The sequence below is a fragment of the Streptomyces tauricus genome (assembly GCF_014650955.1).
Classification (GTDB): domain Bacteria; phylum Actinomycetota; class Actinomycetes; order Streptomycetales; family Streptomycetaceae; genus Streptomyces; species Streptomyces tauricus.
Genome location: NZ_BMVY01000019.1, coordinates 1 through 57,671 on the forward strand (window position 1 = coordinate 1; position 57,671 = coordinate 57,671).

The 57,671-nt window shown below is 73.4% G+C and carries 26 protein-coding genes (1 of these 26 running past the window's edge); 20 read left to right on the forward strand and 6 right to left on the reverse strand.

Annotated elements, in window-relative coordinates; genetic code table 11:
* A partial coding sequence (locus IE278_RS25605) for an SDR family NAD(P)-dependent oxidoreductase (protein ID WP_189775614.1) occupies positions 1–3,155 on the forward strand: 3,155 nt, incomplete at its 5' end.
* A gap of 10 nt (positions 3,156–3,165) precedes the next feature.
* On the forward strand, positions 3,166–9,048 hold the full coding sequence (locus IE278_RS25610) for a type I polyketide synthase (RefSeq protein ID WP_189775615.1): 5,883 nt from the start codon (positions 3,166–3,168) through the stop codon (positions 9,046–9,048).
* 55 nt (positions 9,049–9,103) lie between these two features.
* On the opposite strand, the gene IE278_RS25615 is transcribed toward IE278_RS25610, so the two are convergent.
* Both IE278_RS25615 and IE278_RS25620 read right to left on the reverse strand, forming a co-directional pair.
* A complete protein-coding gene (locus tag IE278_RS25615; protein WP_189775616.1) occupies positions 9,104–10,765 on the reverse strand; it encodes an MFS transporter in 1,662 nt (553 codons plus the stop codon).
* A 66-nt stretch (positions 10,766–10,831) separates the two neighbouring features.
* On the reverse strand, positions 10,832–12,475 hold the full coding sequence (locus IE278_RS25620) for an AMP-binding protein (protein ID WP_189775617.1): 1,644 nt from the start codon (positions 12,473–12,475) through the stop codon (positions 10,832–10,834).
* 141 nt (positions 12,476–12,616) lie between these two features.
* On the opposite strand from IE278_RS25620, the gene IE278_RS25625 reads away from it, so the two are divergent.
* The gene (locus IE278_RS25625) at positions 12,617–12,865 is read left to right on the forward strand and encodes an acyl carrier protein (protein WP_189775618.1); all 249 of its coding nucleotides are present in this window, start codon (positions 12,617–12,619) and stop codon (positions 12,863–12,865) included.
* 92 nt (positions 12,866–12,957) lie between these two features.
* Here the strand turns inward: IE278_RS25625 and IE278_RS25630 are convergent, their stop codons facing one another.
* The gene (locus IE278_RS25630) at positions 12,958–13,905 is read right to left on the reverse strand and encodes an ACP S-malonyltransferase (protein ID WP_189775619.1); all 948 of its coding nucleotides are present in this window, start codon (positions 13,903–13,905) and stop codon (positions 12,958–12,960) included.
* Between the two features lie 205 nt (positions 13,906–14,110).
* Between IE278_RS25630 and IE278_RS25635 the strand changes: the two genes are divergently transcribed.
* From IE278_RS25635 to thiO, 6 genes are all read left to right on the forward strand, one after another.
* Positions 14,111–15,721 carry an AMP-binding protein gene (locus IE278_RS25635; protein ID WP_189775620.1) on the forward strand — a complete coding sequence of 537 codons (1,611 nt, stop codon included), beginning with the start codon at positions 14,111–14,113 and terminating at the stop codon, positions 15,719–15,721.
* Positions 15,722–15,897: 176 nt separating this feature from the next.
* Positions 15,898–16,761, forward strand: a complete 864-nt coding sequence (locus IE278_RS25640; protein ID WP_189775621.1) for an SDR family oxidoreductase — start codon at positions 15,898–15,900, stop codon at positions 16,759–16,761.
* A 61-nt stretch (positions 16,762–16,822) separates the two neighbouring features.
* Complete coding sequence (locus IE278_RS25645; protein ID WP_189775622.1) at positions 16,823–28,132, forward strand: type I polyketide synthase; 11,310 nt, start codon at positions 16,823–16,825, stop codon at positions 28,130–28,132.
* Between the two features lie 87 nt (positions 28,133–28,219).
* Positions 28,220–28,795, forward strand: coding sequence for an FcoT family thioesterase (locus tag IE278_RS25650; protein ID WP_246570641.1), 576 nt, complete (start codon positions 28,220–28,222; stop codon positions 28,793–28,795).
* A gap of 19 nt (positions 28,796–28,814) precedes the next feature.
* Complete coding sequence (locus IE278_RS25655; RefSeq protein WP_189775623.1) at positions 28,815–30,947, forward strand: type I polyketide synthase; 2,133 nt, start codon at positions 28,815–28,817, stop codon at positions 30,945–30,947.
* Positions 30,948–31,004: 57 nt separating this feature from the next.
* On the forward strand, positions 31,005–32,129 hold the full coding sequence (gene thiO / locus IE278_RS25660; protein ID WP_189775624.1) for a glycine oxidase ThiO: 1,125 nt from the start codon (positions 31,005–31,007) through the stop codon (positions 32,127–32,129).
* Between the two features lie 386 nt (positions 32,130–32,515).
* Here the strand turns inward: thiO and IE278_RS25665 are convergent, their stop codons facing one another.
* Together IE278_RS25665 and IE278_RS25670 are read right to left on the reverse strand one after the other, a co-directional pair.
* Complete coding sequence (locus IE278_RS25665) at positions 32,516–38,245, reverse strand: type I polyketide synthase (protein ID WP_189775625.1); 5,730 nt, start codon at positions 38,243–38,245, stop codon at positions 32,516–32,518.
* Positions 38,242–39,018, reverse strand: a complete 777-nt coding sequence (locus tag IE278_RS25670; RefSeq protein WP_189775706.1) for a thioesterase II family protein — start codon at positions 39,016–39,018, stop codon at positions 38,242–38,244. The genes IE278_RS25665 and IE278_RS25670 overlap by 4 nt, the downstream gene beginning before the upstream one ends.
* A 194-nt stretch (positions 39,019–39,212) precedes the next feature.
* Here IE278_RS25670 and IE278_RS25675 point away from each other — a divergent pair, with 194 nt between their 5' ends.
* From IE278_RS25675 to IE278_RS25685, 3 genes are all read left to right on the forward strand, one after another.
* Positions 39,213–40,847 carry an acyl-CoA carboxylase subunit beta gene (locus IE278_RS25675; protein WP_189775626.1) on the forward strand — a complete coding sequence of 545 codons (1,635 nt, stop codon included), beginning with the start codon at positions 39,213–39,215 and terminating at the stop codon, positions 40,845–40,847.
* Positions 40,848–40,861: 14 nt separating this feature from the next.
* Positions 40,862–41,056, forward strand: coding sequence for an acyl-CoA carboxylase subunit epsilon (locus IE278_RS25680; protein WP_189775627.1), 195 nt, complete (start codon positions 40,862–40,864; stop codon positions 41,054–41,056).
* A 145-nt stretch (positions 41,057–41,201) separates the two neighbouring features.
* Positions 41,202–43,106, forward strand: coding sequence for a LamG-like jellyroll fold domain-containing protein (locus IE278_RS25685; RefSeq protein ID WP_189775628.1), 1,905 nt, complete (start codon positions 41,202–41,204; stop codon positions 43,104–43,106).
* A gap of 73 nt (positions 43,107–43,179) precedes the next feature.
* Here IE278_RS25685 and IE278_RS25690 read toward each other — a convergent pair whose 3' ends face one another.
* On the reverse strand, positions 43,180–47,271 hold the full coding sequence (locus IE278_RS25690) for a discoidin domain-containing protein (RefSeq protein WP_189775629.1): 4,092 nt from the start codon (positions 47,269–47,271) through the stop codon (positions 43,180–43,182).
* Positions 47,272–47,586: 315 nt separating this feature from the next.
* On the opposite strand from IE278_RS25690, the gene IE278_RS25695 reads away from it, so the two are divergent.
* The 8 genes from IE278_RS25695 to dgoD form a co-directional block, all read left to right on the forward strand.
* The gene (locus IE278_RS25695) at positions 47,587–49,788 is read left to right on the forward strand and encodes a DUF8189 domain-containing protein (protein WP_189775630.1); all 2,202 of its coding nucleotides are present in this window, start codon (positions 47,587–47,589) and stop codon (positions 49,786–49,788) included.
* A 73-nt stretch (positions 49,789–49,861) separates the two neighbouring features.
* A complete protein-coding gene (locus IE278_RS25700) occupies positions 49,862–51,148 on the forward strand; it encodes an ABC transporter substrate-binding protein (RefSeq protein ID WP_189775631.1) in 1,287 nt (428 codons plus the stop codon).
* Position 51,149: 1 nt separating this feature from the next.
* Positions 51,150–52,094 (forward strand): carbohydrate ABC transporter permease, encoded by a 945-nt coding sequence (locus IE278_RS25705; RefSeq protein WP_189775632.1) that lies wholly within the window; start codon positions 51,150–51,152, stop codon positions 52,092–52,094.
* On the forward strand, positions 52,094–52,942 hold the full coding sequence (locus IE278_RS25710) for a carbohydrate ABC transporter permease (RefSeq protein WP_189775633.1): 849 nt from the start codon (positions 52,094–52,096) through the stop codon (positions 52,940–52,942). The genes IE278_RS25705 and IE278_RS25710 overlap by 1 nt, the downstream gene beginning before the upstream one ends.
* A complete protein-coding gene (locus IE278_RS25715) occupies positions 52,939–55,065 on the forward strand; it encodes an alpha-galactosidase (RefSeq protein WP_189775634.1) in 2,127 nt (708 codons plus the stop codon). Before IE278_RS25710 ends, IE278_RS25715 begins: the two co-directional genes overlap by 4 nt.
* 92 nt (positions 55,066–55,157) lie before the next feature.
* Positions 55,158–55,931, forward strand: a complete 774-nt coding sequence (locus tag IE278_RS25720; protein ID WP_189775635.1) for an SDR family NAD(P)-dependent oxidoreductase — start codon at positions 55,158–55,160, stop codon at positions 55,929–55,931.
* Between the two features lie 50 nt (positions 55,932–55,981).
* Positions 55,982–56,767, forward strand: a complete 786-nt coding sequence (locus IE278_RS25725) for a FadR/GntR family transcriptional regulator (RefSeq protein ID WP_189775636.1) — start codon at positions 55,982–55,984, stop codon at positions 56,765–56,767.
* A protein-coding gene (dgoD, locus tag IE278_RS25730; protein WP_189775637.1) for a galactonate dehydratase crosses the window boundary here: on the forward strand, positions 56,764–57,671 show its 5' portion. It continues 238 nt past the right edge of the window; 908 of the gene's 1,146 nt are visible here — the first part of the coding sequence; it begins with the start codon at positions 56,764–56,766; its stop codon lies off the right edge, out of view. Before IE278_RS25725 ends, dgoD begins: the two co-directional genes overlap by 4 nt.

Genomic DNA, 57,671 nt, shown 5'->3' on the forward strand with positions numbered 1-57,671 from the left:
GCAGCCGCATCATCGCGGAGGACCTCGCGGGCCAGGGCGGCATGCTCTCGGTGGCCCTGTCCGCCGAAGCCGTCGCCGAACTGCTGGCGGACTGGGACGGACGCCTGGAACTCGCCGTGGTCAACGGCCCCGCCTCGGTCGTCGTCTCCGGCGAGACGGAGGCGCTGGCGGAACTGGAGAAGACGCTGAAGAGCCGGAACGTCCGCGTCCGGCTGGTCCCCGTGAACTACGCCTCGCACGCGATGTTCGTCGAGGGCGTCCGCGACCGGATCCTCGCCGAGTTGGACGGCCTGGCTCCCCGGCCCTCCCGGATCGGCTTCTACTCGACGGTGACCGGGGGCCTGGCCGACACGGCCACGCTGGACGCCGCGTACTGGTACGCCAACCTGCGGCAGACCGTCCGCTTCGAACAGGCGACGCGCGCGCTGCTGGACGACGGCTTCACCGCGTTCGTGGAGTCCAGCCCTCACCCCGGCCTGCTGGTCGGCCTGGGAGAGACCCTGGAGGCGCACGGCTCCGCCGCCGTGACCGTCGGGTCGCTCCGCCGGGGCGAGGGCGGCCCGCGGCGGTTCCTCGCCTCGGTCGCCGAGGCGTGGGCGGGCGGGGTGCACGTCGACTGGAGCGCCGCCTTCGAAGGGCACCGGGCTCGGCGCGTCGAACTGCCCACCTACGCCTTCCAACGCCGGCGGCACTGGACCGACGCCGTCGCCGCCGCCCCGGGAGCGGACCCCGCCGACGCCGCGTTCTGGGACGCGGTGGAACGCGCGGACCTGTCCTCCCTGGCGGACCGTCTCGACCTCGCCCCCGAGGCACTGGGGGACATCGTCCCCGCCCTGTCCACCTGGCGCCGACGGCACCGCGAGGACGCCACCGTCGACTCCTGGCGCTACCGGATCGTGTGGAAGCCGCTGGCCGAGCGGCCCGGGACCACGCTCGACGGCACCTGGCTCGTCGTGATCCCGGCTGGGCTCGCGACCGGAGCGGCTACCGCGACCGGAGCGGCTACCGCGATCACCGCGATCACCGACGGGCTCGCCGGGCAGGGCGCGCGTGTCGTGACCGTGGAGACCGACGGGGACGACCGGGCGGCGCTCGCGGAGCAGTTGCGGGCCGGGACGGCCGACGGGGTCCTGTCGCTGCTCTCGTTCGACACCCGGCCGCACCCCGCCCATCCGACGCTCACCCGGGGCACCGCCGCCACGATCACGCTGGCGCAGGCACACGGCGACGCCGGGCTCACGGCCCCGCTGTGGTGCGCCACCCGGGGCGCCGTCACGACGGACGCACCCGTCGCACCCGTCGCACCGGTCGCACCGGTCGGACGGCTCGCCACGGACGGACCGGATGGGTCGGTCGGACGGGTCGCTACGGTCCGGCCGGGTGGGCCGGATGGGCCGGGTGGGCCGGGTGGGCCGGGTGGGCCGGGTGGGCCGGACGCACCAGGCGGACCGGGCGGACTGGCTGAGCCGGACGGGCCGAGCGGACCGGTTGGACCGGTTGGACCGGTTGGACCGGTCGGAGCGAGCGGAGAGGACGGACCTGGCCAGCCGGTCGATGCGGCGCAGGCTTCGCTCTGGGGCCTAGGCACCGTGCTAGGCCTGGAACGCCCCGCTACCTGGGGCGGCATGATCGACCTCCCCGCCGGCGTCGGCGCAGACCTTGACGCAGACCTTGACGCGGACCTCGGCGTGGACCTCGGCCCGGACGTCGTCCGGCGTCTGTGCTCCGCGCTGGGCGGCGCGGACGGGGACCAGATCGCGATCCGCGCCGCCGGGAGCGCGGCCCGCCGCATGGTGCGCGCACCGCTCGGCGACACACCCGCCGAACGGCGCTGGCGGCCGCGCGGAACGGTCCTGGTCACCGGCGGCACCGGCGGGATCGGCGCCCATGTGGCCCGGTGGCTCGCGGGCAACGGCGCCGAGCACCTCGTCCTCACCAGCCGCCGCGGCCCGGGGGCCGAGGGCGCCGCGGAACTCACGGCCGAACTGACCGCGCTGGGCGCCCAGGTGACCGTCGCGGCCTGCGACGTCGGCGACCGGGACGCCCTCGGCGCCCTGCTCGACTCCGTGCCGGGAGAGCTGACGGCGGTCATGCACGCCGCCGGTGTGCTCGGCACCGACGCGCCCCTGGAAGACCTCACGCCGGCCGAGTTCGCCGCCGTAGGACACGCCAAGGCCGCCGGAGCGACGCACCTGGACGAACTGCTCGCCGACCGCCCGCTGGACGCCTTCGTGCTGTTCTCGTCCGGATCCGCCGCCTGGGGCGGCGCGGGCCAGTCCGCCTACGCCGCCGCCAACGCCTACCTGGACGCGCTCGCACAGCGGCGCCGGGCCCGGGGACGTACCGCGACATCCGTCGCCTGGGGAGCGTGGGACGCCGGGATGATCGACGCCGGGACCGGCGCCGCGACCCGGCGGATCGGACTGGGCGCGATGGAACCGCGGCTCGCGATCGCCGCGCTCCAGAAAGCGCTGGACCACGACGAAGGCACCCTGGTGGTGGCGGACATCGACTGGGCCCGCTTCGCCGGCGCCTACACCCTCGCGCGGCCCCGACCGCTGCTGGACGACCTCCCCGAGGTCCGTGCGGCCCTCGCGGACGGGGCGGACGGGGCGGACGAGGACAAGTCCGCCGAGCCCGCGTTCGCGGCCCGGCTCGCGACGATGACCGGGGCGGAACGCGGCCGGGCCCTGCTCGACCTGGTGCACACCCACGTGGCGGTGCTCCTCGGCTACGACGACAGCGCCGAACTGGACCCGTCACGCGCCTTCAAGGAGCTCGGGTTCGACTCGGTCGCCGCAGTGGAGCTGCGGACCCGGCTGAGCGCGGCCACCGGCCGGAAGCTGCCCGCGACGGTGGCGTTCGACCACGCCTCACCGGCGGCGCTCGCCACGTACCTGCAGTCCCTCATGCGTCCGGAGGGCGCCGTGGAGGTGCCCGTCACCGCGGAGCTGGACCGGCTGGAGGCGGCCGTCGCCGGGCTCCCGCCGGAGGAGATCGAACGTACCCGGCTCACCGAGCGGCTCCAGACACTGCTGGCGACGCTCAACGAATCCCTCGGCGCGCGCAACGGCACCGCTGTCGCCGACCGGCTGGAGCACGCGACGGCCGACGACATCTTCGACTTCATCGACAAAGACCTTGGCATGGCCTGACGGAGGCGCAATGGCGAACGACGAGAAGCTTCTCGGCTACCTCAAGCGGGTGACCGCTGAACTGCACCAGACCCGTCAGCGGTTGCAGGAGGTCCAGACCCAGGAGCGGGAGCCGATCGCCGTCGTCGCGATGAGCTGCCGCTACCCCGGCGGGGTCCGCTCCCCGGAGGATCTGTGGCGGCTGGTGGAGAAGGAGACCGACGCGATCGGGGCGTTCCCCGACGACCGCGGCTGGGACACCGGGCGGCTGTTCGACAGCGACCCCGACCGGCCTCACACCAGTTACGTCCGCGAGGGCGGCTTCGTCCACGACGCGGGCGAGTTCGACGCCGCCTTCTTCGGGATCTCCCCGCGCGAGGCCCTCACGATGGACCCGCAGCAGCGGATCGCGCTGGAGCTCTCCTGGGAGGCGTGCGAACGCGCGGGCATCGACCCGTCGGGCCTGCGCGAGAAGCAGGTCGGCGTGTTCGTCGGATCCGGCGGCCAGGACTACGCCTACGCGCTGGACGCCATGCCCGAGGCGGAGGAGGCGTACCTGAGCACCGCCAACGCGGCCTCGGTCATCTCCGGCCGGATCTCCTACACGCTGGGTCTCGAGGGTCCCGCGCTGACCGTCGACACCGCGTGCTCGTCCTCGCTGGTCGCGCTGCACCTGGCCGCGCAGGCACTGCGGCGGCGCGAGTGCGACCTCGCGCTCGCCGGCGGGGTACTGATCATGTCGCTGCCCGCGCCGTTCATCGCGTTCAGCCGCCAGCGCGGTCTGGCACCGGACGGGCGCTGCAAGGCGTTCTCCGACACCGCCGACGGTACGGGCTGGGCCGAGGGCGCCGGAATCCTGCTCCTGGAACGGCTGTCGGACGCCCGCCGCAACGGGCACCCGGTACTGGCGGTCGTACGGGGTTCGGCCATCAACCAGGACGGCGCCTCCAACGGTCTGACCGCGCCCAACGGCCCCTCGCAGCAGCGGCTGATCCGTCAGGCGCTGGCCGAGTCGCGCCTGTCCGCCGCCGACGTCGACGCCGTCGAGGGGCACGGCACCGGCACCACGCTGGGCGACCCGATCGAGGCGCAGGCGCTGCTGGCGACGTACGGGCAGGACCGGCCGAAGGACGGGCCGCCGCTGTGGCTGGGGTCGATCAAGTCCAACATCGGTCACGCGCAGGCCGCCGCGGGTGTCGGCGGCGTCATCAAGATGGTGATGGCGCTGCGCCACGGACTGCTGCCGAAGACGCTGCACGTGAGTGAGCCCTCGTCGCACGTGGACTGGTCGGAAGGCGCCGTGCGCCTGCTGACCGAGAGCATCCCGTGGCCCGACAGCGGACGGCCCCGCCGGGCGGGCGTCTCGTCCTTCGGGGTCAGCGGGACCAACGCCCACATGATCATCGAGCAGGCCCCGGTCGAGCCCGCGGACGGGACACCCGAACGGCCGGCCCGCGCGGACGGGACACCCGACGGGCTGGCCCCCGTGGACGGGACACCCGAACCGTCGGCCCCCGCGAACCGGCCGGCCGGGATCCCCGTGCTCTGGCCGGTGTCCGGGCGGGACCCCGTCGCGCTGCGCGCCCAGGCCGGGCGCGCCCTGGCACACGTGACGAGCGGCGGACCGGCCGACGTGCTCGACGTCGGATACTCCTTGGCGACCGGCCGTGCCCCGTTGCAGCACCGGGCCGTCGTGCTGGCGGGCGACACGGAGGAAGGACTGCGCGGGCTGGCCGCCGTCGCCGACGGCGAGCCGCACCCCGGCGTGCTCGTCGGCTCCGCGGGCGGCGGCCTGACGGCCTTCCTCTTCTCGGGCCAGGGCGCGCAGCGCCTCGGCATGGGCCGCGAACTGTACGAGGAGTTCCCGGTGTTCGCCGCGGCGCTCGACGCGGCGTGCGCCGAACTGGACCGGCATCTCGACCAGCCGCTCAAGGACGTGATCTGGTCCGAGGACGGGCCGCTGGACCAGACCGTCCACACCCAGGCCGGGCTGTTCGCCGTGGAGGTCGCACTCCACCGGCTCCTCGAATCCTGGGGGGTGGTGCCCGACTTCGTCGCGGGCCACTCCATCGGTGAACTGGTCGCCGCGCACGTCGCCGGGGTGTGGTCGCTGGCGGACGCCGCCACGCTCGTCGCCGCGCGCGGACGTCTGATGCAGGAACTCCCGGCGGGCGGCGCGATGGCCGCCGTCGAGGCGACCGAGGAGGAGGTCGTCCCCGTCCTCGGGTCGGCCGCGGTGGCGGCGGTCAACGGCCCCGGCTCGCTCGTCGTCTCCGGCGCCGCCGGCGAAGTCGACCGGATCACCGCGCACTTCGCCGCCCTGGGCCGCAGGACGACCCGGCTGAAGGTGTCGCACGCGTTCCACTCGCCGCTGATGGAGCCGATGCTGACGGAGTTCCGCCGCGTCGCCGAAGGGCTCGTCCCCGCGGAACCCGTCATCCCCGTCGTCTCGAACGTGACCGGCACCGCCGCGGCGGACCTGGGATCGCCCGACTACTGGGTACGGCACGTCCGCGAGGCGGTCCGCTTCGCCGACGGGGTCGCGTACCTGCGGTCCGAGGGCGTCACCCGGTTCGTGGAGCTGGGCCCCGACGGCGTACTCACCGCGCTGACCGAGACCATCCTGGACGACGCGCGGGACACGGCGGCGCTCGCCGTACCGGTGCTGCGTCGCGAGCACCCCGAACCGGCCGCCCTGCTCACCGCGATCGGCCGCCTCCACGTCGCCGGCGCCCGGGTCGACTGGCAGGCGGTGTTCGCCGGACGCGGCGCCCGGCGGGTGGACCTGCCGACCTACGCGTTCCAGCGCAAGCGGTACTGGCCCGACGCGGTGGGCGCCGCCACGGGCCGGGTCGACGACGTCGGCACCGCGGGGCTGGAGCCGGCCGGGCATCCGCTGCTCGGGGCCGTCCTCGCCCTGCCCGACTCCGGCGGTGTCGTCCTCACCGGACGGCTGGCGCTCGGCGCGCAGCCGTGGCTGGCGGACCACGACCTGCTCGGCGGTACGCCGCTGCCGGGCGCCGCGTACGTGGACCTGCTCGTGCGCGCCGCCGACGAGACCGGCTGCGGGACGATCGAGGAACTCACCGTCCACGACCCGCTGGTGGTCCCGGCGCGCGGCGCCCTCTCCCTCCAGGTGGCGGTGGGCCCGGAGGAGTCCGGCGCCCGGCAGGTCACCGTCCACTCCCGGCCCGCGGACGCTCCCGCGGACCTGCCGTGGACGCGCCACGCCTCCGGCCTGCTCTCCACGCACCACGAACCCGCCGCGTTCGACCTGGCCGAGTGGCCGCCGCGCGACGCCGACCCCGTCGACATCGACGACGTCTACGAGCGACTGCTCGTCCGGGGCCATGTCTACGGACCGGTGTTCCGGGGGCTGCGCGCGGCCTGGCGCCGCGACGGGGAACTGTTCGCCGAGGTCGAACTCCCCGAGAGCGGCTCCGCCGGGACGGCCGGTTTCGGCATCCACCCGGCACTGCTGGACGCCGCCACGCACCTGGGCCTCCTCGACGACCCGACCGGCCGGGCGGACGGCGCCGGAGCCGCCGGGGCCGGCCACGCCGACGGACACGGGGCGCTGCTGACGACCGGCTGGAGCCGGGTCGGTCTGCACGCGACCGGCGCCACGGCCCTGCGGGTACGGATGTCTCCGGCGGGCGGTGGCAGGCGTGCCCTGCAACTCGCCGACGAGACAGGGGAACCGGTGCTGTCGGCCGACGCGCTGACGACCACCGCTGTCTCCGCCGAGCTGCTGAACTCCGCCGGCGGTGAGGGGCACGACGCGCTGTTCCGGGTCGGCTGGACGCGAACTCCCCTCGAAGCGCCGCGCGCGACCTGTGCCGTCGTCGGCGTCGCCCCGGCCGGGCTCGGTCCGGCCGACGGGATCCCCGTGTTCGCGGACCTGGCGGCCCTCGCGGAGATGGACGTACCCGAGGTGGTGCTCGTCGCACCACCCACCGGCGGCACCCGCGACGCCCGCGGCACCCGCGATACCCGCGATACCCGCGACGCCCGCGACGCCCGCGGCACCCGTGAAATCCGCGAGGCCCGCGAGGCCAGTGGCGTCCGCGAGGCCGGTGATGTCCGTGAGGCCCGTGACGCCCGAGGCGTCGACGGCACCCACGCCATCGGCGGGACCCACGCCCCCAGTGGCACCGGCGCTATCGGCGCCACGGGCGCCACGGGCGCCACCGGCGCCACCGGCGCCACCGGCGTGACCGGCGTGACCGGCGGAGCCGACCGCACGCCCGAAGACGTGCACGCCGCCGCGCGCGGCCTGCTGGAGCTGGTGCAGACCTGGCTCGCCGACGACCGGTTCGCCGCGTCCCGGCTGGCCGTGGTGACCGAGGGCGCGGTGACCGCGGCCCCTCACGAACGTGTCGCGGACCTCACCGGAGCCGCGCTGTGGGGCCTCGTCCGCGTCGCTCAGGCCGAACATCCCGACCGGTTCGTCCTGCTCGACACCGACGGCACCCCCGAGTCCGTACGAGCTCTGCCCGCGGCGGCCTCCCTGACGGAACCGCAGGTCGCTCTGCGCGGCGGCGAACCGTGGATCCCCCGGCTGACCGGCGCGGGCCGGGCACCCGTGGCTCCCGCGCCCTGGGAGCCCGACGGCACCGTACTGATCACCGGCGGGACGGGCGGTCTCGGCACGCTGATCGCCCGGCACCTGGTGTCCGCACACGGTGTACGGCGGCTGCTGCTGACCAGCAGGCGCGGCCTCGATGCTCCCGGCGCGGCGGAACTGCGCGAGGAACTCACCGCACTGGGCGCTCGGGTCGAGATCGCCGCGTGCGACCTGGCCGACCGGCGCGCCGCGGCCGCCCTGCTGGCCGGACGTGCGCTCACCGCTGTCGTCCACGCCGCGGGAGTCCTGGACGACGGGGTGATCTCCGCCCTGACGCCCGAGCGTGTGGCCACCGTCCTGCGCCCCAAGGTGGACGCGGCCTGGCACCTGCACGAGCTGACCCGTGAGCAGGACCTGACGGCGTTCGTGCTGTTCTCGTCCGTCTCCGGCACCCTGGGCGCACCCGGGCAGGGCAACTACGCGATGGCGAACGCCTACCTGGACGCGCTCGCCGAACACCGGCGCGGTCTGCGCCTGCCCGCGGTGTCGCTGGCGTGGGGCCCGTGGGCCGAGGCCGGGATGGCCGAACGGCTCGGCGAGGACGTCCGCCGGCACGAGCGCTCCGGGATACCGGCGCTCTCCACCGACGACGGCCTCGCGCTGTTCGACCGCGCTCTGGCGCACGGTGCGAGCGTCCTGCTGCCCGTCCGCTTCGACATCGGCGTCCTGCGCTCGCACGCCGCGTCCGCGGCGCTCCCGGCCATGCTGCGCGGCCTGGTCAGGGTTCCGGCCCGGCAGACCGCGCGCACCGCGGGGGCCGCCCCGGCGACGCTGCGTCTCGCCGGCCGGACCGGCCCCGACCGGGACCGCTTCCTGCTGGACATCGTGCGCAGTCAGGTCGCCGCGGTACTCGGCCATGAAGAGGCCGGTTCCGTCGAGCCGGACCGGGCGTTCTCCGAGCTGGGCTTCAGCTCGCTCACCGCGGTCCAGCTGCGCAACGCGCTCAACGCCGTCACCGGACTCAGGCTGCCCACCTCGCTCGTCTTCGACCATCCGACGTCCCGCGCGGTCGCCGAACTGCTGCTGACCGAGCTGGCCCCGGAGGACGAGACCGGGCCCGCGCTGGACACCGAGCTGAGGAATCTGGAACTGGCGCTGGAGGCGGCCGAGCCGGACGAGGCCGAGCGCGCCAGGGTCACCGCCCGGCTGCGAGCCCTCACCGCGGCATGGGTCGCCTCCTCCCGGCCCGACGCCGACGACGACACCGCCGCCGGGACGAGCCTGGCGACGGTGTCGGCGGCGGAGATGTTCGACATCCTGGACGGCGAACTGGAGACGCCCGCCTGAGCGCGGGCCGGCCGGGGCCGGCCCGGGGGCTGACCCCGGCCGGCCCCGACCGGGGTCAGCTCCCGGCGGACCCGGGGACGCTCTTGTCGAGCGGCGCGTCGAGTGACGTATCGAGTGACGTGTCGCGCCGAGCGCCGAGTGACGTGTCGAGCGGCGCGTCAGTCGCCACACCGGGCACGGCGGAGGTCCCCGGCGCCGGCGTCACGGCCTGCCGCCTCAGCAGCAGCGTGGCCGCCACGGCGGCGGCGACCATCACGGCGGCGGCGATGGCCGCGTTGAGGTTCAGCCCGTGGACGAACGCCTCCCGGGCCCCGTCCAGCAGCCCGGACCGTGCGGGTTCCGGCAGTTGCTGGGCCACCTCGGAGGCTCCGCCCAGCGTCTCGCGAGCGGCCTGCAGCGCCTCCGGCGGCATCCCGGACGGCACGGTGTCCCGCACGTCGGTCCGGTAGATCGCGGCGCCGATGCTTCCCAGGATCGCGACGCCCAGCGCGGCACCGAGCTGGTTGGCGGTCTCCGACAGCGCCGACGCCGCTCCGGCACGCTCCGGCGGAGCCGCGCCGAGGATCATGTCGGCGGTCAGCGTCAGCGCGACACCGAGTCCGACGGCGACCCCGACGACCCCGCCCACCAGGACCGCGAGGTGCGAGTGCACACCGACCTGAGTCAGCACGAGGAACCCGACGGCCGTGATCAGCAGCCCGGTGGACACGATGTACACCGGACGCACCGTGCGGGCGACCCCCGTCGCGATCGTGGTGGCGAAGGCCACCGCCACCGGCGCGGGCAGCGACCACAGCGCGGCCTCCAACGGGCCCATGCCGCGCACGAGTTGCAGCCACTGCGTCGAGAACAGGGCGAATCCGACCAGCGCGAAGAACGCCACCACGTTCACCGCCATCGGCGCCGAGAAGGCGCGTACACGGAACAGGTTCAGGTCGATCAGGGGATCGCGCACCGTGCGCTGCCGCTGGACGAACGCCGCGCCGATCAGCGGTCCGGCGAGCAGCGCCGCCACCGCGAGCGCGCTCACGCCGTCCTGCGCCAGCGACTTGATCCCGTAGATCACCGGAAGCACGGCGCCGAGCGACAGCACCGCGCTGAGCAGGTCGAACCCGCCGGGCCGTGGATCGCGGTACTCGGGGATCAGCGCCGGGGCGAGTGCCAGGAGCAGCACCATCGCCGGGACGTTGATCAGGAACACCGAGCCCCACCAGAAGTGGTCCAGCAGCACCCCGGACACCAGCGGCCCGAGCGCGGCCCCGCCGGCGAACCCGGCCGTCCAGATCGCGATCGCGGTACGCCGCTGGGCGACGTCCTGGAACATGTTGCGGATGAGCGCCAGCGTGGACGGAGCGAGGATCGCCCCCGCCACCCCCAGCAGCGCGCGGGTGCCGATGAGCGTCTCGGCGCTGCCCGCGTAGGCGGCGGCGACGGACGCGGCGCCGAACAGCGCGGCGCCGGTCATCAGCAGCCGGCGGCGCCCGAACCGGTCCCCGAGCACGCCCATCGTGATCAGCAGGCCGGCGAGCAGGAACCCGTAGATGTCGAGGATCCACAGCTGCTGGACGCTGCTCGGCTCCAGCGACGCGGTGATGAACGGGACGGCGAGGTAGAGGACCGAGATGTCCATCGAGATGAGCAGATTGGCCAGGACCAGGACGGCGAGCCCCACCCACTCTCGCCGCCCGGCCAGCTGGGGTGATGCGGTGGTGGACATTGATCCTCCGTCGGGAGACATGGTCGGTCGGAGCCCGGCCGCCCTGGGCGGACCGGGGTGGTTCGCTCAGGGCCCGCCGGACGTGCCCGACGTGCCGGACGTGCGGGACGTGCCGGCCGTCGCCGTGAGCAGGGATCGGTCGATCTTGCGGTTGGCGTTGAGGGGGAAGGACTCGACATGGCGGAACGCCCGCGGCAGCATCCCCTCGGGCAGCACCCGCCGCAGTTGCCCGGCGAGTACGACGGGGGAGACGGGGACGCCGGTGTAGAACACCACCAGCTCCAGTCCGCCCCCGCCCGCGGGGCGGGTCACGGTCACCGCGTCCTCGACCCCGGCGCACGAGCGGACGGCGTCGTCGACCTCGGCGAGTTCGACCCGCCATCCCTGGATCTGCACCTGGGCGTCCAGCCTGCCCAGGTAGACCAGTTCACCGTCCGCCAGCCGGCGGACGCGATCACCGGTGCGGTACCAGGTCCGGCCCCCGTACCGGAGGAAGCGGCCCTCGTCGTCCGCGGGGTCCAGGTAACCGGCCGTCATCTGCGGGCCGGTGACACACAGTTCGCCCTCGGCTTCCGTGGGCGCCCCGTCGGGGCCGAGCAGCAGGTGGTCGTGGCCCTCGTGCACGGTCCCGATCGGCACCTGGCCGTTCACCCCGAGGGCGGGTGAGCGCTGTGGCGACCAGCGGTGACCGGTGACGGTGACGGTGAGTTCGGTCGGGCCGTACAGGTTCTCCACGGTCGAACGGGACGCGGCGCCCTGCCAGTCGGCGGCGTCCGCGCAGCGCAGCGCCTCACCGGCGAACAGGCTCCAGCGCAGTGACGGCATCGCCGCGGGCGCCAGGCCCCCCATCCGCCGGACGAGGGCGACGGCGCTCGGCGTGGAGAACCACACGCTCATGCCGCGCTCGGCGACGAACGCGGGCAGATCGGTGTAGGCGCGCACAGGCACCGTGTGCACACTCGCGCCGGCCCCCCAGGCGCAGAACAGGTCGAACATCGCGCAGTCGAAGTTCAGCCCGAAGGTCTGCGAGAAGACGTCCTCGGGACCGAAGTCGTAGCGGGCGTCCAGCAGCGAGAAGTAGTGGTGCGTGCTCGCGTGCGTGATCGGCACACCTTTGGGGCGGCCGGTCGAACCCGAGGTGAAGAGCATGTAGGCGAGGTCACCGGGCGCGACGGGGCGCGGTGCGCTCAGGGCGTCGCGCGCACGGACGGGGATCAGCGGGAAGCGGCCGGTGGTCCCGGGTTCGCCCGTCAGTACCGGGACGTCGTCCAGGTGGGCCGCCTCGACGCCGGCCAGCCCATCGACGGCCTCCCGGTCGGCAGCCCTCGCGTCGGCCGTCTCCAGGCCGGCCGCTTCCAGGGCGGCCAGCCCGGCCCCGTCGGCGATCACCGCCGAGACCCCCGCCGCCGCCAGCATCCGCCGGGTGCGGACCGGGGGGAAGTCCGGGGCGAGCGGTACGGCGGCCGCACCGGCGTACAGCGTCGCGAGCAGGCCGGCGTAGGACGTTGAGCCCTTCTCCGCCAGTACGCCGACGGCCCGGGGCGGTCCGGCCGGCGCGGCCAGCAGCGCGCCCGCCCAGGCGAGTGCCCGCTCGTGGAGGGCCTCGTAGGTCACGGCCCCGGCGTCGGCCCGGAACGCGGGACGCCTGGGGGAGGCGGCCAGGCCGCGCAGGAAGCGCGCGTGCAGCGCGTGTGCGGGAATCCCAGTCATTCTGTCATCCGCGGAAAGGGGTTGATAAGGGTTGTCCGCCGCGCGGACGGCTGCTTAGCGTGGTCCACGGAACACGTCATTTCCGCGGCCCGAAATCATGGCCCGACACCTGATCATGACCCGACCCCTTCAGGAGTGCGTATGTGGGATTCTCGATTCGAGGAGCTGCTGCGGCAACGGCTGCCTTTCCTCTCGGCAGGTGACTCGCTGGCCCGTGACAGCAGTCTGCGTGATTTCGGCCTGGATTCCATGGGCGCGGTCGAACTGCTCGCGTCGCTGGAGAACACGTTCCAGGTGCGGTTCGTGGACGAAGCGCTCGACATGGCCAACTTCGCCACGCCCGGCACACTGTGGACGACCCTGTCCCGGATGCGGGAAACGGCCGCCTGAAATCCCGTCCGAAAAAGAACCGTCCAGATCAAGGCCCGGCCGAAACGCCGACGGGATGTGCGCGCTCTTCTCATGGGCGCTTTTCGCAGTGATCATACGGCGACGTCCCGGCGGCGCGGCCGCATGGCCACCTCCGGTTTGAGCGCGACGACCTCGAAGTGGTCGGTCACGCACCGCACCCGCCCCCACAGGTTGTCGGGACCGCACACATGGAGTGTGCCGACGCCGAGGTCCCGCAGGGTCCGCATCACCGCCGGCCACCGCACCGGCCGCACCGCCGCGTCCAGCAACAGGGTGCGCAGTTCGCCGCCCGACCGCAGCAGCGATCCGTCGTGGTCGGACACGACCGGAAGCGCCGGGTCGCCGAAGCCGACGTCCGCGTACACCTCGCTCTCCAGCGTCTCCCGCAGAGCGCGGAACGCGCCGGAGTGCATGGGCGGACGCATCGTGGACAGGGGCAGTCCGCCCAGTGCGCGCAGCCGCGCGTTCAGCCAGTCCAGCCGGTGCTCACGCACCGAGAGCATGTAGAAGTCGTGGTCGACGTAGCAGGAGACGTCGTACCAGTCGCCCCGGTCGTCCAGCTCGCTCAGCAGCTCGGCCAGTCTGTCCTCGGGGGTGCGGGCGAACGACTGGGTGACCACGTCGCGGTGTTCACGGGCGAAGTACTCCTCGATGCGCCGGCCCGTCAGGGCGGTCAGCCGCACCGCCTCGGAGAAGTCGAGCGCGCCCGAGCGCACCGCCGCGGGAGTCCCGCCGAAGCTCGGCCCGGCGTAGACCACCGGCTCGGCCCCGAGTGTCTCGGTCGCCCATTCCGCCATGGCCAGACAGTTCACCAGGAACGCTATCCGTGCGGATTCCTCGTAATCACCTTCGGCGGCCCGGAAACGGTCGAGAAGTGAATATCCGAGCACCTCGTCCGCCTCAGCCGACAGGCGACGGGCGGTCGGGTTCATGAGCATGAATTTCCCGACGTTCGAGAAACTCGCGGGACTGATCGCGGGAAAGATCATCGCGGCTTCCGTACGGAGGCCGGTATCCATATGTCTTTCTCTCCTCGAAAGTAGGAACTGCCGTTGGTAGGGTGGTTGCCAAGTCTGCACGTCATCCCCGCACCGGCAGTACCCCTAATGCCCCCTAAGCGGCGGCCTACTGTCCGGCGCGCCTTGTACGGCCCGTTCGCGCCATGGTAGGGAAGCCTCTTAATTGCCGATTCGCGCGCTTTGCTCGTCAGTAGAGGTGACCCGGATGAGTGTGAACAAGAAACGGCCGGCCCGTGTACGGAACACGGTCGACAACCTTTATCGCCATCTGATGGAAGCCGGCGCGGCCACGCCCGGCAAACCCGCCGTGATCGAACTCGCGGACAGCGGCGACGGCGTCGCGACGACCAGCTACGGGCAGTTGCGGGAGCGGGTCGAGACCTACGCCGACGAACTCGGCGACCTGGGCCTGGACGTCGGTGACCGGGTCGTCCTGGAGTCCGACACCTCGGCGTCGGCGATCGCGCTGTACCTGGCCTGCTGCCTGCTCGGCCTGCCGTTCGTCCCGGTGAGCCCCGAGACCCCCACCAAGCGGCTGCTGTCGATCATCGACAGCGCGCGGCCCGCCCTGTACCTGCAGACCGTGCACGGGGTCCGCGACGGCATTCCGCCCGAGGTCGGCACCGCCCGGTTCGGCCCCGACGGGCTGACGGTCGGGCGCGCGCCGCAGCCCAGGATCCGGCACCGGCGGGAGGTCGTACCCACGGACCCGGCGTACATCATCTTCACCTCCGGCACGACCGGCCGGCCCAAGGGCGTGGTGATGAGCCACCGCGCCAACACCGCGTTCTTCCGCGCGGTCCGCGGGCTCGGCCTCCTCACGCCGGACGACCGCGTCGCCACCACGTCACCGCTCCAGTTCGACTTCTCCCTGCTCGACATCGGCATGGCGCTCGGCGCCGGGGCGACCGTGGTCGCGGTGCCCCGCGACCGGCTGCGCTGGCCGCGGCGGTTCCTCGGCTTCCTCCGCGACGCGGGCGCGACCCACGTGCACGGAGTGCCCTCCATCTGGCGGCCGGTGCTGCGCACCGAGCCGGACGCGCTGGCGGAGCTGCGCCTGCGGGGGTTGCTGTTCTGCGGCGAGGAGTTCCCGCTGGGCGAACTGCGCCGCTTCCAGGAACTGTCGCCTTCGACGCGGATCATCAACTGCTACGGGGCCACCGAGTCGATGGCGTGCTCGTTCACCGATGTGCCCGCCCCGCTGCCCGAGGACCTGGAACGGCTGTCCATCGGCTTCGCGCATCCGGGCGCCGAGATGATGCTCGCCGACGAACGCGGCCGGCCGGTCACCCGGCCCGGCGACGTGGGGGAGATCTACCTGCGCGGCCCCTCGCTGTTCAGCGGCTACTGGAACGACCCCGAGGCCACCCGGGCGGCGCTCGTGCCCGACCCGCTGAACCCGGCCTCGGGCCAGATCGTGTTCCGCACCGGCGACCTCGCGCACCAGGGACCGGACGGGGAGATGTACTTCCGCTCCCGCGCCGACTCGCAGGTCCAGATCCGCGGGAACCGCGTCGAACTCGCCGAGGTGCAGCGCCGGCTCATGGACTTCCCCGGCGTCGCCGCCGCGGTCGCCATGGTGGTGCCCGGCTCCGGCAGCGACCCGGTGCTGTGCGCCTTCGCCGTCATGGAACGCGGCGTGCCCGAACCCGGCCGCCGCGAACTGCGCGCCCACTGCGCGGAAGCGCTGCCCGACTACATGGTGCCGCAGGAACTCCACGTCCTGGAGGAACTGCCCGTCACCGAGAACGGCAAAGTCGACAGGGCGGTGCTGGCCGCACGGCTCACCACCCCGACGTCCTTTAGGGGCCGATAAGGGTTGGTGGCCGTCGGGGCCCCCGGTAGCGTTCGGCGCGAACGGTGCATTGGCTCAACGAAATAGCCGCCGTATTCCCGCCACTTGGCTTCGCCGGCCGTGCCTCGCTCTTTTCCGTGGCCGACTGTGACGCCACATTTCCCATTCCGAACGCGGACAAGACACGGAGAAATGAGATGAAGGTATTCGTCACTGCTGGAACGGGCGTCGTGGGGACGGCTCTGGTCAGCGAGCTGCGGTCCCGCGACGTCGAGGTCTCGGTGCTGACCCGCAGCGCCGCGAAGGCCGAGGCGCTGCCCGAGGGCGTACGCGGCGTCGTCGGCGACCTGCTCGACTACAAGCTGCTGCTGGAGGAGTTCGCCGCCGCCGACGCGGTGTTCCTCAACCTGCCCGTCGGCGAGGCCGAGACCTACCAGGGGCTCCTCGCGGTGGACGCCGCCCGGCGCAGCGGCGTCGGACACCTGGTGTACGTCTCCACCCAGGACCTGGAGAACCTGTTCACCCCGCCGCACTGCGGTGTCAAGGTCGCCGTGGAGAAGGCGCTGAAGGCCTCCGGCGTCCCGTACACGATCCTGCGCCGCAGCGAGCTGATGCAGAACGACATCGGCGCCAAGGACATGCTGCTCATGGGCGTGTACGGCATCCCCCTCGGTGAGATCGGCGTGTCCCGGGTGGACGTCCGCGACGTCGCCGAGGCGGCCGCGGTCGTCCTCACCACGCCCGGCCACGAGGGCCGCACCTACACCGTCACGGGCCCCGAGCCCGTCACCGGGCAGTTCGTCACCGACACCTGGAAGCGCGTGCTCGGCGTCGAGATCGCCTACGTCGGCGGTGACCTGGAGTCCTGCTCGCTGATCCTCAACCAGATGATGCCGCAGCACCTCGCCCGCGACCTCTGGCTGATGTACGAGCACTACGACCACAACGGCTACGTCGCCGCGGCCGAGGACATCGAGGCCGTGACCAAGCTGCTGGGCCGCCCGCCGCGCTCCTTCACGGAGTTCGCCGAGGAGACGGCGCAGGCCTGGAAGGCGGCCTGACCCCGCGTCACGGGGCCGTGGAAGACGTCGGCGAACGGTGTCACGATCGTGGAGTGCGCGCATGAGTGAATTCGGTGGGACCGGTGGGCCGGACGACGGCGAATTCTCCGCCGTCCCGGCCGCCGGATCGGCCTCGGAGCAGCATCGCCTGCTGCTCGACCTGGTGCGCGCCGAAACGCTCGCCGTACTGCGGAGGGCCGATCCCGGGGCGCCGGAGAGAATCGACGCGGAACGGCCCTTCCGGGATATCGGAATCGACTCCATCGGCCTGGTCGAATTGCATTCCAGGCTGACGGCGGTGACCGGTCTCCCGCTGCCGGTGACCATCGGATTCGATTACCCGAGCCCGGCGGAACTGGCCGAGTATCTGCGCGCCGAAGCGCTGGGGCTCCCCGCCGTCCGGCCGCCCGCCCCGGTGCGGCCGGCCGCCGACGGCGACGAGCCGATCGCCGTCATCGGGATCGGGTGCCGCTTCCCTGGCGGCGTCACCTCGCCCGAGGACCTGTGGCGGCTCGTCGCGGACGGCACCCATGTGATCTCCGGCTTCCCGACCGACCGGGGCTGGGACCTGGACGCCCTGTACGACCCCGACCCGGACGTCCCCCGTACCAGTTACGTCCGCCAGGGCGGCTTCCTGGACGGCGTCGCCGACTTCGACGCGGCCTTCTTCGGCATCAGCCCCAAGGAGGCCCTGGCGATGGACCCGCAGCAGCGGCTGCTGCTGGAGACCTGCTGGGAGGCGCTGGAACGGGCCGGCATCGACCCCGGCCGGCTGCGCGGCACCGAGGCGGGCGTGTTCATCGGGGTGGAGCCGCACGAGTACGGGCCGAAGACCCATCAGGCGCCCGACGGCCTGGACGGACACCTGATGCTCGGCAACCTGCCCAGCGTGGTGTCCGGCCGTGTCGCCTACACCCTCGGCCTAGAAGGGCCGACGCTGACCGTGGACACCGCCTGCTCGGGGTCGCTCACCGCGCTGCACCTGGCGGTGCGGTCGCTGCGCGGCGGCGAGTGCGAACTCGCCCTGGCCGGCGGGGTGACGGTGATGTCGAGCCCCGGCACGTTCACCATGTTCAGCAGGCAGCGCGGTCTGGCCCCGGACGGCCGCTGCAAGGCCTTCGCCGCCGCCGCGGACGGCACCGGCTTCGCCGAGGGCTCGGGCGTGTTCGTGCTGGCGCGGCTGTCGGACGCGCGCCGCGCCGGGCACCCCGTCCTCGCGGTGGTGCGCGGCAGCGCGATCAACCAGGACGGCGCGAGCAACGGCCTGACCGCGCCGAACGGGCTCGCGCAGCAGCGGGTCGTCCACCGTGCGCTGGCCGACGCGGGGGTGACCGCCGGGCAGGTGGACGCCGTCGAGGCACACGGCACCGGCACCCGCCTCGGCGACCCGATCGAGGCCCGTGCCCTGATCGCCGCCTACGGGAGCCGGCACACCGCCGAGCGGCCCCTGTGGCTGGGCTCGGTCAAGTCGAACATCGGGCACACCGGTGCGGCCGCCGGGGCCGCCGGCCTGATCAAGATGATCATGGCGATGCGGCACGGGACGCTCCCCGCGACCCTGCACGTGGACACGCCGTCCCCGCACGTCGACTGGTCGGCCGGGACCGTACGGCTGCTGACCGGCCCGGTGCCGTGGGAGTCCGGCGAGGAACCACGCCGAGCGGGAGTGTCCTCGTTCGGCGCGAGCGGCACGAACGCCCACGTGATCATCGAGCAGGCCCGCGACTTCGACACCGCCGACCCCGGCGCCACTGGCTTCGGCGCCGCTGGGCCCGGTGCGTCCGGTCCCGCCGCGGCTGGCTCCCAGCGCCCGGGTGCTGCCGGTCTCGCCGCGACTGATCCCCGTCGTCCGGGCGCAGCCGACCTCGACGCCGCTGGCCCCGGTCGTACGGAGGTCGGGGTCGTCGCGGGCCGGGTGACGCCCCTCGTGTTGTCGGCGCGGGGGGAGTCCGCGTTGCGGGCTCAGGTGGCGCGGGTGCGGGCGTTGCTGGATGCGCCCGACGCGCCGTCGCTGGTCGACGTCGCGTACTCCGCGGCCACGACCCGGGCCGCCCTGGGGCACCGCGCGGCAGTCGTCGCCGGCGATTGCGAGGAGGCGCTGCGCGCCCTCGCGGACCTCGCCGACGGCGGACCGCCGTCCCTCGGCCCGGTCACCGACCCCCGTACCGCGTTCCTGTTCACCGGCCAGGGCAGCCAACGCCCCGGCATGGGACGGCAGTTGTACGAGACGTTCCCGGTGTTCGCCCGAGCTCTCGACGAGGCCGCCGCCCACCTGGACGTACAGCTCGACATCCCGCTGCTCGACGTGCTGTTCGCCACCGACCCCGCCCGCGCCGCACTCCTCCAGCAGACCGCCTACGCCCAACCCGGCCTGTTCGCCGTCGAGGTGGCGCTGTTCCGCCTGGTGGAGTCCTGGGGCATCGTCCCCGACCACGTAGCAGGACACTCCGTCGGCGAACTCACCGCCGCCCATGTGGCCGGCGCGCTGTCCCTGGAGGACGCCGCACTGCTCGTCGCCGCCCGAGGCCGCCTCATGCAGGAGCTGCCGCCTGGCGGCGCCATGGTCGCGCTCGGGGCCTCCGAGGAGGAAGTCCTGCCGCGCCTCACCGGGAACGCCGGGATCGCCGCCGTGAACGGGCCCGCGTCGGTCGTGGTCTCCGGCGACGAGGACGCGGTGGTCCGCATCACGGACGGCTTCGCCGCCGAAGGGCGCAGGACCCGGCGGCTGCGGGTCTCGCACGCGTTCCACTCGCCGCTCATGGAGCCGATGCTGGCGGAGTTCCGGCGTATCGCCCAGGTCATGGACCACACTCCGCCCCGGATCCCGATCGTGTCGAACCTGACGGGGCGGCCCGTCGTGCCCGACGCCGACTACTGGGTGCGGCACGTCCGCGAGGCGGTCCGGTTCCACGACGGCGTCCGGTGGATGGAGTCCGAGGGCGTCACCACGTTCCTCGAACTCGGCCCCGACGCCGTGCTGTCGTCGATGGGCCCCGACTGCCTGGGCGACGACACCGACGCGGCCTTCGTACCCCTCCTGCGGGCGGGGCGGCCGGAGGAACGCGAACTGGTCGCGGCGGTGGCGCTCGCCCACACCCGCGGCACCGGCGTGAACTGGCAGGACTTCTTCGCCGGACGCGGCGCGCGACGCGTGGACCTGCCGACCTACCCGTTCCAGCGACGCCGCTACTGGCTCGACGACACCGCGGCCCGGACGGGACGGGACGGCACCGGCCATCCGCTGCTGGACACGGCGATCGGCCTCGCGGACACCGGCGCGACGGTGCTGTCCGGACGGCTGTCCGTACGCTCCCAGCCCTGGCTCGCCGACCACGTCATCGCCGGCACCGTCCTGCTGCCGGGGACGGCGTTCGTCGACATGGTGATCCGGGCCGGGGACGAGGTCGGCTGCGCCACCGTGGAGGAACTCACGCTGGAGGTACCGCTGGCACTGCCCGCCGAAGGCGGCGTGAGCGTGCAGGTCGTCGTCGGCCGGCCCGACGCCTCGGGCCGCCGCTCCGCCGACGTCCACGCCCGCCCGGAGGGCGACGGCGCCTGGACCCGGCACGCGAGCGCGGTCCTCGCACCGCCCGGCCCCGTTGACACGACGCCGCCGATGCCTGGTACGGGTACGACCCCGTGGCCGCCACCGGACGCCGAGCCGGTCGACGTCTCCTCGCTGCACCAGGCGGGCTCCGCCTACGCGTTCGGCCCCATGTTCCAGAACCTGCGCGCGGCGTGGCGCCGCGGGAACGAGGTGTTCGCCGAGGCCCGGCTGCCCGAGGAGGCCCGTACCCAGGCCGGACGGTACGGACTGCACCCCGCGCTCCTGGACTCCGCGCTGCGCCCCGCCGACCTCGTGGGGGACCGGGTCCGGGCGGACGATGAGGTCTGGCTCCCGTTCGTGTGGACCGGTGTGACCCTGCACGCCTCCGGCGCCACGGCCCTGCGGATACGGATCTCCCCGGCGGGCCCCGACGGGGTGTCGCTGGAGATCACCGACACCTCCGGCGCCCCTGTCGCGTCGGTGGCCTCGATCGTCGAACGCCCCGTCCCCGTCGAAGGCCTCACCGGTACGGCGCCGAGTCCGTCGCTGCTCGGGCTGCGCTGGGAACCCGCGCCGGCGCACACGGCTCCCGCACGGAGCGGCTGGGCCGCCCTCGGCACCGAGGAGTTCGGACCGGACGCCACGGTGCACGCCGACCTCGACGCCCTGCGTACGGCCATCGCGTCCGGCGCGGCCGTACCCGAAGCGGTACTGGTCCCGTTCCCGCCGACGGAGGGCGAGCCCCACCGGGCCGCGCGGGCCGCGACCCACCGGCTGCTCGAACTGCTCCAGCGCTGGCAGGCCGAGGAACAGCTGGCCTCCTCCCGGCTGGTGGTCGTCACCAGGGGCGCGGTCGCCGCGCGACCGGGGGAGACCCCCGATCTGGGCAGCGCCCCGCTCTGGGGCCTGACCCGCTCGGCCCAGGCCGAACACCCCGGCCGCTTCGTCCTGGCGGACCTCGCCCCCGACACCGGATCCGGCACTGGTCCCGGGACCGACACCGGCCCCGGCACCGACACCCGGACCGGGGCCGGGGCTGACACCCGGATCGGCACCGGAATCGGCCTCGACACCGGAACCGGCTCCGGCACGGGAACCGGCATCGGGACCGGCGCCAACGCCGGCCCCGCCCCCGCCCCCGCCCGAGCCCTGCGCGCCGCGCTCGCCACCGGCGAACCCCAGTTCGCGGTCCGCGGTGACACCGTCCTCGTCCCCCGGCTGGCCGAGGTCCCCGCGCACGGCACCGCCCCGGACACCCCCTGGGACTCCACGGGCACGGTGCTCATCACCGGAGGCACCGGCGGGCTGGGCGGCCACCTCGCCCGGCACCTGGTCGTCGAACACGGTGTCCGGCACCTGTTGCTGGCCGGCCGCCGGGGCACGGACGCGCCCGGTGCCGCCGACCTCGCCGCGGAACTGACGGAACTCGGCGCCTCCGTCACCGTGGCCGCCTGCGACGCCTCGGACCGGCAGGCGCTGACGGCGCTGCTGGCCGGGATCCCCGCGGAGCACCCCCTGGCGGGTGTCGTGCACACCGCGGGCGTGGTCGCCGACGGCCTGATCGGCTCGCTCACACCCGAGCGGGTCGACGAGGTGCTGCGTCCCAAGGCGGACGCGGCCTGGCACCTGCACGAGCTGACCCGGCACCTGAACCTGTCGGCGTTCGTGCTGTACTCCTCCGTCGCGGGGATCATGGACGGCCCCGGGCAGGGCAACTACGCCGCCGCGAACGTCTTCCTCGACGCCCTGGCCGAGCACCGCCGTGCCGTGCACCTCCCCGCGACGTCGCTGGCCTGGGGCCTGTGGTCCGGAGACGGCATGGGCGCCCGGCTTGACGAGGCCGCCCTGCGCCGAGCGGGCCGCTCCGGTCTGGTGGCCCTCACACCGGCCGAGAACCTCGCCCTGTTCGACCTGGCCCTGAGCGCCGGGCAGGCCGTGGCCGTCCCCGTCAGGGTGGACGCCGCCGCGCTGCGGGAGCGCGCCGACGGTGTGCCCTCGGTCCTGCGCGGCCTGGTCCGCGGCCCGGTCCGCCGGTCCGCCTCCACGGGCGCACCGTCCGCCCCGGCCGCCGGCGGAACGCCCCTCACGGCCCGGCTCGCCGCACTGCCCGAGGCCGAACGCGACCGTGTCGTCCTGGACCTGGTCCGGACCCGGGTCGCCCAGGTCCTCGGACACGACGGTGCGGACGCGATCGAGCCGCGCCGCGCCTTCAGCGAGATCGGCTTCGACTCGCTCGCCGCGGTGGAGCTGCGCAACGGGCTCAACGCGGCGACCGGACTGAGGCTGCCCTCGACCCTGGTCTTCGACTACCCGAACCCCGCCGCGCTCGCCGCCCACGTCCTGGCCAGGGCGTCCGGCCCGCGTACGGCCCCTGCCGTACCGCAGCCCGCCGCGGTCACCGGCTCCGGATCGGGCTCCGGGGACGGCCACGGCGACGACCCGATCGCGATCGTCGCGATGGCCTGCCGCTATCCCGGCGGGGTGGAGTCCCCGGAGGACCTGTGGAAGCTGGTGGCCGAGGGCCGGGACGGTGTCTCGGCCTTCCCCGAGGACCGCGGCTGGAACGTGGCGGACCTCTACGACCCCGAGCCGGGCAGGCCGGGCAAGAGCTACATCCGCGAGGGAGGATTCCTGCACGGCGCCGCCGACTTCGACGCGGGCCTCTTCGGGATCAGCCCCCGCGAGGCCCTGGCGATGGACCCGCAGCAGCGCCTGCTGCTGGAGGCGTCGTGGGAGGCCCTGGAACGCGCCGGGATCGATCCGCTGTCGGTGCGCGGCACCACGACCGGCGTGTTCGCCGGGATCATGTACCACGACTGGGCGACCCGGCTCGCGAAGGTGCCCGAGGACCTGGCCGGCTACCTGGGCAACGGCAGCGCGAGCAGCGTCGCCACCGGGCGCGTCGCCTACACGCTCGGCCTGGAGGGTCCCGCGGTGAGCGTGGACACCGCGTGCTCGTCCTCGCTGGTGGCCCTGCACTGGGCCATGCAGTCGCTGCGGCGCGGCGAGTGCTCCCTCGCGCTGGCCGGCGGCGTGACCGTGATGGCCACCCCCGACACGTTCGTCGACTTCAGTCTGCAGCGTGGTCTGTCGCGTGACGGTCGGTGCAGGTCGTATGCGGCCGCGGCGGACGGTACGGGGTGGGGCGAGGGCGTCGGCATGCTGTTGGTGGAGCGGTTGTCGGACGCCCGGCGCAACGGTCACCCCGTGCTGGCGGTGGTGCGTGGTTCCGCGGTGAACCAGGACGGCGCCTCCAACGGCCTGACGGCGCCGAACGGTCCGTCGCAGCAGCGGGTGATCGTGCAGGCGTTGGCGAGTGCGCAGGTGTCGTCGGACCAGGTGGATGTGGTCGAGGGACACGGCACGGGGACGACACTGGGTGATCCGATCGAGGCGCAGGCGTTGCTGGCGACGTACGGGCAGGACCGTGCGGCGGACAGTCCGCTGTGGCTGGGGTCGATCAAGTCGAACATCGGGCATGCGCAGGCGGCGGCGGGTGTCGCGGGGATCATCAAGATGGTCAAGGCGATGGAGCACGGTGTACTGCCGCGCACGTTGCATGTGGACGCGCCGTCTCCGCAGGTGGACTGGTCGGCGGGTGCGGTGGAACTGCTGACCGAGGCGCGGGAGTGGCCGGAGGTGGACGGCCGTCCACGCCGGGCGGGTGTGTCCTCGTTCGGGATCAGCGGGACCAACGCCCATGTCATCGTCGAAGCGGCACCCGCGCCCGCCCCGCTACCGGACCCCGGGCCCGCGCCCGTCGCGGGCGGTACGGTCCCGTGGGTGCTCGCGGGCAGCACGCCGGAGGCTCTGCGGGCCCAGGCCGTCCGGCTGCGTGCACGACTGGACGACCTCGGCACCCGGGACCCGGCCGCCGTCGGACACGCGCTGGCGACCTCCCGCGCGGCGCTGGAACACCGCGCGGTGCTCGTCGGGTCCGGCCACGAGGACCTGGCGCGCGAGTTGGACGCCCTTCTGGACGCCCTTGTCGGGCAGGACCCGCCGCACGGCGTGATCCAGGGACCGGCGACCGGCGGCGGCCTCGCGTTCCTGTTCACCGGTCAAGGCGCGCAACGGCCCGGAATGGGACGGGAGTTGTACGGGAGGTTCCCCGCGTTCGCCGAGGCGTTCGACGCGGTCGCCGTCCTGCTGGACCAGCAGCTGGAACGCCCTCTGCGCGAGGTGCTGTGGGACGAACCCGGACTGCTCGACGAGACCGTCTGGACCCAGGCCGGGCTGTTCGCGGTCGAGGTGGCGCTGTTCCGGCTGCTGGAGTCCTGGGGAGTGCGGCCCGACCACCTGCTCGGTCATTCGATCGGCGAGATCGCGGCGGCGCACGTCGCGGGCGTGCTGTCGCTGACGGACGCCACGACGCTGGTCGCGGCACGCGGCCGGCTGATGCAGGCACTGCCGCGCACCGGGGCGATGGTCGCGGTCCGGGCCCCCGAGGCCGAGGTCGCATCCCTGCTGGGCGACGGGGTGGCGATCGCGGCGGTGAACGGCCCGTCCTCGGTGGTCATCTCGGGTGAGGCGGAGGCCGTGCTCGACACGGCCGCCCGGCTCGCCGCCGACGGAGTGCGGACCACCCGCCTGCGGGTCTCCCACGCGTTCCACTCCCCGCTGATGGAACCGATGCTGGACGACTTCCGCCGCGTCGCCGAGACCCTCACGTACGGCCGTCCGCACATCCCGGTCGTGTCCAACCTGACCGGCGGGATCACCGACCAGGGCTCGGCCGACCACTGGGTGCGCCACGTCCGCGAACCGGTCCGGTTCGCCGACGGCGTGAAGTATCTGGCGGGGCTCGGCGTGACCACGTTCGTCGAGACCGGCCCCGACGCGGTCCTGTCGGCGATGGGCAGGGAGTGCGTCGACGGCGACACCGCGTTCGTCCCGCTGCTGCGCCGCGACCGGCCCGAGGAGCACGAGCTGGTGTCCGGTGTGGCCGCGCTCCACGCCCGCGGCGCGCACGTGGACTGGGACGCCTTCTTCGCGGGGCGGCCCCGTGACGCCTCGATCGACCTCCCGACGTACGCGTTCCAGCGGCGCCGCTTCTGGCTGGACGCGGGTGATCCGGCCCCGGGCGACGTCGGCCTCGCCGGGCTGGAACCGGTCGACCATCCGATCCTGCGCGCCGCGCTGGACACCCCGGGCTCGGACCGGGTCGTGCTCACGGGCCGGCTGTCGGCGGACGTCCAGACCTGGCTGACCGACCACGCCGTGCTGGGCTCGGTGCTGCTGCCGGGTACCGCTTTCGTGGAGCTGGTCCTCACGGCGGGCGCCCATGTCGGCTGCGGCACGCTCACGGAACTCACGCTGGAGGCACCGCTGGTGCTGCCCGACCGGGGCGCCGTGGCCCTGCGGGTCACCGTGGACGAGCCGGACGGCACCCGCGCCCGGACGGTCGCCGTCCACGCACGCCCCGAGGGCGAGCCCGACCTGCCGTGGACCCGGCACGCCACCGGCGTCCTGGGGGCCGAGGCACAGGAGCCCGCGTTCGACCTCGCCGTATGGCCGCCCGCCGGGGCCGACGCCGTGGACGTCACCGACGCCTACGAACTGCTCGCCGCCCGTGGGTACGGCTACGGCCCGGCCTTCCAGGGCCTTCGGGCCGCGTGGCGCCGCGGTGACGAGGTCTTCGCCGACATCGCCCTGCCGGACGCGGCCCGCGACGACGCGGCCCGGTTCGGTCTGCATCCCGCCCTGCTGGACGCGGCGCTGCACGCGGACGCCCTGGACGACGACGGCGCGACCGGCGTCCCCTTCACCTGGGAAGGCGTGACACTGCACAGCACGGGCGCGTCCGCCGTACGCGTGCACACCCGCAGGGCCGCGGACGGCGACGGCACATCGCTCCTGATCGCCGACGAGTCCGGCCGGCCCGTGGCGACCGTGCGGTCCCTGGTCACCCGGCCCCTGTCGGCGGATCGGCTCACGAGCACCCGGCGCGGCCCGCTGTTCCGCGTCGGCTGGACCCCGCTGCCACCCGGCCCCGCCGACACCGCCGGCCGCCTCGCCGTCGTCGGCACCGGCCCGAGCGCAGCGGTCGCCCCCTGGTACGACGACGCGCCCCGGTACGCCGATCTCACCGCGCTGGCGGAAGCGGCGGCACCCGTGCCCGAACTCGTGCTGTTCCCCTGCCCGGCGCCTTCCGGTGACGTCCCGCCCGGTGTGCGCGCGACCACGACCGCGGTGCTGGAGGTCCTGCGGGGCTGGCTGGCCGACGAGCGTTTCGCCGGCTCCCGGCTGGCCGTCGTGACCTGCGGTGCCGTGGACACCGGCGACGGCCGGATCGACGTGCGGCAGGCACCGGTGTGGGGCCTGGTCCGGGCGGCGCAGGCGGAGAACCCCGGCCGGTTCGTCCTGCTGGACCTGGACGGCCCGGGCGGCACGGCACCGCCGCTACCCGTCACCGAACCCGAGATCGCCGTACGCGACGGCGGGGCCCTGGTGCCCCGGCTGGTGAAGGGCGCCGGACCCACGGCCGCGACGACCTGGGATCCCGACGGCACCGTCCTGATCACCGGCGGGACCGGCGGGCTCGGCGCGCTGGTGGCACGCCACCTGGTCACGGCGCACGGTGTCCGCCGGCTGGTACTGGCCGGACGTCGCGGCCCGGCGGCGCCCGGCGCCGCCGCCCTGGCCGCCGAACTGACCGGTCTGGGCGCCCAGACCGAGGTGGCGGCCTGCGACACGGCCGACCGCGAGGCGCTGGCCACCCTCCTGGCCGGGATACCGGCGGACCGGCCCCTCACCGCGGTGGTGCACCTGGCGGGTGTCCTGGACGACGGGCTGATCGACTCGCTGACCCCGGTCCGGCTGGACGGAGTGCTGCGCGCCAAGGCCGACGCCGCCTGGAACCTGCACGAACTGACACGGGGAGCGGACCTGTCGGCGTTCGTGCTGTTCTCCTCGGTCAGCGGTCTGATGATGGGCGCGGGGCAGGGCAACTACGCCGCCGCCAACACCTTCCTCGACGCGCTCGCCGTGCACCGCCGCTCGCTCGGCCTGCCCGCGGTGTCTCTCGCGTGGGGGCTGTGGGACGAGAGGGCCGGCATGGGCGGGCGCCTCGGCGAGACCGACCGCGACCGCGTCCGCGCCTCGGGAGTACCACCCCTGTCACCGGACGAAGGGCTGGCCCTGTTCGACGACGCGCTGGCGGCCCGCGAGCCGCTGCCGGTGCCGGTGCGGCTCGACACGGCGGCGCTGCGTGCCGCCCGCGACGACATACCGGCGCTGCTGCGCGGCCTCGTACCTCCCGCGCCCGCCGGACCCGCCCGTCCCGCCGCCGCGGGACCCACCCTCGAACGGCGGCTCGCCGCACTCGCGGGCGAGGACGAACGGGAGTCGCTGCTGCTCGACCTGGTGCGCGCCGAGGTCGCGGCCGTCCGGCACGACGATCCCTCCGCCATCGACCCCGGGGCCCCGTTCACGGCCCTCGGGCTCGACTCGCTGGCCTCGATCGAACTCCGCAACCGGCTGGGCGCCGCGTCCGGGCTGCGGCTGTCCGCGACACTCACCTTCGACCACCCCACGCCCGCCGCACTGGCGAAGTTCCTGCTGTCCGAACTGCTCCCCGAGGAGACGCGGCCCGCCCCGGACGAGGACTCGGTCCGGTCGGCGCTCGCCACGATCCCGCTCGCCCGGCTGCGCGAGTCCGGGCTGCTGGACACCCTGATGCGCCTCACGGAGACCGGCCCGCCGGACTCCGTGAGCACCCCGCAGCCCCGGCCGGAGCCGGGCCGCGACGACCGGGCCGAGGACATCAGGAGCATGGGCGTCGAGGACCTGCTCCGGGCCGCCCGCCGCACGACACCGACCTGAGGGACACCACCTGAGGGACACGACCTGAGGGACACGACCTGAGGAACACGCTCCGCACGGAACGACCTTGAGAGGGAGAGACCGGCAATGGCGGAAACGATGGACCGCACGGCCGACCCGGGGCTGCGCTACCCCACCGACGAGGATCTGCTGGCCCAGGTGCTGCGCCCCTACCGGGCGAAGAACTGCGAATACCTGAAGTCGGCCGTGGTCGGCGTGGACAGCGGGCCCGACGGCCAGCCCGGAGTCGGCGCCGCCTGCACCTTCCGGATCCCCGAGTCGTGCTACATCGACGACACCGGACACTTCAACTCGGTCGAGTTCAACATCTGTTACAACCAGATGTTCTATTACCTCATCGCGAAATCCGTCCGGGAACGCGTGCTGGAACCGTTCGCGCGCTGGACGATGGACGACTTCTGGGCCCGCCAGCTCGGCGACATCCTCATCACCGACTTCCGCAGCACGTTCCGCCGGCCGATGGGCGCACGCCTGTTCCACGGCGAGATCGAGGTGGCCGACGTCGCCGAGTGGGACGGCAGCGACATCCGCGACGCCCTCGTAGTGATCCGCACCAAGTGCCGCTACTGGGACGACCGGGGCGGCGACAGCCACGGCGAGGTCACCGTCGCGATCCTCAATCCGCCGCAGAGCGGTCCCTGACCAGCACGCGGGAGAAGCGATGACCGACCCGGCCGACCACGTCCCCTCCGCTGCCGGACCCTGGCCGCCCGCCGGGGCCGTCCCGGTCCGCACCGACGACCTGTACGCCCTGCTCGACGCGCGCGGATACCAGTACGGCTCCGCGTTCCGGGGGCTGCGCGCGGCCTGGCGGCGGGGCGAGGAGGTCTTCGCCGACATCGCGCTGGACGGCGCGACCGGCGGAGCCGCCTCCTACCTTCTGCACCCCGCCCTCTTCGACGGCGCCCTGCACGGAGCGCTGCTGCCGTCCGAGGACCGGCGGGACGCCCTGCTGCTGCCGTTCATCTGGCGAGGGGTGCGGATGCGCAACTCCGGCGCCCGCGACGTCCGCCTGCACCTGGCGCCGAACGGTGACGACGCGGTGTCGCTGACCCTCACCGACACCGGGGGACGGGAGGTGGCCTCGGTCCGCTCGCTCGCGTTCCGCCCGGTCACCGCCGAGCAGCTCGACCGCGAGGGCCTGGGCGGCACCCTCCTGCGCGTCACCTGGAACCCCGTGCGGGTGCCGTCCGACGACGACGCCCCGGTGGAAGCGCGCTGGGCCTTCCTCGGCACCGACCACCTCGGCGTGACCGGCGCCCTGAAGGCCGCCGGCCGACAGATCGGGAGCTACCCCTCGCTGCGCGACCTGGACGCCGGTCTGCGCGCCGGCGACACCGTGCCCGACATCGTCGTGGTGTCCTGCACCGACGAGAGCGCCGAGGCGCGTGCCGCGACACAGCGAGCGCTCGTCCTGGTGCAGGAGTGGCTCGACGACGATCGGCTCGGCGGTGCCCGCCTGGTCTTCGTCACCCGGGGCGCCGCCGCGGCGCGTACCGGGGAGGACGTGCCCGATCTCGCCGGCGCCGCCGTCTGGGGCCTGGTGCGCGCCGCCCAGTCCGAACACCCCGGCAGGTTCCACCTGGTGGACGTGGACGACGTCGAGTCCTTCGGCGGCGCCCTGGTGTCCGGCGTGGAGGCCGGGGAGCCCCAGCTCGCCGTCCGCGACGGCGGTCTGTCGCGCCCGCGCCTGGTCCGCTGCCCGCCCGGGACGTCCGCGCGCCGCCCCGACACCGGGGGGACCGTCCTCGTCACGGGCGGCCTCGGCGCCCTGGGCGCCCTCGTGGCCCGCCACCTCGTACGCCGCCACGGTGTCCGCCGCCTGATGCTGCTCGGCCGGCGCGGTCCCGCCACCCCCGGGGCCGCCGAGCTGGCGGCGGAACTGACCGAACTCGGCGCGGACGTACGGGTCGTGGCCTGCGACGCGGCCGACCGCGCGGCCCTGGAGCGCGTCCTGGCGAGCGTGCCCGACCGGCATCCGCTCACCACCGTCGTGCACGCCGCGGGTGCCGTCGACGACGGCACCGTCGCCGAACTCACCCCCCGCAAGGTCGAACGGGTCCTGCGCCCCAAGATCAACGCGGCGCTGAACCTGCACGAGCTGACCCGCTGCGACCTGATCCTGTTCTCGTCGGTGTCCGGACTGATCGGCAGCGCGGGACAGGCCGCCTACGCCGCGGCCAACACCTTCCTGGACGCCCTCGCGCACCGCCGCCGCGCCGTCGGCCTCCCCGGCGTCTCGCTCGCCTGGGGCCTGTGGGCGGACGGCATGGGCGCGCAACTGGGCACCGCCGACCTCGCCCGTATGCGGCGCAACGGACTGGCGCCGATCTCCGCCGCCCAGGGACTGGCCCTGCTGGACGCGGCCGTCTCCCGTACGGAGCCCGCGCTGGCCCCCGTACGGCTGGACGACGCGGCCCTGCGCGACGGGGCGGGGTTCCTCCCGGACCTGCTCCGGGACCTGGCCGCCCCCGCTCCCGCCGGGACCCCGGCCGGGCGGCCCGCCGGGGCCGAGGCGCTGCGTGAGCGGCTCGCGGGGCTGCCCGCGGCCGAACGCGACGCCGCCGTCCTGGAGTTCGTCCGTGCCGAGGTCGCCGCCGTCCTCGGCCACCGGGCCTCCGACACGGTGGACCCCGGCCTGGAGTTCCGCGAGATCGGCCTGGACTCGCTCACCAACCTGGAGCTGAACCGCAGGCTGGCGACCGCGACCGGACTGCGTCTGCCGGCCACCCTGTCCTTCGACTACCCGAGCCCCGCCGAGCTGGCCGGGCACCTCGCGCGACGGCTCGCCTGACGGGTGGCCCGCGTGGCGACCGCCCACCCGACGACCCACCCGAAGAAGGGACCGGACATGCACACAGTGATCGTCGGCGGCGGGGTGATCGGCCTCGCCACGGCGTGGCGGGCGCTCGCCGCGGGACTGGACGTCACCGTCGTGGACCCCGAGCCCGCGAGCCGGGCGTCGCACGCCTCGGCGGGCATGCTCCCGCCCGCCAACGAACAGCTCCACGACGACGAACCCCTGCGGCGCCTGTACCTGGCCTCCCGCGAGCGCTACCCCTCGTTCGTCGCGGAACTGGAGGAGGTGTCCGGCCGGTCCACCGGACACCGCCGCGACGGCGTCCTGGACGTCGCCCTCGACGCGGCGGCCATGGCGGACCTCGACCGCGCGCACCGCTTCCACCAGGCGCACGGAATCCGGACCGAGACCCTCACCGCCGAGGAATGCCGCGCGTACGAACCGAGGTTCGCGCCCTCGGTGCGCGGCGGCCTCCTCGCCCCCGACGACGGGGCGGTCGACCCCCGGCGGCTGACCGCGGCACTGCTGGCCGCGATCGAGCGGCTCGGCGGCACGCTCGTCACCGACCGGGCCACCGACGTGCTGATCGAGGGCCGCGCCACCGGTGTTCGGCTCGCCGGGGGCGGCACGGTCACCGGCGACCGCACCGTCCTCGCGGCCGGCTGCTGGACCCATCTGCTCGGCGGCCTGCCGCCCGGAGTCGTCCCGGAGATCCGGCCGGTCAAGGGACAGATCCTGCGCCTGCGCTCCGACGAACCGTTCCTCACCCGCACCACCCGGGGCTTCCTCGGTGGCTCGGCCGTGTACCTGGTGCCGCGCGCCGACGGCGAACTGGTCGTGGGCGCGACCTACGAGGAGCGCGGCTACGACACGACCGTCACCGCGGGCGGCCTCGCCGAACTGCTGGACAAGGCCCGCGCGGTACTGCCCGACGTCACCGGTCTGGCGTTCACCGAGGTGAGCGCCGCGCTGCGGCCCGGTTCGCCGGACGACCGCCCGCTGATCGGCGCCACGTCCGTCCCGGACCTGCTGCTCGCCACCGGGCACTTCCGCATCGGGGTGCAGCTGTGCGCGGTCACCGCGGACGCACTCGCCGCGCTGCTGTCCGGCGACGAACTCCCCGCCCCCGCCCGGCCCTTCGCCCCCACCCGCGAGGCCGGCGTCGGCGCCCACTAGGCCGTACCACGCGAAGTCCCTCCCCCAGCCCCGCGACACCTGGCACGCTCCCGAGCCTCCGGCCGGGGGACCCCCGCTCGCCACACGGGGCGAAGTCCCAGATACGTCCAGTGCGAGGGCCTTCGCCCGGCCCTCCGCCTCCGCCGGCCTCCGACCGGGGCCCCACAGCACGCACCAGACGCCGCTGGGCCCGCCCTCCGGGCGGACGACGGGACTTCGGACCTACGGCGCCTGCCCGTGTCCGACCCTGCCCGTCCGCCTGGCGACGCCGTGCGCGCCACCCGCCGCACCGATTGCCGCCGGGCACGGGGCCAAGTACGTCCAGTACTTGGCCCCGTGCCCGGCGCGGCGAGAGCGCGTGCCCGCCGTCGCCCTCCGGGGCGGGGTCAGACACGCTCCAGGGCGCCCGTGAGCGTCCCCACCGCGTTGTGTGTCCACGCCGGTTCGTCCTGGCCGCGTGAACGGACGACGACCGGTCGCCGGCCCGTCCCGTCCACCGTGCCGACCACCAGCTGCAGCAGGACCGCGCCGTCCGGGGCGAACGTGACCGGGGTGTGCAGCACCAGTTCCTCGATCTCGTCGCAGCCGGTCGCGCCCGCCGCGTGCATCGCCAGTTCCACCAGGGCCGTACCGGGCAGCAGCACCGTACCGAGGATCGTGTGGTCGGCCAGCCACGGCTGGGCCGCCAGCGAGATCCGCCCGGTGAACAGATGCCCCCCGTCGGGCAGTTCGGTCGCGGTCGACAGCAGCGCGTGCCCCGCGTCGTCGAGCCCGAGCCCGGCCGCGCTGCCCGTCGGGGCGGGGGCCCGGAGCCAGTACCGCTGCCGCTCGAACGGATAGGTCGGCAGCTCCACCAGCCGTACGTCCCCCGCGGCGCCCCAGTTCACCCCGCTCGCCCTGGCCCGGGCGAGGGCGGCGGTGAGGGTGTGGGCCTCGGAGCGGCCCGGGCGCAGCAGCGGGAGCAGGAGCGGGAGCAGGAGCGGGCGGGCCGTGTCCTCATCGGGTCCGGCCGGCACGGCCTCCGCCAGGGCGCTGAGCACTCCGCTGGGCCCGAGCTCCAGACAGGTGCTCACGCCCGCGGCCCGCAGGGTCAGCACGCCCTGCCCGAAGCGGACGGCCCCGCGGACGTGCCGGACCCAGTAGTCGGGCGTCGCGATCTCGGGTCCGGCGACGGCACCGGTGAGGTTGGAGACGACCGGGATCGCCGGCGGCCGGAACGTGAGCGTCTCGGCGACGCGCCGGAACTCCTCCAGCATCCCGTCCATATGGGCGGAGTGGAAGGCGTGACTGACCGTCAGCCGCCGTGTCCTGACGCCGTGTTCCTCCCAGTGGGCGGCGACGGCGAGAACCGCGTCCTCGTCGCCGGAGACGACGGTGGCCGTCGGCCCGTTGACCGCCGCGACCGACACCCCGCCCGGCAGCGCGGCGGCCACCTCGTCCTCACCGGCCTGGACCGAGAGCATCGCGCCGCCCGCGGGCGCCTCCTGCATGAGGCGGGCCCGCGCCGCGACGAGGACGCACGCGTCGGACAGCGTGAGCACTCCGGCGAGATGGGCCGCGCTCACCTCGCCGAGCGAGTGGCCGAGGAGATGGCCGGGAGTGACGTGCAGGGATTCCAGCAGCCGGAACAGGGCGACCTGGAGCGCGAACAGTCCCGGCTGGGTGTACTGCGTCCGGTGCAGGGCCGCTGCCTCGGGGGTGCCGGGCGCGGCGAACACCACGCTCTTGAGCGGCCGGTCCAGATGCGGGTCGAGGTGCGCGCAGACCTCGTCGAACGCCTCCGCGAACGCCGGGTACGCCTCGTACAGCTCACGGCCCATGCCCGGGCGCTGGGAGCCCTGGCCGGTGAACAGGAACGCGGGTGTCCCGCCGCCCGCGGCCTCGTCGGCCGCCTCGGTCGGCCGTCCGTCGGCGAGGGCGCGCAGACCGTCGAGCAGTTCGCCGCGGCTCTCCCCGAACACCGTCGCGCGGTGGTCGAACCCGGCGCGGCCGGCGGCGAGGGTGTAACCGATGTCGGCCGCGTCCAGAGCGGGCCGCCCGCTGATGAAGTGGTGGAGCCGTGCCGCGTGGACGCGCAGCGCCTCCTCGGACCTGGCCGACAGCTGCCACGGCAGGGGCGCCGTGACCGTGCGCGGTGGCCGCGCGCGTACCGGAGCCTGTTCGAGGACCACGTGCGCGTTGGTGCCCGAGATGCCGAACGACGAGACCGCCGTCCGGCGCGCCCGCCCGGTCTCGGGCCACGGTGTCGCCCGGTCGAGCAGGGAGACCTTGCCCTGCGACCAGTCGACGTGCGGGGACGGGGTGCCGGCGTGCAGGGTGCGGGGGAGCAGGCCGTGCCGCATCGCCAGCACCATCTTGATGACGCCCCCCACCCCGGCGGCGGCCTGCGCGTGCCCGATGTTGGACTTCAGCGAACCCAGCCACAGCGGCCGGTCCCGGCCCTGTCCGTACGTCGCGATGAGGGCCCGCGCCTCGATCGGGTCGCCGAGCGCGGTGCCGGTGCCGTGCGCCTCGACCGCGTCCACGTCGGCGGCGTCGAGCCGGGCGGCGGCGAGCGCCCGACGGATCACCCGCTGCTGGGCGGGGCCGCTGGGCGCGGTCAGTCCGTTGCTTGCGCCGTCCTGGTTGACCGCGCTGCCGCGCAGCACCGCGAGTACGGGATGGCCGTTGCGCTCGGCGTCCGGCAGGCGTTCCAGCAGGAGCAGGCCGGCGCCCTCGCTCCACGCGGTGCCGTCCGCGTCGGCGGAGAAGGGCTTGCACCGGCCGTCGGGGGCCAGACCGCGCTGCTGGCCGAACTCCACGAACATGCCGGGGGTGGCCATCACGGCGACGCCGCCCGCCAGCGCCATCGAGCACTCGCCCTGCCGCAGCGACTGCGCCGCCTGGTGCAGCGCGACCAGCGAGGACGAGCAGGCCGTGTCGATCGTCACCGCCGGGCCCTCCAGGCCCAGGGTGAAGGCGATGCGTCCGGAGGCCAGGCTCGGTGAGCCGCCGGTGAGCAGATAGCCGCCGAGGCCCTCGGAGGAGTCCTGGAGCCGGGGCCCGTACTCCTGGGCCGTCGCGCCCACGAACACGCCGGTACCGCTGCCGCGCAGCGTGCCCGGGTCGATGCCGGCCCGTTCCAGCGTCTCCCAGGCGACCTCCAGCAGCACCCTCTGCTGCGGGTCCATCGAGAGCGCCTCCCGGGGGCTGATCCCGAAGAACGCCGCGTCGAAGCCGTCGGCCCCTTCGAGGAAACCGCCGCGCCGCACATAGGTCCGGCCGGGGGTCCCCGGTTCGGGGGCGTACAGGGCGTCGAGGTCCCAGTCGCGGTCGGCGGGGAAGTCGGAGGTGGCGTCGGTGCCCGCGGTCACCAGTCTCCACAGGTCGTCCGGGGAGCCGACGCCGCCGGGGTAGCGGCAGCCCATCGCCACGATCGCGATCGGGCCGTCGTCCGCCGTCGTCGGCTCAGGGGGCCGGGGGCCGGCGCCCTCGCCGAGGCCCCGGCGCTCCGTGAGGTGGACGGCGAGCCCGGCGGGTGTGGGGTGGTCGTAGACGACGGTGGCGGGGACCGGGAGACCGGTCGCGGCGGTGAGCCGTTCGCTCAGCTCGACCGCCAGCATCGAGTCGACGCCCAGCTCCTTGAACGTCTTGTCGGCGTCGACGGCCTCCGCGTCGACGTGCCCGAGCACGGCGGCCGAGTGGGCCCGGACGAGGTCCAGCAGATCACCCTGCCGCTCCCCGGCCGGCGGTTCGACGGGTACGGGCCGCTCGCGCGACGGCCAGTGCCGTTCCCGTTGGAAGGCGTACGTGGGCAGGGGCACCCGCCGTGGGTCGTGCGCGGCGAACACACCGGACCAGGACACCGCATGACCGCGCACATGCAGTGCGGCGACCGCCGCGAGAAGCGCGGACCGTACGTCCTCACCCTCCCGCGGCGCACGGACGACGCTCGCGGGGGAGTCACCGCCGAGCAGCGTCTGCCAGTCGTCCGCGCCGCGCACGGCCCGCGGGCCGACCTCCAGGAACGTGGGGTGCCCGGTCCGCGCCAGTGCACGCAGCACGGCACCCGTCCGCGAGGGCGGGCGGAGCGGGCGCGACCAGTAGGCGGTGTCGAGAGCGGCTGTGTCCAGCACACCACCGGTGACGGACGAGTGGAACGCGACCGCGGACGGCCGGGGCGTGACCGGTCCCGGTGCCACGTCGTGTGCGTGGGCCGTGACGATCCGGGCGGCGTCCTCGACGGTCAGTGCCCCGGCCACGTGTGCGGCGGCGACCTCCCCCTCGGCGTCGCCCACGACGGCCTCCGGACGGACGCCCAGGGACTCCCACAGCCGGGCGAGCGCGACGGCGACGGCGAACCGGACCGGCCCGGCGACGTCGTCGCGGTCCGGCCGCGGGGCCCCCGGGGCGCCGGTCAGGACGTCCGTCAGGGACCAGCCGGTGCGCGCGTCGAGCGCGTCGGCACACACGCCGATCGCCGTACGGAACACCGGTGAAACGGCCAGCAGTTCGCGGGTCGTCCCGGTCGGCACCGGGCCCCCGCCCGGGAAGACCAGCACGACGCCGCCGGGGCTCCCGGCCGTCCCCCTGAACACACCGGGCGCGGCACGGCCGTCGGCGACGGCGTCCAGACCGTCCAGGAGCGCTTCCCCGCCGGCGCCGACGACGGCAGCGCGGTGCTCGAAGTGCGTGCGGCCGGTGGCCAGCGACCAGCCCACGTCGCCGGGGGACCGCGGCCCGCGTACCAACTGCTCCTTGAGCCGCGCGGCCTGTGCGCGCAGGGCCGCGGCCGTCCGGCCGGAGAGCGTCCACAGGACCGGACCGGCATCGGCCTCGGCCCGCGCGGCGCCCGCCGGTCCGTCCGGGGCGGCGCCGAGCACGACATGACAGTTCGTCCCGCCGATCCCGAACGAACTCACCCCGGCCAGCGGCGGCTCGCCGGGCCGGGGCCAGGGACCGCGCTCGCGCTGCACGCGCAGCCCCAGCCGGTCCAGGTCGATACGGGGATGGGGCGTCTCGAAGTTGAGGCTGGCGGGGATCTCCGCGTGCGCGACGCTCAGCACCGCCTTGATCAGGCCGACGATGCCCGCGGCCCCCTCCAGATGCCCCACGTTCGTCTTGGCCGACCCGACATGGACCGGCGCCCGGGACGCGGCGTCGCCGAGCGCGCCCGCGATGCCCGCGGCCTCCAGCGGATCACCGACCCGGGTGCCGGTGCCGTGCAGTTCGACGTACTGCAGCGCCTCGGGTGCCACGCCCGCCCGGCGGCAGGCCAGCCGGATCACCTCGGACTGCGCGGCCGGACTCGGCACAGTCAGCCCGTCGGTGGCACCGTCGTTGTTGACGGCGCTGCCCCGGATCACCGCGTACACCTGGTCGCCGTCGGCCAGCGCCCTCGCCAGCGGCTTGAGCAGCACCGCCCCGCCGCCCTCGCCCCGCACATAGCCGTTGGCCCGCGCGTCGAAGGTGAAGCAGCGGCCGTCGGGGGACAGCCCGCCGAACCCGGCGACCGCGGCGGCGCTCCCGGGGACGATGTTGAGGTTCACCCCGCCGGCGAGCGCGAACTCCGCCTGCCCGGTGCGCAGACTCTCGACGGCCAGATGCACGGCGACCAGGGCGGACGCCTGCGCGGAGTCCACCGTCATACTCGGACCGCGCAGCCCCAGCGTGTAGGACACGCGGTTGGCGATGATGCCGCGCTGGACGCCGGTGAGGGTGTGCCGGGTGATGTCGGCGGGATCCTGGACGAGAGCGGCGAAGTCGCCCGACATCGCGCCGACGAACACCGCCGTGCGGCTCTCCCGCAACCGCGCCGGTACGATCCCGGCGTCCTCCAGCGCCTCCCAGGCCAGCTCCAGCATGAGCCGCTGCTGGGGGTCGGTCGTGGTGGCCTCACGCGGTGAGATCCCGAAGAACCCGGCGTCGAACCCGCCGATGTCGTCGAGGAAACCGCCGTGGCGCAGACCGGGCCGGTCCAGCCCCGGGGCCGCCGGGTCCCAGCGGCCTTCCGGGACCTCGGTGATCGCGCTCGTGCCCTCCCGCAGCAGCGTCCAGAACGCGGCGGGGGACGGTGCCCGGGGGAGCCGGCACGCCATGCCGACGATCGCGACCGGCTCGTACTCCTCGGCGGTCATGACGCCGTGGGCCCCGTGCCGTGCGCGCGCAGCACCGACTCCAGCCGGTCCAGGGTCGTTGCGGGGTCGGAGCTCAGATAGAAGTGGCCGCCCTCGAAGACCTCCAGATCGAACGGCCCGGTGGTGTGCTCCCGCCACGACAGCGCCTCGTCCATCGTCACCTGCGGGTCCCGGTCGCCGGTGAACACGGTGACCGGGCAGCCGAGCGGGGGACCGGGCGCGTACGTGTACGTCTCGACGGCCCGGTAGTCGGCGCGCAGGGCCGGCAGGAACATCCGCACCAACTCCTCGTCGTCCAACAGGGAGTTGTCGGTGCCGTTCAGCCGTTTCAGTTCGGCGATCACACCCTCGTCGGTGCGCAGATGGACCGACTCCTCCCGGCGGCACGAGGGTGCCCGCCGCCCCGACACCACCAGCGCGGCGGGCGAGAGACCGTCCTCGCGCTCCATGCGCCGGGCCACCTCGAACGCGACGACGGCTCCCATGCTGTGCCCGAACAGGACGGGCCGCCCGGTGAGCACGGGCCGCAGCGCCGCGAAACTCAGGTCCGCCAGCGTCCCGATGTCGGTGAGAGGTGTCTCGGAACGACGCTCCTGGCGCCCCGGATACTGGACGGCGAGCACATCCACCCGCGGATGCAGTGCCCGGGCCACGGGGAAATAGAAACTCGCCGCGCCACCGGCGTGCGGAAAACACACCAGACGGGCTCCGGCGTCCGGGGCCGGCCGGAAGCGCCGGACCCATGCGTTGCTGTCGACGAGCGAGTGCGTCATGGAGTTCATCTCTCCTGCGGGCTGAGGAGCGGGCATTCGATCATGATGCCGTCACCGGGAATTCAACCCAACCCCTAACCTCCCCTAAGAAAGCCGGGAGTTCTTGAACCGGCGTCGAAGGCTGGGAGACCTTGAGGCTGTCCGGATCTTTTCCTGGCCGCATTCGGCCTCGGTAACCGGCGGGGAGAAACTGTATGACCATGGTCGCGGGGGAACCGGCGGATGTGAAGGGCGCGGAGGACGTTCCGCAACCGGCCGCCGGGGCGGACGAGGGGCCGCCCGACATGCGCGCGGGCGTCGCGGAGTTGCTCCAGGTCCGGGCGGAGGCCGAGCGGGGACCCTCGCCGGCCGCGACCGGGCAACAGCACGCCCGGGGCAAACTGACCGTCCGTGAACGGCTGGACCTGCTCTTCGACCCGGGCACCTTCCACGAGATCGAGCAGTTGCGCAGGCACCGCGCCACCGGGTTCGGGCTGCAGGACCGGCGCCCCTCGACCGACGGCGTGGTCACCGGCTGGGGCCGGGTGGACGGCCGGACCGTGTTCGTCTACGCCCATGACTTCCGCATCTTCGGCGGCTCCCTCGGCGAGGCCCACGCGGAGAAGATCCACAAGGTGATGGACCTGGCCGAGGCGGCGGGCGCGCCCCTGGTCAGCCTGAACGACGGTGCCGGGGCACGTATCCAGGAGGGCGTCACCGCGCTCGCCGGCTACGGCGGGATCTTCCGCCGGATCGTCCGCGCGTCGGGGGTGATCCCGCAGATCAGCGTGATCCTCGGGCCGTGCGCCGGAGGCGCCACCTACGCCCCGGCGCTCACCGACTTCGTGTTCATGGTCCGCGACACCTCACAGATGTACATCACAGGACCGGACGTGGTGAAGGCGGTCACGGGCGAGGACGTCACCCACGAGCAGCTCGGCGGCGCACAGGTGCACGGCTCGGTCTCCGGCGCCGCCACCCATGTCTGCGACAGCGAGCGGGAATGCCTCGAAGAGGTCCGCTATCTGCTTTCCCTGCTGCCGTCCAACAACCGCGAACTGCCGCCGGTCGCTGTCGCGGACGACCCGCCGGAACGGCGTTCCGAAGCGCTGCTCGACATCGTTCCACCGGACCCGAAAAGGTCGTACGACATGCGTGCCGTGATCGAGGAGATCGTCGATCACGGTGAATTCTTCGAGATGCATTCCCGGTGGGCCACGAACATCATCTGCGCATTCGCGCGCTTCGACGGGCATGTCGTGGGAATCGTCGGAAACCAGCCCGCGGCCATGGCCGGAGTACTCGACATCCACGCCTCGGAAAAAGCCGCGCGCTTTGTGCAGACCTGCGACGCCTTCAGTATTCCGCTGGTGACCCTGGTCGACGTGCCCGGCTTCCTGCCGGGCACGGACCAGGAACACGACGGCATCATCCGGCACGGCGCGAAACTGCTCTACGCCTACTGCAACGCGACGGTGCCGCGTATCCAGGTGATCCTGCGCAAGGCCTACGGCGGCGCCTACATCGTGATGGACTCACGCTCCATCGGAGCCGACCTGTCGTTCGCCTGGCCGACCAACGAGATCGCCGTGATGGGCGCCGAGGGCGCGGCGAACGTGGTGTTCCGGCGGGAGATCGCGGCCGCCCCCGACCCCGAGGCGGTCCGGGCACAGCGGATCAAGGAGTATCGGCAGGAGCTGATGCACCCCTACTACGCGGCGCAGCGCGGACTCGTCGACGACGTCATCGACCCCGCCGACACCCGCGCGGTCCTGGTGGACGCGCTGGCGATGCTGCGCTCCAAGGACGCGCGGCTCCCCTCCCGCAAACACGGCAACCTCCCGATGTGACGGCGGAGAAGACCATGGACCCCTCTGAGATCCCGCTGCTGACCTTCGTCCGCGGAGCGCCCACCGACGAGGAGGTGGCGGCCGTGCTCGCCGTGGTGCGCGGACGCGTCGACCGCCCCGCCCCCGACGAGCCGGCCCGCACGGGCGGCAGCCCGCGCTGGGCGCAGACCCAGGCCTACCGGACACCTCGGGCCTGGACCTCGCGCTGACCTCCGCCGGACGCCGGACGCCGGACGCCGGCCTCCGCCAAACGTCCGGACGGCGGGCGGCGAACGTTCAACTTCCCGCCATCGCCCGGCTGTGGCGGGTGAGGAGCGTACGGGCTGCCAACCGGTTTCGTCCTACGGAGTGTCCATGACTGCGGCAGAACCCCAGAATCCCCTCCACAGACGCGCGCTGCTGCGCGTCGCGGCAGCCCTGCCCGTGGCCGGCGCGGGTGCCGCCGCCCTCGGGTCGTCCGCGCAGGCCGCCTCCGGCTCGGCCGCCGCCGACGCCCACGCCTCGGCCTCCGCCGCGCACAGCGGCCGTTTCGACCCGCTGAGCCCGCGGTTCGTGCTGGCCGTCCTGCCCGACACCCAGTACCTCTTCGACGCCGACAGCACCGACCCCGCCCCGCTGCGTGAGGCCTTCCGCCATCTGGTCGCCGAGCGCGGCGAGGCGAACATCGCCTTCATGACGCACCTCGGTGATGTGACCGAGCACGGCACCGAGGACGAGATCGAACGCGCCGCGGACACCTTCCGCACCATCCACGGCAAGGTGCCCTACAGCGTGTTGGCGGGCAACCACGACATCGACTCCGGTGACGACCAGCGGGGCGACTCCGCGTACCTCGCCGCCTTCGGGCCCGCCCGATACAAGTCGATGCCGACCTACCGCGGCGCCTCGCCCGACGGCTACAACACGTACCACGTGCTCAAGGCCGCGGACCGGTCCTGGCTGGTCCTCGCCCTGGACTGGCGGATCTCCGACAAAGGGATGGCCTGGGCGCAGGGCGTCCTCGACGCCCATCCCACACTGCCCGCCGTCCTCACCACCCATGACATCGCCTGGGCCGACGACGACGGCAAGGCGCAGCTCTCCGACAACGGCAAGCGCCTGTGGGACGGCCTCGTCCGCGCCAACGACCAGATCTTCCTGGCGCTGGGCGGTCACTACTGGCCGCCGGGCCGCACGGTCCTGCGCAACGACTCCGACAACGATGTCCACGTCCACATCACCAACTACCAGGACCGCTACTACGGCGGCGCCGGCATGATCCGTACGTACGGTTTCGACCTGGCGCGCGGTGTCATCGACGTGGAGACCTTCTCGCCGTGGCTCCTCTCCCGTGATCCGGAGAAGCGGTCGCCGCTGGAGGCCGAGACCATCGAACTGACCGGCGACGCCGACCGGTTCAGCCTGGACATCGACTTCGACGAGCGTTTCAAGGGCTTCGCCCCCGTCGTCGTACCGAAGCCGCGGCCCGCCTCCGCGGTGATGCCGCGCGGCACGGTCGCGTACTGGCGCTTCGACGCCGCCGGGACCTCCGCGGGCGGCACCGCGGGCAAGCCCGTCGCGGACGGGGCGGTCGTCCGCGACCTCTCCGGCAACGGGAACGACCTCGCCGTCAGCCGGCTGGCGTCGAGCGGGCCCGACGCGCTCACCTGGTCGGCCGACCACCACCCCGGCCAGCCCGCGCACGCCAGCCTCCGCTTCGACGGCGGCAAGAGCCCGGACCGAGGCGCCATCCTGACGACCTCCGCCCGAGCCGCCCTGAACAGCGAGAAGTTCCTCCGCGGCTACACCATCGAGACCTTCGTCCGGCTGCCCGAACCCTTCGAGGGCGACCACTCCTGGATGGGCATCCTCAGCTGGGAGGGCCGCAACGGCGACGCGGGCAAGACCACGGGCTGGTCCCCACTGGAACCCACCTGCAGCCTCAACCTGTCACCCGAGCGGTTCCTCCAGTTCGTGGTCTATCCGCAGCGCCAGGACGCCGACCCCACGTCGTGGAGCCACGCGGTGCCGGTCGGCCGCTGGATGCACATCGCCCTCGTCAACGACGGCCGCCGCACGGTGATGTACGTGGACGGCTCGAAGATCGCCCGCAATCCCTCGCAGCCGTCCACCGGCATCGCCACCCTCGGCAAGCCGTTCGTGCTCGGAGCCACCCAGTTCGACGAGAGTTTCGGGCAGGGCTTCTACGGCTGGATGGGCGACACGCGCATCGTGAACCGGGCGCTGTCCGTGAAGGAGTTCCTCACCCCCTTCGAGTGAGGCGGGCCGGGGAAGGGTCTTCGCGGGCCGCCACCGGCGAAGGCCCTCCACCCCGGGGAGATGACACGGACTCTCAGCTGTTGAACGCCTCCACGGTGAGCCGAGGCTTGTGCGCGGAGACCAGGGACCTGGCCGGCCAGGACAAGGTGACCGTCCGGGACTCGCCGGGCAGCAGCCACAGATAGTTGTCGCTGTACAGGGTCGGCAGCACGCGATCACCCGTCTTCTCGTCCAGCAGCGACAGCCGGACCATCGCGGCGACGGCCGACCCCTGATTGCGTACGGTGGCGGTCAGTTCGTGCCGGGCGCCGGACCGGGACAGACGCGTGACCTTGGCGGACACCTTCGTGCGCGGCACCCGGGTGAGGGCCCGCATCGCGGCCGGGGTGCGGTAGCGCCAGTAGGTGTTCCGCGACAGTTCACGGCCGTCACCGTCCTCCAACGTCAGCCGCAGCAGATGCAGTTCGGGCAGCTCGTCGCTCCAGCCGACGGTGAACGCCTTCCCGGTCGCCGCCGGTGCCACGTCCAGCCGGACGCTCCTGCCCTTGCCGAGCCGCCGGCCCGAGAGATCGAGGAGCCGCGCCGAGACGACGGCCCCCCGCAGGTCCTCACGCGTGTGGTTGACCGCGATGACCCGCCCCTCGGGATCGGCCTGGACGTGCAGTGGCTCACAGGCCGAACGGGCCCCGTAGTAGGTGCCGTTGACGTCGAAGTCGTAGTCGTAGGTCTGCCAGACGGTGCTGTGCCACGCCGGATGGGACATCCACAGCATGAGGCCGCTGGCATTGTCCCACAGGTTCGCGTTCCACGCCTCGAACATGGCGCGCGTGTTCTCGTAGTTGACGAACTGGGCCTTGCGGGCGAAGTCGTCCAGGTCCGTGACCGTCCCGAGCCGGGCCTCGATCGCGGCCTTGTAGTTCTGCGGCGCCTGATTCCCGCGCTCGCTCCAGTCGTGGTAGTACCACGCGCCGCGGATCGGCCACTCGGGCTCGTCGCCGGTCATGTTCCGCATGCTGGCCGCGGTGGAGACGACGGGCATACCGATCTCGGTGTGGAAACCGAAGTCCTTGCTGCCGTACGTGGACGGGTCGAAGTACTTGTCCGGTTCCACCCAGCCGTAGGGGCCGCCGCCGGTGATGATCCCGCCGGCCGAGTTGTTCTGGTACAGCAGACCGGGCGCCTGCTCCTCGACGGCGGCGCGCATGCCCCGGTCGATGGCGGCGGGCGGATTGCCCTCGTTGGCCCCGCACCAGATGACCACGCTCGGGTGGATCCGGTAGCGCAGCACGGTGTCCCGGGCGATCGAGTTGAAGGCCTCGTGGTCCGGCGGGTCCATCGCCCAGGCGTTGGGGAAGTCGTTCCACACCAGGATGCCGTGCTCGTCGCAGGCGGCGAAGAACTCCTCCCGGTCGCAGGTGCCGACCCAGTTGCGGATCATCGTGAAGTTCATGTCGCGGTGCATCCGCACCGCCGCGTCCATCCGCTCCGGCGGCATCCGGCGCAGCAGTTCGTCCCAGCCCCAGTTGCCGCCCCGGGCCAGCACCCGTACGCCGTTCACGCTGATCTTCAGCGGGTCGGGGGTGTTGGACACGGACTTCACATCGGTCCAGGTGTCCCCGTCGTCGGAGACCTGGATGACGTACGTCTTCGGGTAGGCGGGCTCCCACACGATCGCCACCCGGTCGAACCGCTTCGCGGAGCCGAGGTCGACCTGGATCCACTGCTGGTCCTCGTACGCCGACGACCAGCGGGTGCCCGGGTCGCCGTCGGTGGCGTTCGCGGCCGGGTGGTCGGACTCCTCGGTGGAGGCGGTCGCCTTGCGCCGCAGGGCGAGGTCGGTGCCGGGCTCGGCGCTGTCGATGACGCCGAGGGACCACAGGGAGTTGCCCCAGCTGGTGTTGCGCACCCCGCAGGCGAGACGGACGTAACGGGCGGTGCGCGGCGCGAAGTCCTCCACCTGGAGGCTGGCGTTGCCGTTGTTGAAGGGCAGGGGGACCGCCCCGTTGTCCACCGACGTGACATCGGTCCAGGTGTCGTCGTCGGAGGAGACCTGCACGACGAAGGTCTTCGCGTAGGCCTGCTCCCAGGTCAGGTCGACCCGGTCGAAGGACTGCTGGGACCCCAGGTCGACCCGGATCCACTGGTCGTCCTCGTAGGCCGACGACCAGCGGGTCCGCGGATCGCCGTCGGTGGCGTTGGCCGGACCACGGTCGCCGCCGTCCTCGCTCGACGCCTCGGCCGGTGCGTGCAGGGCGAGATCGGTCGAGGCCCGGTCGCTGTCGAAGACCGAGAGCGCCCACAGTGAGCTGCCCCAACTGGTCGCCCTGGTCAGGCACTTGACGCGTACGTACCTGGCTTCCCGCCGGTCGAAGGTCACGGACTGGGTGTACGCGTCGCCGGTGGACGTGAACGGCAGCGGCACCTCGAACTCGTAGCCGAACTGGCGGATGCCGAAGCGGGTGGTGCGGCGGTCGCTCTCGGCGCCGTCGACCGTCGCGGTGAGGGTGAGGTCGTGCAGGGTGGCGTCGCCGAGCCCGTTCGGCCACCACAGCTTCGGGTTCCGTACCCGCAGCCGGCCGTAGGCGTCCGGGGCAAACGTGACGTCGACGCTCTTGCCCGCCGGGACGGTGACGACCTTGCTGACCCGTATGTCGTCGAAGGACGCGGAGACCGTCGTGCGGTGGTCGGTGGTGTCGGCGTTGCGGACCGGGACGACGATGGTCAGCTCGGCCACCGACACGTCGGGCAGCTTCGGCAGCACGGTGTCGACCCGGGGGTCGCCGATCACGACCTGGCCGGTGGATCTCAGCCGGACGTGGTTCCAGATGCCCGCGGCCCGGTCGCGTACCGCGGGCATCCAGTCCCAGCCCGAAGCGGCCAGATAGGTGGGTGAGTTGAGGTTCATCTGGTTCGCGCCCGCGTCCACCCAGGCCTCACCCGCGGGTCCCTTGTCGCCGGGGCTGCCGGGCACCGGCATCGGCGTGATCTTCACCGCGAGCGCGTTGGCCCCGCCGCCCGCGGCGAGCAGTTCGGTCACGTCGTGCGCCGAGCGGGCGAAGGGGTACGTCAGATCGCCCACGCGGTGGCCGTTGAACCAGATGTCGGCCGTGTGGTTGACGCCGTCGAACTCCAGCCAGATCCGGCGGCCGTGCCCGGTGCGCAGGCCGCGCGGCAGCTCGAAGTCCCGCTTGTACCACCACGCGTGCCGGGACAGGGCCTCCGGGACGTGGAGGTTGTTGAGCCCGGCCACCGGGTCGGGCAGCTTGCCCTGGTCCACGAGCGAGGCCAGGACCGTGCCGGGCACCGTGGCGGGCAGCCAGCGGCTGGTGTCGGCGGACGTCTTCGACAGCTCCTTGCCGTCCCCGCCCTTCCCGCTGTCGCCCTTGCCGTCAGCCCAGTCGTCGAGGGTGAGCCGCCAGCCCGACTCCAGCGGCACCGTGCCGTCGTCGGCCACGGTCAGCTTCGGCGCGGGGCCTTTAAGGGTTCCCCAGTCCGTCCAGCCGGTGGCCGACGGCCGGTGACCCTTGGCGCTGCCGTGCACCTCGAAGCCGTTCAGACCCAGGGGAAGAGGGCTGGAGCGCCTGCGCGAGGTCATCCGCACCCAGCGCGCCGACACCGGGCGGGGGAGCTGGATGTCCACCACACCGCCGGTGCCGGCCGTCGTGCGGTACACGCTGGTCCAGGACGTGTGATCGGTCGACGTCTCGACCACGAAGTCGACCGCGTAGCTCGACTGGATCTCCTTGCCCGTGGTGCCACCGGCCGGATTTCCCGTGGTGGGAGGCGTGAACACCGGGTCGCTCGCGTCGCCCTCGAAGGTGAGCCGGATCCAGGTGACCTCGCACCGGGCCTGCAGATCGACCGAGATCCACTGCGGGTCGCCGGCCCCGGCCCGCCAGCCGCTGCCCCGCACGCCCGGCGAGGTGAGCCGGTCCACCACGAAGGAGCCCGGCGTGGCCGCGTAGGCCGTGGAGGAGACGGTGACCGGGCGGTGCAGGGCGAGTTCGGCGGGCGGGGCGGACCCGGCGGACCCCTTGCCACCCGCGGCGGCGGCAGTCGGCAGGGGAGCCAGGCCACCGAGGCCGAACCCGGCCAGCAGGGTGGAACCCGTGGTGACGACGGATCGCCGCGGCAACTGGCGCGGCGAACTCGACTGATCTGTCATGAGCGTGATGTCCCATCGGAAGACAGCGGCGCGGCCGGACCCGACACGGCGCGCGGGAGGCACTGACAACGTTGCCAAAGGCTGGGACGCCGGGGGATTCCTGTCAACCCCTGCGACAGGGCGGCCCCTCTTTCTATTAAATTAGGAATTAATATTGACAGGGTTTCCGGCCCCGGGCCACAGTCTTCGCCGTGACGCCGTTCGCCGTGACGTCGGCGGCCCCTTCCGCGGCGCGGCCCGCGTCACGCCCTCGTGCTTCCAGCGCCTTCGTGTTTCCCCGGCGCCTTCGTGCTTCCCAACCATCGGGAGAGGCAAGTGATTTCACCCCCGCAGGTCCGCACACCCGCGGCCCGGACACTGACCCGCCGCGCCACCACGGTCGCGATCGCAACGGTCCTGGCGGTGACCGCGGCCCCCGCGGCCACGGCCGGCACCGGGACCTCGACCGGCGTCGACCAGGGCGCACCCGAGTACTACGACAGCGGTCTCGCGCCCACCCCCTACATGGGCTGGAACACCTACTACGGACTGGGCGCACCCACCGAGAAGGAGGTGCGCTCCGTCGCCGACAAGCTGGTCGGCAGCGGTCTGCGTGACAGCGGCTACGACGTCGTGTGGCTCGACGGCGGCTGGCAGGCCGACAACCCCCGCGATGCACAAGGAAACCTGGTCGCCCACCCGGACCGCTTCCCCTCCGGCATCCCGGCCCTGGTCTCCTACCTCCACGAGCGCGGTCTGAAGGCGGGCATCTACACCGACGCGGGCGCCTACGACGGCGGCAAGAGCTGCGGACTCGGCAGCAGGGGCCACTACGAGGAGGACGCCCGGCAGTTCGCCGGCTGGAAGATCGACGCGGTCAAGGTCGACTTCCTGTGCGGGATCGGGGCGAAGCTCGATCCGGGCCCGGCGTTCAAGGAGTTCAGCGACGCGGTCGCCAAGTCCGGCCGCAAGATGCTGCTCAACCTCTGCAACCCGCTCACCGACGACTGGGGCGTGCCGCACACACCCGAGCAGGACGCGCACAACGCGTACGTCTACGCCCCGACGATCGCCGACTCGTGGCGTACGGGCACGGACATCGCGTGGGGCACCCCGAGCCCCGGCCAGTGGCCCAACGTGCTGCGCACCATGGACGCCAACGCCTGGCACCCCGAGGCGCAGGGGCCGGGCCACTACAACGATCCCGACTACCTCATCCCCACGCGGCGCATGAGCGACGGCTCGCTGGAGCTGACGGAGGAGGAGTCCACCACGCAGTTCGTGATGTGGGCCGAGATGGCCTCGCCGCTCGTCCTCGGCTCCGACCCGCGCACGCTGTCCCCTTCGATGCTCAGGACACTGCGCAACCCGGAGATCATCGCCGTCGACCAGGACCCGCTGGCCGTCCAGGGCGTGCGGGTGGCGAGCGACTCCGTCGGCGACGTCTACAGCAAGGCCCTCCAGGGTGACGGCAGGCGCGCGGTCGTGCTCCTCAACCGCTCCGACAAGGCGGCCGAGCGCACGGTCCGGTTCTCCGACGTCGGGCTCGGCGGGGCGGTGGGTGTCCGTGACCTGCGGGCCCGGGCGGACCGGGGTGCCCACAGCGACACGTACACGGTCGAAGTCCCCGCGCACGGCACCGCGTTCCTGAAGCTGACCGGCACCGACGCCCTGCCCGGCACGAGTCTCGGACAGAAGGCCTCGGCGAGCCCGGCCGTGGTGCGCGACGGCGACACGCTCACCGCGTTCCTGCGCGGACCGCACGGCTCCCTCGTCCAGCACACCACCACCTCCGACGGCAACGGAAAGGGCCGCACCCGGGACCTCGGTGGTCCCACGGGCGGCAGGATCCTGGGGCAGCCCGCCGCGTACGCCTCGGCCGGCGGCCGGATCGACGTCTTCGTGCGCGGCGCCGACTCCCGGGTGTACCGGCGGGTCCTCGCCGACGGCCGCTGGGGCGCGTGGCAGAGCCTGGGCGGCAAGGTGACGGACGCCCCGACGGTGGCGTTCACCGACCCCGGCCACTGGACGCTGGTCGCCCGAGGCGCCGACGGGGAAGTCGTGCGGCGCGGCCCGTCGACCGGCTGGTCCTCGCTCGGCACACCCGGCGAACGGCAGACGTACGGGCGTCCGTCCGCCGCCGTCGGCTCGGACGGGCGGATCCACGTGGCCGTCCGCACAGCCGCCGACGACGTGTGGACCCGGACCCGGACGGCGGCGGGGGAGTGGTCGCCGTGGACCTCGCTCGGCGGAACCGTCAGCGGCAGCCCGACGCTCGTCGCGGCCGGGGATGCCGTCGTGCTGTACGCGCGCGCCGCCGACTACACGCTCTGGCAGCGGCGGTACGAGGACGGGGCCTGGCAGGACTGGACGAAGCGGGACGAGTTCCCGAGCGCCGCGTTCGAGGGATCGCTGGGAGCGGTGGCCGGGGCGGCCGGGCCTGACGGCACGGTCGGTGTGGACGCGGTGTACCGGGGCGTCGACGGTCGCGTCCACCTGACGTCGTTCCCCCAGACCATCCAGACCCAGTCCAAATAAATTAGTAATTATTCTTGACGTGGCGTGAGCGTCACGCAAATCTGGATCAGCGCGGATCCACAGGGAGCCCTCCATGACCCACCACCACGCAAGCAGGCGCCGGTTCCTCGCCGGCGCCGGCGCCGCCGGCACAGCGGCGCTGCTCAGCGGCTGTGTCACCTCGACCTCCTCCGGCAAGAGCTCGTCGAAGGGCAAGGTGACCCTCCAGTCCAACCTCTCCGCCCCGCAGGCGAAGGCCGCGATGCAGGACGTCGTCGCCTCGTACGCCAAGAAGGGGTCGGGGAGCGCCAGCCTGAACACGGTCGCCGCCGAGACCTTCCGCACCCAGCTGCCGACGTACCTCACCTCCGCCAACCCGCCGGACGTCTACACCTGGTACCCCGGGTCGGTGGCGGACGCGTACGCGAAGAAGGACCTGCTGCTCGACCTCGGCGAGGTCTGGTCCTCACCCGACCTCAAGGGCTACTCCAAGGCCCTGAACAGCCTGTGCACCTCGGCCTCCGGCAAGAAGGTCTTCGTGCCGACCACCTACTACTGGTGGGGCATGTTCTACCGCAGGTCGAACTTCGCCAAGTGGGGCGTGCGCGAGCCCAAGAGCTGGGACGGCTTCCTCGACCTGTGCGACAAGCTCAAGAGCAAGGGCGTCGATCCCATCGGCCTGGGCGCGGGCGGCAACACCGCCTGGGTGGCCTCGGCCTGGTTCGACTACCTGGACATCCGCATCAACGGCGCCGACTACCACCGCGAACTCCTCGCGGGCAGGCACCGGTTCGACGACCCCGAGGTCCGCAGGGTCTTCGACCGCTGGCAGGAACTGCTGCCGTACTTCGACCCGAACGGCACGGCGGTCGCCTTCCAGGACGCCACGACCTCCCTGCTCAACGGCCGCAGCGGCATGATGCTCATCGGCACCTTCTTCGCGGACGCCGCACCCAAGGACGCCCTCGACGACATCGACTTCTTCCGCTTCCCCGTCATCGACCCCAAGGTCCCGCTCGCCGAGGAAGCCCCCACGGACGGCTACTTCGCCAGCGCCCGCACCGGCCGTCACGCCCAGGTCGTCGACCTGATGCGCTACCTCGCAGGCGCCGAGGCCCAGGAGATCTACATCAAGGGCTCGTCCGGCACGGTCCTGCCGTGCAACCCGGACGTGAAGGACTCGGGCACGGCCCTGGTGAAGAAGGGCCGTGCGCACATCGAGGAGGCCGCCGAGATCACCCAGTTCTTCAACCGGGACTCCAGCGACGCGCTCCAGCCCACCGCCGACAACGCGCTGACGAAGTTCATCGCCGAGCCGAAGCAGATCGGCTCCATCCTCACCGACTGGCAGCGCGAGGCCGCGAAGATCTGGAACGCCTGACATGCCCGACACGGCCGTCCTGACGGTCCCCGGCCGCAAGGCGCCCGCCCCGCCGCCACCTCGGCGCGGGCGGAACCGGGGTCCGCGCCGCACACCCCCGCTGGTCCTCGCCTTCGTCCTCGTCCCCCTGCTGGCCGAGGCCCTGTGGGTGTTCTGGCCGGCGCTGCAGGGCTTCTACCTCGCCCTCACCGACTGGGACGGCGTCTCCGCACCCCGGTTCGTCGGCCTGGCCAACTTCCGCGAGATGACCCACGACGACGTCTTCCTCGACGCGACCGGCCACACCGTGCTCTGGCTCCTCCTCTTCGGCGGCCTGTCCGCCGTCCTGGGCCTCGCCGCCGCCCTCGTGCTCCAGCAGGAACGGCGCGGCGTCGGCTTCTACCGCGCCGCCCTGTTCCTGCCCGTCGTCTTCTCCCTGGTCGCCACCGCCCTGGTGTGGCAGGCGATCTACCAGCCCGACGGAGTCCTCAACCAGCTCCTCGAATCGGTCGGCCTCGGCAGCCTGCGCCACGCCTGGCTCGCCGACCAGGACACCGCCCTGTACGCGGTGACGGTCCCCGCGCTCTGGCGCCAGATCGGTTACGTCATGGTCCTGTACGTCGCCGGCCTCAAGGGCATCGACCCGGCCCTGTACGAGGCCGCCAAGGTCGACGGAGCCGGTGCCTGGCAGCGACTGCGCCACGTCACCCTGCCCCAGCTGCGCAGTGTCAACGCGGTCGTCCTGTCCGTCATCGTCATCGACTCACTGCGCTCCTTCGACGTCGTCTGGTCGCTGACGCGTGGCGGCCCCTACCACTCCTCCGAACTGCTGAGCACGTACATGTACTCCACCGCCTTCCAGTCCCTGCGCCTCGGCTACGGGTCCGCCCTCGCCGTCGTCATCTTCGTGCTGGCCTTCGGCGTCATCTGCTCCTATCTCGTCCGCGCGTTCCGGGAGGCCGACTGATGTCCGCCACCTCCGCGGCGCTGCGCCGCAGGCGGGCCGCGACCGCCGGGTTCCACCTCGGCGCCGGCACCCTGGCCGTCCTGTGGCTGCTGCCGATCGCCCTGGTCCTGGTGACCAGCCTGCGCTCCTTCGACGACATCGCAGCGCACGGCCTGGGCAGTTGGCCGCACTCCTTCACCCTCTCCAACTTCGGCCAGGCCTGGAACGACGGCGGCCAGCAGCGCGCCCTGATCAACAGCCTGCTGGTCACCGTGCCCGCCGTCCTGGTGACGCTCGCGCTGGCCGCCATGGCCGCGTTCGGGCTCAGCCGCTACGACCTGCCCTTCCGCCGCTCGCTGCTGCTGCTCATGCTCGGCGGCAACCTGCTCCCGCCGCAGATCCTGCTCATCCCCGTCTCCAAGCTGAGCGAACTGCTGGGCATCCACGACACCCTGCCCGCACTCGTCGGCGTACAGATCGGCTTCGGTGTCGGCTTCTACGTCTTCGTCCTGCACGGGTTCATGCGGTCGATCCCGCCGGAGATCCAGCAGGCGGCGGTCGTCGACGGCGCCGGGCCCTGGCAGATCTTCTGGCGGATCATCCTGCCGCTGACCCGCCCCGCCCTCGCGGCCCTCAGCGCACTGTCGTTCACCTGGATCTTCAACGACCTGCTGTGGGCGATCACCGTGCTGCGCAGCGACACCAAGATGCCGATCACCGCCGCCCTCATCGGACTCCAGGGGCAGTACGTGTCCATGTGGAACGTGATCGCCGCCGGTTCCGTCATCGCCGCGGCGCCCACCGTGATCGTGTTCCTGCGGTTCCAGCGGCACTTCGTGGCCGGCCTCAACCTGGGAGCGGTGAAGTGACCACGCCTGGGCGCTGGACCCTGCGCGCCGAGAACAGCAGCTACACCGTGCGTCTGTCCCCGGACGGGCCGTGGGCCGAACTCGAAGCCTGGGGCCCGACCGGTGTCGAGGACGGCCCTTCCGCCCTCGACTGGTCCCGGCGCACCCACTTCATCACGCCGGCGGACGCGGCACCGGCCGAGTATCTGCCGTACGGGCTGCGGCCGTTCACCGGGAGCGAGCTGATCGCGGCCCGTCCCGGCGGGGAGCGGGGCACCTGGTGGGACTTCGACGGGGCGGAGGAGGGGGACGGCAGCCTGCGGCTCGCCTTCACCGACCCCGTCCTCGGCCTGCGTACGGTCCTGCGCTACGAGGTGGTGCCGGGCACGGACGTGATCCTGCGCTGGACCGAACTGACCGCCACCACCGGTGAACTGCGCCTGGAACGGCTCGACTCGGCCGCCGTGAACATCCCCGTCACGGGCGCCGCCCGGCTCACGTATCTCACCGGACAGTGGTCGCAGGAGTTCCAGCGCACCCAACTCGACCTGGCGCGCGGCACGTTCACCATGGGCAGCCTCCAAGGCGTGCCCGGACACGCGTACGCCCCCTGGCTCGCCATACAGGACGGCGGGAGAGGGGGAGTTGGGGAAGCCGGGGGAGCCGGGGGAGCCGGGGAAGGTGGCCCGGCCTATGGCATCGCCCTCGAATGGTCCGGCAACTGGCACATCACCGCCGAGGCCGAACCGGGCGGTCTCGTGCGCGTCCGCGCCGGGCGGGTCCCGCACGAGGGCGCCGTGTCCCTGGCCCCCGGTGAGACCCTCACGACCCCGCGCCTGGCCTGTGCGTTCAGCCCGGACGGCCTCGACGGGCTCTCCCGGGTCTGGCACCGCTACGAACGCCGGCTCTCCGGCGAGCGGCTGCACCGGCCCCGCAAGGTCCTCTACAACTCCTGGGAGGCCACCGGCTTCGACGTCGACGCGGCCGGGCAGCTGGAGCTGGCCACGCTGGCCGCCGAGATCGGCGCCGAACTGTTCGTCGTCGACGACGGCTGGTTCACCGGCCGCGGCGACGACACCGGGGGACTGGGCGACTGGTACCCGGACCCGGCCGCCTTCCCCCAGGGCTTCGGCCGGTTCGTGGACGACATCCGGGGGCTCGGCCTCGACTTCGGCCTGTGGGTGGAGCCCGAGGCCGTCAGCCCCGGCAGCCGCCTGTACGCCGAACACCCCGAGTGGGCCTACCGGATCGAGGGCCGCCCCGCCCGCCTGGTCCGCAACCAGCTGCTCCTCGACCTCGGCCGCCCGGACGTCCAGGACTTCGTCATCGGCACACTCGACCGGCTGCTGACCACGTACGACATCGGCTATCTCAAGTGGGACATGAACCGGCCGCCCACCGAACGCGGCCGGCCCGATGCGGCGTACGACGTCCTGCTCGACCTGGACGCGGAGCACGTCGGCGGATATCTGCGCGTCCTGGACCATCTGCGGGCCACCCATCCCGACGTCACGATCGAGGGGTGCGCGGGCGGCGGCGGGCGCGTCGAGCACGCCACCATCGCCCGCACCGACGTGGTGTGGCCCAGCGACAACACCGCCCCGCTGGACCGGCTGTCCATCCAGTACGGCTTCCTGCACGCCCACGCCCCGCACGCCATGAGCTCATGGGTCACCGACGCCCCCGGAGTCTTCGACCCCCGCCCCCGAAGCCTCGCCTTCCGGTTCGTCAACGCCCTGTGCGGAGTCCTCGGCATCGGTGCCGACCTGCGCGCCTGGACACCGCAACAGCGGGCCGAGGCCGCCCGGTGGATCGCCCGCTACAAGGACGTACGCGAGGTCATCCACCACGGAGACGTGCACCTCCTCGGCACACCGGAGGACCCCTCCTTCGGTGTGCAGTACGACGATCCGCGGTCGGGGCGCACGGTCGTCGCGGCCCTCGGCACCGGGCGCCTCGACGGGGCCCCGCTGCTGCCCGGCCGCCCCGACCGGCTGAGACTGCGCGGCCTCGACCCACGGGCGCGCTACCGCGACGCCGGGTCGGACACCACGTACAGCGGAGCGCATCTGCTGCACTACGGGCTGCCCTTCACCTGGAGCGACGGGCACGACGCCGAACTGGTGGTGCTGACACGGCGGTGACACCGGTCCGGCATATGTTCTCAGGACCTTCCCGGGACGGTCGGCCGACCGTCCACCGCACACGAAGAGCACCGAAGGAGTCGAACCCCACGATGGAGCAGCCCGCACGACGGCACGGCGACCGCTTCACCGGCCGCACGGCCGTCGTCACCGGCGCGGCCTCCGGCATCGGAGCCGCCACGGCCGAACGCCTCGCCGAGGAGGGGGCCGCCGTGGTCCTCGCCGACCTCGCCGAGGACCGGGGCGAGACCGTCGCCGCGCGCATCACGAAGGCCGGCGGCCGAGCCCGGTTCGTACGGGCCGACGTCGCCGCGGAGGACGACTGGACCCGGATCGGGGCCGCCGCCCACGACTTCGGGCCCGTGGACGTCCTCGTCAGCAACGCCTACACCGTCGAGGTGGCGCCCGCCCACGAGATGTCCCTCGGCTCATGGCAGCGCCAGCTCGCCGTCAACACCACCGGCGCCTTCCTCGGCTTCCGGGCTCTCCTGCCCGACCTGCGAGAGCGCCGGGGGGCCGTGGTGCTGACCTCGTCCGTCCACGCGCACCGGGGCATCCCCGGCCATCCCGCGTACGCCGCCTCCAAGGGCGCCCTGCTGTCCCTGTGCGCGCAACTCGCCGTCGAGTACGGGCCCGAGGTGCGCGTCAACGCCGTGGTGCCCGGACCGATCCTGACCGCCGCCTGGGACAGGGTCACGCCCGAGGACCGGGAACGCAGCGTCGCCGAGACGGCGGCGCGCCGCTTCGGCACACCGCAGGAGGTGGCCGCGGCCATCGCCTTCCTCAGCGCCGCCGAAGCCTCCTACGTCACCGGGACGAGCCTGGTCGTGGACGGCGGCTGGAGCGTCGTCAAGGCCTCCGCATGACCACGCACACCTCCCGGTAGAGCCCCCTCACAGCAGAAAGGCTGTACGACATGACGCCCTATGCCCGCCGCGGCGTGCACGGCCAGACCGTGGAAGTCCTCGCCCGCCGCATCCTGGGCGGCGAGATCCCCGAGGGGGCCACGCTGGACCTGGTGGCGCTGCAGAGCGAGCTGGACGTGAGCCTCACCGCTCTGCGCGAGTCCCTCAAGGTGCTCGCCGCGAAGGGGATGGTCGACGCCCGCCAGAAACGCGGCACGTTCGTCCGCACCCGGGCCGAGTGGAACCTCCTCGACGTCGACGTCCTGCGCTGGCAGTTCGAGGGCGGCCGCACCTCCGAGGCCGACGAGGCGCTGCTGCGCAACCTCGCCGAGGTGCGCGCCATCATCGAGCCGGCCGCCGTGCGGCTGGCCGCAGGCCGGCGCACCGACGCGGACCTGGCCGCGCTCGACGGCGCGCTCGACGCGATGGGGGAGGGCGGGGGCGACGCCGCCCACGCCGTCGAGGCCGACCTCGCCTTCCACCGGGCCCTGCTGGCCGCCACCCACAACGAACTCCTCGAACGCATGGAGATGGTCATCGAGTCGGGGCTCGCCCACCGCGACCGCATCGTGCACAGCTCCCCGCACAGCGAGGACCCGGTCCCGGCGCACCGGGCGGTCCTGGACGCCGTACGCGACCGGGACCCGCGGGCCGCCGAGACCGCGATGCGGGCCCTGCTCGACCAGGCGGGCCGCGATCTGGACCGCCTCGGCGGCGCCGACGGCACCGCGGATGACGCCGGTGACGGTCATGTGCCCGACGTGTCCGACGAGACGGAAGGCTCCCGCTCCCAGTGAAGATCACCCGTATCGAGACCTTCCTGGTCCCACCCCGCTGGCTGTTCTGCCGCGTCGAGACCGACGACGGTGTCGTCGGCTGGGGCGAACCGGTCGTCGAGGGGCGGGCCGAGGTCGTGCGCGCCGCCGTCGACGTGCTGGCCGAACACCTCGTCGGCCAGGACCCGTTGCGCATCCAGGACCACTGGCAGGTGCTGTCCAAGGGCGGCTTCTACCGCGGCGGCCCGGTCCTGTCCAGCGCCGTCGCGGGTCTCGACCAAGCCCTGTGGGACATCGCGGGGAAGACGTACGGCGCTCCTGTGCACGCCCTGCTGGGCGGGCCCGTGCGGGACCGCGTCCGGGTCTACGCCTGGGTCGGCGGCGACGAACCCGCCGAGCTGACCGAGCAGATAGCCGCGCAGGTCGAGGCGGGCTTCACCGCCGTGAAGATGAACGCGGCCGGGGCCACCTCACCGATCCCCACCCCGGCCGAGACCGCCGCGATCGTGGGCCGGGTGGCCGCGGCCCGCGAGGCACTGGGCCCCGACCGTGATGTCGCCGTCGACTTCCACGGCCGCTTCACGGCTGCGGGCGCCCGCCGCGTTCTGTCCGAACTCGCCCCCCTGCACCCGCTGTTCGTAGAGGAACCCGTCGTGCCCGAGCACGGCCACCTGCTGGCCGGCCTCGTCGCCGCGAGCCCGATCCCGCTCGCCACGGGTGAACGCCTCTACGGACGCGCGGACTTCCTGCCCGTCCTCACCGCGGGCATCGCGGTCGCCCAGCCCGACCTGTCCCACGCGGGCGGCATCTCGGAGGTGCACCGCATCGCCTCGCTCGCCGAGACCCACGGCGCGCAGCTCGCCCCGCACTGCCCGCTCGGTCCGATCGCCCTGGCGGCCAGCCTCCAGGTCGCCTTCGCCACCCC

What these genes read in the sequence shown, in the direction of transcription:
- IE278_RS25710 (WP_189775633.1), top strand. Translation starts at nt 52,094, where the DNA reads ATGTCCGCCACCTCCGCGGCGCTGCGCCGCAGGCGGGCCGCGACCGCC.
- IE278_RS25630 (WP_189775619.1), bottom strand. Translation starts at nt 13,905, where the DNA reads ATGGATACCGGCCTCCGTACGGAAGCCGCGATGATCTTTCCCGCGATC.
- IE278_RS25675 (WP_189775626.1), top strand. Translation starts at nt 39,213, where the DNA reads ATGACCATGGTCGCGGGGGAACCGGCGGATGTGAAGGGCGCGGAGGAC.
- thiO (WP_189775624.1), top strand. Translation starts at nt 31,005, where the DNA reads ATGCACACAGTGATCGTCGGCGGCGGGGTGATCGGCCTCGCCACGGCG.
- IE278_RS25640 (WP_189775621.1), top strand. Translation starts at nt 15,898, where the DNA reads ATGAAGGTATTCGTCACTGCTGGAACGGGCGTCGTGGGGACGGCTCTG.
- IE278_RS25645 (WP_189775622.1), top strand. Translation starts at nt 16,823, where the DNA reads ATGAGTGAATTCGGTGGGACCGGTGGGCCGGACGACGGCGAATTCTCC.
- IE278_RS25635 (WP_189775620.1), top strand. Translation starts at nt 14,111, where the DNA reads ATGAGTGTGAACAAGAAACGGCCGGCCCGTGTACGGAACACGGTCGAC.
- IE278_RS25685 (WP_189775628.1), top strand. Translation starts at nt 41,202, where the DNA reads ATGACTGCGGCAGAACCCCAGAATCCCCTCCACAGACGCGCGCTGCTG.
- IE278_RS25680 (WP_189775627.1), top strand. Translation starts at nt 40,862, where the DNA reads ATGGACCCCTCTGAGATCCCGCTGCTGACCTTCGTCCGCGGAGCGCCC.
- IE278_RS25665 (WP_189775625.1), bottom strand. Translation starts at nt 38,245, where the DNA reads ATGACCGCCGAGGAGTACGAGCCGGTCGCGATCGTCGGCATGGCGTGC.
- IE278_RS25610 (WP_189775615.1), top strand. Translation starts at nt 3,166, where the DNA reads ATGGCGAACGACGAGAAGCTTCTCGGCTACCTCAAGCGGGTGACCGCT.
- IE278_RS25655 (WP_189775623.1), top strand. Translation starts at nt 28,815, where the DNA reads ATGACCGACCCGGCCGACCACGTCCCCTCCGCTGCCGGACCCTGGCCG.
- IE278_RS25620 (WP_189775617.1), bottom strand. Translation starts at nt 12,475, where the DNA reads ATGACTGGGATTCCCGCACACGCGCTGCACGCGCGCTTCCTGCGCGGC.
- IE278_RS25670 (WP_189775706.1), bottom strand. Translation starts at nt 39,018, where the DNA reads ATGACGCACTCGCTCGTCGACAGCAACGCATGGGTCCGGCGCTTCCGG.
- IE278_RS25615 (WP_189775616.1), bottom strand. Translation starts at nt 10,765, where the DNA reads ATGTCCACCACCGCATCACCCCAGCTGGCCGGGCGGCGAGAGTGGGTG.
- IE278_RS25625 (WP_189775618.1), top strand. Translation starts at nt 12,617, where the DNA reads ATGTGGGATTCTCGATTCGAGGAGCTGCTGCGGCAACGGCTGCCTTTC.
- IE278_RS25705 (WP_189775632.1), top strand. Translation starts at nt 51,150, where the DNA reads ATGCCCGACACGGCCGTCCTGACGGTCCCCGGCCGCAAGGCGCCCGCC.
- IE278_RS25650 (WP_246570641.1), top strand. Translation starts at nt 28,220, where the DNA reads ATGGCGGAAACGATGGACCGCACGGCCGACCCGGGGCTGCGCTACCCC.
- IE278_RS25700 (WP_189775631.1), top strand. Translation starts at nt 49,862, where the DNA reads ATGACCCACCACCACGCAAGCAGGCGCCGGTTCCTCGCCGGCGCCGGC.
- IE278_RS25725 (WP_189775636.1), top strand. Translation starts at nt 55,982, where the DNA reads ATGACGCCCTATGCCCGCCGCGGCGTGCACGGCCAGACCGTGGAAGTC.
- IE278_RS25690 (WP_189775629.1), bottom strand. Translation starts at nt 47,271, where the DNA reads ATGACAGATCAGTCGAGTTCGCCGCGCCAGTTGCCGCGGCGATCCGTC.
- IE278_RS25720 (WP_189775635.1), top strand. Translation starts at nt 55,158, where the DNA reads ATGGAGCAGCCCGCACGACGGCACGGCGACCGCTTCACCGGCCGCACG.